Origin of the sequence: Bradyrhizobium sp. WSM1743 (genome assembly GCF_000473065.1) — a bacterium.
GTDB lineage: Bacteria > Pseudomonadota > Alphaproteobacteria > Rhizobiales > Xanthobacteraceae > Bradyrhizobium.
On record NZ_AXAZ01000063.1, the window covers coordinates 1 to 50,158 of the forward strand.

Here is a 50,158-nt window from a genome sequence, read left to right on the forward strand (position 1 = left end):
CCGCCGAGCTGCGCAACCACTCTCGTCCAGTCCTCGTTCAGAAGCGATTCGTCTGCCATCCCGCCTTGGAATCACGTGTGATTCCAACACTCAAGAATAAACTTAACGCCTATGGGGAAGGCCGGGTGCTGACCTCGCACCCGCGGTCCGCTGCGCGAAAGCACACGCAGGAAGAACCGCACAGCAGCATACAGGTGGTGCCAATCACTCGGCCTTCCCTGCGCGATGGTCGGACGGCTTATGCCGTGCTCTCCCGGGAGCCGAGTTCCTTCTGGCCTCCCTCACTCCCGCGAAAGTCACCGGCACCCGCGCCGGTTGACGCGACTGCCGCCTCCGCAAGAGCTTGACCGTAGCAACGACGGCCAGGACCACACGGTTTTGCCGTACGCACGGCCCGCCATTTCGCCGCAGTTTTCACAGCCCTGTCGACGGAGCTGCGAAACTTACAGNCGAGACGAACCTGACAGCGCCGNTCGTCNGCNCGATGCNNNGGGCTCACGGAGAGCAATCCGCCCTGCCTCAAGCTTTCGCGCCCGACGCTGCTGCGTCCACCGCAAGCCCGGCTCGCGACAATGACGACCACATGATCGCCCCTCAAGGATGAGCCGGGATGGGCGCTACATACGACATTTCCGAATTTCGGTAAAGCGGAATATTTTTGCGCATTGGGATTGACAGAGGGCGATACAGGCACGATGGCGTAGCCCGGATGGAGCGAAAGCGTAATCCGGGACAGTGCGAGATGCCGGGCGAGCGGCCCCGGATTGCGCTTCGCTCCATCCGGGCTACGGGAGCTTCACTCCCCGCGACCGCACCGGCGTCCCATCCGCCATTGTCGTCACGCCCTTCCGCTCGACGATCATCCCGTAGGCTCGCGGCTGGCGGTGGACGTCGAAATTGAAGGTGGTGCGCTTGTAGGAGTTGCAGAGATCGAGATCGCAGCGCGCCAGCGCGATCTCGTCGCCCTTGGTGGTGCAGGCCGCGATGATCTCGCCGGAGGGCGCGATGATGCAGCTTCCGCCGATCTGATCGACTCCCTCCTCGATGCCGGCCTTGGCGACGCCGACCACGAAGGTACCGTTCTGATAGGCGCCGGCCTGCATCACCAGATGATTGTGAAACAGCGAGAGATCGTCATGCTCGGGCGCGGGCGGATTGTGCACCGGCGTGTTGTAGCCGATCAGCACCATCTCGACGCCCTGCAGGCCCATCACCCGATAGGTCTCGCTCCAGCGGCGGTCGTTGCAGATCGCCATGCCCATCACGCCCCCGAAGGCATCGACGACGCCGAAGCCACTGCCCGGCTCGAAGTAGCGCTTCTCCAGATGCTGGAATTCGCGCCACGGCTCGTGCTCGGCATGGCCGGGCAGATGGACCTTGCGATATTTCAGGATGATCACGCCGCTCTTGTCGACGAGAATGGACGTGTTGTAGCGCCTGACGACTCCGGCCTCGACCACGAGCTCGGCATAGCCGAGGCAAAAGCCGATCCCGAGCTCGCGCGCGAGATCGAACAATGCCTGTGTTTCAGGACCCGGCATCTCGCGCTCGAAGAAGCCGTCGATCTCGGCCTGGTCCTCGAGGTACCAGCGTGGAAAGAACGTGGTCAGCGCAAGCTCGGGATAGACGATCAGGTCGCAACCGCAAGCGCGCGCCTCGCGCATCAACGCCATCAGCCGCGCCACCACCTCGGGCCTGGTCTCGCTCCTTGCGATCGGGCCGAGCTGGCCGGCTGCGATGGTCACAAATCTCGCCACGGGTCTGTCCTTCGCTGTTGGACGTGCGCTCCCCGCGCCGTCGCGACCGCGTACATGCAGATTCCGCGCCTTTGACGCGCGCCACGCAAGAGCAAGCCAGCCTGTGCGACCCAATCGAGGAACTTTCGTTGCCAATCTGCAACGGTTCCCCACCGTCTGAAGCCGGACAAAACAAACTCCCATTCCGGCCACGAACCGCTCTCACAAGGCCGTGAGACTACCAGGGGAAGACGATGCGTGCACAACGCGTTTGGAAAGTGAATGGGGCCGCCAGCATCGGGCAGCTTCAAGCCAGATTGGACGATCTGAACAAGCGTCTCGGTCAGCTCGAAAACCAGCATCCGGACAGCTGGAAGCTCGAAGAGCTGAGAGCGAGCGCGCTCAGCCTGTCGCGCGAGATCGACGACATCCGCTGCGCCGAGGCGACGGCGGCCTTGAGCGAGCTGTTGCGGAAGTAGTCAGGCCGCCGATTCGCATCGCGCGCAGGGAACCAAGCTCCACTCCGGCCATTTCCATGCAGAGCATGGAGCAAGATCATGAGCAGGCACCTGACGCGAGCCCATCTCGCACGCGGCGTGGCTGGCGCGGTATCCACGCTGGTCCTGTGCGCCGCGGCAGCCTTCACCATCGCGCGCCACTTTGCGTTATGAAGAATTTGGCGCTGTGAGGGATTTCGCATGATGTCCGACCCCGAGGAGTCGGTAAGGCTGCAAGGCTACGGCGAGATGACGTTGCGCACCGCCGTCGAGACGCTGATGCGGCTCGCACCGCGCGAACGATCCGAGGCCGCGGTCTTCCGCGTCCGTGATGACGTGCGCCTGGCGCAAAGCGAGATCGCCGAGCTCGCATCACACTGGGGCATCGAGCCGGCGCCCCACGTGCGATCGCCGAGACTGGTCCCGGAGCAGCACTGGCCAGACATCATCCGCGGCATGGTGCGCGAAGCGCCGCTGCCATCGCTGCTGGTGGCGTTTCTGGTGGGCGTGCTGGTGGCGCGGCGGTGAAGATCAGGACGCGCCAATCCGGACCGCAGATCGAGCAGGCGGCTGCGAGGTCGATCGGCGGCATATTCCTCTTCACCAAGGATGATGATCTCGCCGATCCCCCGCCCGGCATCGCCGCGGTGCCCCGGGACAACGTCGTGTTCGAAGCAGGCTACTTCATCGGGCTGAAGGGAAAGAACAACGTTCTCATCATCCGGGAGTCCGGATGCAAACTGCCCGCCGATCTCGGCGGCGACATCTACGCGGCGCTGCCCACGCAGGGAAACATCCAACCGATCGAGCGATCGTTGACGGCGTTCGTGGAGTCGATCTGAGCGGCCTCACGAGGACCGAGCTTTTGCGGCGGCGCGACGTGCGTTGTGATAGCACCGCCACGCTGACGCGCCTTAGATTGATTGAGGCTGATCTCCGGACAAAGCCTGAGCCATGCCGCCGCGGCAAGCCGCCCTGCTCGGGCCAAATCGGCCGTGGACCCGCCCCGAAAATCGTTGCAAAAAGGCATCCTGAGGCGCTGGCGGCCGGTCTGCCAAGCCTCTGGAAAACGTCGACTTTTGGAAGAATGGTCGGAGTGGCAGGATTCGAACCTGCGACCCCCTGCGTCCCGAACGCAGTGAACATCTTCTAAGTGATTGATTCCTTTTGTTGTCGTGGACGTTTCCGTCCCGTTTTGTTCACGGTCGTTTCACCCAATTCATTGCGATTTCGTTGCGGCGTTTCGACACGAGAGCGAAGGCTGCCGGCGGGTTCGCTACCGCGCTCGCGCTTACGACCGTCCTGACGTAAGCATCTGAAAATTTCGACAGCCGAGCAAATTAAAAGTTAGCCCCAAGTCGAAAACAATCAATGACTTGCCGGTCGCACCACCGGCCTTGTTCGGCCGAAAATGGGCATTCATCGCACGATCATGGCGCTTATTGCGCTGCGCCTACGATCAGATTGTCTTGTTGTATGAGCTGCCGGTCATGACCTGGGGCCAAAGGCCGCCCGACACATCATCCAGCGAGCTGTCGCCGAGCGCATCGGAGGTCGTCGAGATCTGGGACGCCTGAGTCTGCTGGAAAACGGTTTCCCGACCGGCTAGCCGCCCTGCGTGACAGTGTAGGCGCCTTGCAGCTTCGCCTGTTGAATTCGCGGCCTGCGTATTCGTCATTTTCAATCTCCAGGTTGATCAATGCCAATTGTCAATTCGATCGGGAACCGATGCAAGTCAAATGAATGAGGGGCTGCTGCCGTTCAATATGTACGGCCAACCGCCGCCCGACACCTGGTCCAGGGACTTGTCGCCCAGGGCATCCTTCTCTGACGTCGACGAGATATTGGTGTTCTGAGCGCCGTCCTTGGGGCTCTCGCCAGGTTCAGCCGGCGCCTTCGAATTCGCGTCCTGCCCGTTGCTCATATTCAATCTCCACCTTCATCAATGCTGAACGGTTAACCCGACGCTGCAACCTTACGCTGAGGTCGCTTTCTGATCATTTCACGAGGCAGGGAAAACGGTTTCGCTGCCTCGGCCTTTGTTTCGTCGGAAGTCTAAGCCGTCGTTGGCTCAGGTGCTTTTCGGTTAGCCCCCTCCGCCTGTGCAGGAGTAGCTGAAAGCCGCCGAAGTACTGAACGGCCAAGAGCCGCCAGATACTTCGTCCAGCGAGCTGTCGCTCAGCGCATCGGGCGTCTTCGAGATCTGGGACGCCTGGTTCTGCGCGCCGTCCTTGCTCTCGCCAGGTCCGGCTTGCGCCGTCGAATTGGTGTCCTGCCCGTTGGTCATATTCAATCTCCACCTTCATGAATGTTGATCGGCTAAACCCGACGTTGAAACCGTACGCTCAGCTCATTTCGGGAACATTTCGAGAGGCACCGAAAATGGTTTCGTAGCTGCACCTCTCGTCCTCTCTGCGCACTAGCCTCCGTCGTTTCTGGCAGGCACGCGACCGCCCGACACGTCGTCCAGGGAGCTGTCGCTGAGTGCATCCTTTTCAGACCTCGAGATTTGGGATGCTTGCTTGCGAGCGGCGTCCTTGCCGCTCTCGAGAGACTCGGCTTCCGAATTCGTGTCCTGCTTACCGGCCATATTCAATCTCCAATTTTTAATTTTTTCGAACTAAATTACAAGCTGAATCTGGAGCAAAGACCGTGGGAAAACGGTTTCGCGGCGTCCGTGCGCTACAGGGTAAAAGGTACCGCTGGATTCATTGGCGAGCGATACGGCAGATGCCGTATTTCGTCGTCGCTCACGGGGACGTGTCGAAAGGCCCTGCCTTCGACCTCAGGATTTGGCGGCTTTCATCGCGACACGCAGCAACTATGGCTACTGAAGCTGTGACAGGAGTGACGGTAAGGACCGTTCAGGAAACCGGCAAAGCCATTGGAAGCGCGGCGAACGGATCTGATATCGACTCGGAATTGGCTGTTAGGCGAGATTCACTTCATGCGCCGATGTGGCGGGGAATCCCCACCCCGCCTGTGAACAGGCGAGCGCATATGGATTTGCTTGGTTCAACGAATTCGGTGTCCTCCCCGCGCAAGCGGGGCCGATCTTTATAGGCCCGCGTCGCGCTTGCTCCGACAACGCTGCGCGTTGCCGGAGCTTACTTGCCCGGGACGACGATGTCCTGCTTCGAGGTCAGATGCGAAGGCCGGCATAGGCACCGGAGGCGGCGTCGAGCGCCTCATCGCTGAGACTTCCCGATCGGTCGCCTGCGCTCAGATCTGCAATGTCCTCCTCAGTGAAATCGAAACCTTTCGACTTCGCGAGGGCGATGATCCGCTGGGTGTCGCCGCTGCGAAGAATCGTGAGCGAGGCGCTGTCGTCACCCACGCTCGAAACAAAGTTGGTCCATTGATCGATCTTCATCTCGTCTCTCCTACGTTGGTGGTCTCATCATTGGTCGGTGAAATCATAGCTCCGGCGTTGGCGCCGTCCCAAGGTCCTTCGTCCAGCACGCCGAGGCGGAATAATTCGTCCAGAGCGTCCACAACCGATTCTCGTGCAGCGCCATGCTGTTCGATGAGACTGATGAGCTTCTCCGCGCCATATTGGCCCGACTGAACCATCACTCCGAGCTTGGTCATGAGCGGCATCTCGCGTGTCGCCTCGAAACGCTGCCGCAAATGTGGGCCGATTAACGCGAACCCGCCTGGCGTCGGCTCAAAACGCAGACACGACTGAAAGCGCAGGAGGGGCAACTCGCTGACCTTCCTTGCCATGTGGCAATCCATCATTTCATTGACGATCCACTTCACGTCCTCGGGTGTCTCGAAACGTCTTTCGTCGTAGACGCGAAATCCGAGGGGCCACTGCTCGTGCGGCGCACATGGGCTCGCCAACTTGATCGTGCGTTCCACCAGGTTGAACATAAACCCGGTCTCGCAGGAGGGCGTATTCATCAGCGTGTCCGAACGGTACTTCCGATAAGTAGCCACGTTTTGCTGCGCCCGCCCGGCGAAAATCATCCCCTGCGCCCCGCTAGCCCCCTCGTTCCGGGGACTGACTGTCACCAGCAGCAGTTCTTCCGGCGAGAAAGCTGCGTGAATCTTTGAAAGCATTCCGAGGCTTAGCACCGAAAACCGCAGCCAGCGCGGCGGGGACACGGCGATCATTCGGCGTGTTCGCTCGATATCCCGCGTCGGCATGGCCGTACTTGTATTCGGATGCTCGCCCATAATGCCGGCAAAATCAGCGGCGAAGAATTCGTAGTCCGGATTGTCGAACGGATCAGTGCCGCTGTAACAGATACTCGCTTGTGCAGCGGAACCGGCGACGTTTCGAATGACTTCGAGCATTCCACGCCAAAGCCGCGCGTTTGCCGATGTATAGCGAAAGACCTCTCCGAGCTTCGGCGGCGCTGACGAGCAGAACCAGCACCCGACTGAGCAGCCGCGCGACAGCTCGAAACTCGCCGGGATGTGCGGATTGGCGGCGACATTTACTCCGACTTCGAGGTTCAGCCGATGGATCTGTCGCTCGCGCCAGCGAACGAAGCGCATATCACGGGGAATGACGCCTGCAATCTTTTGATTGCGCCATGTCCTTAACGACGCATTGAATGCAAGGTAGCGCGCAAAGATCGGCGGCGGATTTTCCTCACCCCTTTCGACATTGGCCGAGTCCCACACCGGTCGTACGATCTCGGGATCGGCCCGCAGTCCATAAGCCTCACCCAGGCGACGCGGATCCGCTGGATAAGCGGCCCTGAATTTCCGATCCGCGGCCCAACGTTCCTCGAACCGCTTGATGTCGCTGAACGCGATGACATCGCTCGGAGCTAGAGGCTGCAATCCGGCCCGCTTGAGTTTTTCGATCGCGCGCTCGACCGCGCGATCCTGCCCAAAAGAGTCCATAGCACCCCATGTAGCCGGCATCGCCATTGCCTCTGCGGTCCGCCGGGGAGTCATTTGATCCATTTACCGCTGCTCGAATGAGTGACTGTGTCGCTATCGCTGGAGGCCGTTCCTCGGTCCGCCCCTCGACCACTGGTCAGCCCACCGGCGGCGGCGCATCACCTCCACCAGAACTGAGTCCGCCACTCCAGACGACTTCTTCGAGTTGCTCAGCATCAAGCTCGCCCAAATCTAGGGCGATCTGCCGTGGTTCGGGCATTACGGATGTCGGCGAGTTGAGGGCGGCGTTCATGATGGGATTTCCTCAAAACTAGTCTTAAGTAAGAAAAGCACAATAAAGGGAACGGTAGAGAAGATGCCCCGTGCAACCCACCCAGAATACCTTCCCGGATGTGGCTGGCAACTCAGAAAGCGGTTCAAGACCTCGCAAATAAGTTACTGCCGGAATGTCAGATACGCCGGTGGCGCCTTCAGCCCCGCGCCGCGACGCTCTTGACCAGTCGGTCAAATCGGTCGCCGGCCATGGAGATTTGGTCGAGCACGCCGATGTCGAGCTCATCCTTCAGCCTGACGCTCTCGTCCTCGAGCCCCTGGCCGGTGCCATATGCCATCCGCTTCTCAGTCGCGCGCAGGCGATCGGTCAACAAGATTGCCAGCGCGCGGTAGAATCGGCTGGCAAAGGCGACGTCGTCTGCGAGCTTCCGCTGGAGCTTCTTCTTGTCGATGAACAGGGCCGTGCAGTCGCTCTTCGCGGTCACGGTTGCCGACGGTGGGGCTGAATCCACCAGTGACATCTCCCCGATGAAATCGCCGGAATGGAGCTGGGCGACCTCACCAACACCTTCCACGCCCACCGCCATCTTGCCTGATAATAGCAGCACGACCGAGTCGATCGCACTGCCCTCGTGGATGACGACGGCGCCCCGTTCGATGCGCCGACTTGTGCCGGCCTGTACCATCCAGTCGATGTCGGAATCGTTCAGCACGCCGAAAATGAAGAGGACCTTGCGCATGATCGGCTACCTTATCAGTTGACGTTCCGCGAAATCGGTAAAGAGGCCCGGCTGCGCCATCAGCTCGGCAAAGGTGCCGCTCTGCACGATCCTGCCGCCATCAAGCACGACGATGCGGTCCGCCGACTGGACGGTGCTGAGCCGGTGAGCAATGACGATGCGCGTCAGGTTGAGCCTGGATATTGAATCGCTGACGATGGCCTGGGAGCGGTTGTCGAGCGCGCTGGTGGCCTCATCCATGAGCACGAGCCGCGGCCGGTGCGCCAGCGCCCGGGCGATCAGCAATCGCTGGCGCTGGCCGCCCGAGAGCGTGCTGACGCCCTCGGCAATGAGGGTCTGCATGCCCATGGGCATGGCCTCAAGGTCGCGGTCCAGTCCTGCCAGCCGTGCGATCTCCCAGGCCTGGTCAAGTGACAGCTCTGCGCCGCCGCAGATGTTCTCATAGACGCTGCCGGAGGCGAGCCTGGAGCTCTGCAGCACCACACCGACCTCGCGGCGCAACAGCCCAAGGTCGATCGTCTCGAGCGATTTGCCGTCGACGAAAATCACGCCGGATTCCGGCTTCTCGAAGCCGAGCAGCAAACGGAAAAGCGTCGACTTGCCGCTTCCGGAGGGGCCGACAACGGCGAGGTATTCTCCCTTGCGCACGCTGAGGCTGACATCGTCGAGAATCAGTGGCCCACCGTCGCCGTAGCGGAACGACACGTTGGCAAACTCAATCGAGCCGCTGATCTCCCCAACCGACTTCCGCTCGTCGCTGATTTCGGTGGCCGTGGCGATGATCGGCCTCAGCCGCTCGATCCTGGGGATTGCGACCAAGAGCTCTCCGACCGCCAGCGCCCATTCGCCGATCGCGGCAAGCGCCAGCCCGAATGCCGCGTAAAATGCCAGGAATGTGCCGAGATCATGCTGCAGCCTGAGGCTCGAAACGTTCTCGGCGAGGGCGAAGATGAGCAGCGTCGCTAGGGCCGGAAACGCCGCATCAAAGCTCTTCTGGAGGTTTCCGACGCGCTGCGATGCGATGAAATTGCGCTTCTGCTCGCCGAAGCGATCGACCCAGATGGCGAGCGCGTGCATGGTCGCATTGGCGATCCGCAGCTTTCCGACGCCGGTGAGAAACTGCAGGACCAGCCCCTCCAGCCGGCCCTGTTGATGGAGGCTCTCCCGTTCGTTGGACAGTCGCGCCAGATTGATCGCCACCACCATTGCAACCCGCAAGCCCGCGAGCGCAGCCGCGAGCATGCCGAGCCTGATATCGAGGGAAAGCATCACGGCAAAACTGAACAGGCACGACACCAGGGCGAGGCAACCGCGGATCGACCGGCCGGTGATGACCGTGCGGACGGCCTCGATGCCAAGCGTGCGGTCCGCGAGGTCGCCGACGGAAAAATTGCGGAAAAAAGCTGCCGGCATCCGCAGCAGACGATCGACGACGGCAGCCTGCAAGACCCAGTCTAGCCGGCTCTCGAGCCGGAGCATGGCGATGCCCTGCATCATTTGAAAGCCGCCGGCGACCAGGGTGACGACAACGAGCGCGATGGCGCAGATCAGCAGCTGGTCGGCCTCGGCGCGCGGAATCACGGAATCGATCAGCAGCTTGGTAACCAGGGGCGTCGCCAGCGCGAGAAGGCCGAGACACAAGGCGGCCAGCATGATCCGCAGAATATCGGCGCGAACCGTCGCGGCGCCGAACTGCAGCAGGTCGCGAACCGTCAGGGCCCGTGACGGCAACGGCCGATAGAACATCACCGCCTCGGGGGCGAGTTCAGCGGCGGTTGCCCGCGTCAGCTCGCGGCGCGTGCCGGCGCCCGGATCGACGATGATGTGGCGACCGCCCGCACTCGGCAGCACCGCAACGGCCCGCCGGTCCTCTCCGAGAAACGCGACGAATGGACCTGCGCTGTTGGCCCACCAATCCGCTCGCAGGAGCAGGCGCCGCATCCGCACCCGGGACGCCCGTGCGATCATCATGGCATCCGCGAGATCGTCGCTGCCGGACATCATGCCGGCCGGCGCCCGGAGCGAAATGCCCATGGCATTTCCGACCTCCCGACAAGCCGCAAGCAAATGGCTGGTGCCGATTGCGCCTGCTTGCGATGCGCCGGACCCCGCCGTGATGATGCCGGCAAGATGGCTGACGATGCTACCGGTGCGCAGCCGATTCAGCTTCGAGCGCAGGCGCAGACGATCGGCTTCCGCGAGGGTTTCCTCGTCGATCCTGCGACACAGGCTTTCCATGACGCGGAGGTGGAGGCGATCGAGCGCGGCCCAGATGTCGGCAAGCGGGAATGCCGTGCTCTCTCGGACCTCCAGCGTCGTCTCCTCGCGGGCAACGATCCACGTGCCCGCTGGCATCGGCAAGGGACCTTCGCCTATGCCATGGAGCTGCGCCATCTCCATCACGCAGATGTTCCCATGCTCGATCGCGATCCAGCCGATCCGCTGGCCGGACAGCCGGAGAATGTCGCCGGGTGCCAGTGCGTATCGCGAGCCGATCGCAGCCTGCTGCACCACCGCCCCCTGAGGAGCCGCTGCGATGATTTCCGACACACGCGCGGTCCAGGCGTCGATGCCCTCGCGATTGGCGAAACGGCCGCGATGGTCGATCACGATCTCGGTCTCGAGGCCGCCGACCGCAATGACGCTCATCGAAGTCCCGATTGCATCGCTGACGACGGGCAGGCCGAAGATGACGGCGCCTTGCTCGACCCGGAACAGATGGTGCCGCCGGTTCGGCGCGCCGCTTTCGCCCTCCCTGACGGCGAACAGGTCCACATAGCCGCGCACGACGTACAGGACGAGATCGACATCATTGACCGGCAACGGTCGATGGCTCTCGAGCGCAACCGGGGCGGACGCCGTGTCGGGACGACGGGGCGCTATTTCAAGCGGCGGAGGCTGGTAGGCGCTGCTCATTCGCTCGATACCAGCTCGACATATTCGCCGCCTTCGGCCAGCAGCTCCTGGTGCGTTCCGCGCTGCACGACCCGCCCGTTGCTCATCACGAGGATCTCGTCACAGTCGCGGATCGTGCTGAGCCGGTGCGCGACGATGATGCAGGTGCATCCCCGGCGGCGGAGATTGTCGTCGATCGCCTTCTCGACGATCGGATCGAGCGCCGACGTTGCCTCGTCGAGGACGACCACGGAAGGATTGCCCGCCAGCGCCCGCGCGATCTCGAGCCGCTGTCGCTGGCCGCCGCTGAAATTTCTGCCATCCTCGGCCACGTGGCAATCGTAGTTGCCGGCGCGGACGGCAATCTCCTCGTGGATCAGCGCATCCTTGAGCGCCCGGGACACGCTGGCCTCCGGCACGGTGTCGTCCCAAAGGGTGAGATTGTCGCGCGCCGTCCCTTCGAACAGAAGGATTTCCTGATCGATATAGGCGACCGAATTGGTGAAAATCTCCTGCGGAATCTCGGTCATCGACCAGCCGTCGATGCAGATCTCGCCGGACCAGGGACGGTAGAGTCCGGCAACGAGCCGTCCCACGGTGGATTTACCGCTGCCGGACGATCCGACCAGGGCCACGCGCCGGCCCGGTTCGACGACCAGCGAAAAATCCTCGATCAGCGGCGGCTCGAGCGCCGAATAGCCGAACGAGATCTCCTTCAACTCGACCCGGCCCGATAGCTTTGCGGGCATCGTCGCGGGCGCGAGTTCGATACCCACCAGCGGACGAGCGGGATAGTTGAAGACGTCCTCAATCCTGAACAGGTTGCCCTTGATGGCCAGAAAGGCCGTGGTCTGCTGCACGAGCGCATTGACCGGCTCGACCAGGCTGGTGAGCAGCGCCTGCAAGGCGACGAGGCCGCCGATGGTCAATGCGCCATCGATGATCCGCAAGCCGCCCAACCCCAGCACCATCGCGGTGGTCAATCCGGTCAGGAAGACCGGGCAAGTGTCGAGGAAGGTGGAGTAGGCGCCGAGATCGCGCTCGGCGTTGAGGACCTTGGCCTGGAAGCCCGCCCAACGCGCGAAGGCGTCGTCCTCCAGGCCGCCGGCCTTGATGGTTTCGATCGTGCGGATGATTTCGATGGTGCTTCCATTCAGTTTGGCACGTTCGATGGACAGCTTGCGGTTGAGGTCCTCGCGCTGGCGGGCAACCAGCCTGAGCACAAGGACATTGAGCAGAGCCATGGCGATGCTGATCGCTGCCAGGAGCGCATCGTAGAACGCCATCGTGACGGCGATGAAGATGACCGAGATCAGGTTGAGCGCATTGGTAGCCACCCCGTTCGAAAGCAGCTGTGCGATCTGCTCGCTGGCGGCGATGCGGTTGGCGAGGTCGCCCGAGTGCCGCTGGGTGAAAAACTCCATCGGAAGGGTGAGGACGTGCCATATCAGCTGGCTGACCATCGTCACCGTCAGCTTGGTCTGGATGCGCAGGAGCAGGGATTGTTGAAACGCCGTGATCAGCGCCCGCACCACGGCTGTGATCGCCATGCCGATCAGCAAGGGCGTGAACCAACCTTCGACATGCTTGATCAGGATGTCATCGACGAAGATTTTTGCGAATGTCGGGACCAGTATGGTCGGCACCACGAGCGCTACGCTGAGCGCAATCAGCAGAGATACGGCCACAGCCGAATTCGACAGGCGCCGCAGCAGCAGCGGAAAAAAATCGGGCTCGCGCCCGCCCGGCTTGAAGTCGGGTCCCGGCTCCAACGCCAGCACGACGCCGGTGAAGGAAGCGTCGAACTCATCATGGCCGACCCTGCGTCGCCCGACCGAGGGATCGTTGAGATAGGCGTAGTCCGAGTCCAGCTTTTCCAGCACGACGAAATGGTTGAAGTTCCAATGGATGATCGACGGCATCGGCAGCTCATGGAGCGTTGCCGGTTCCTTCCTGAAGCCCTTTGCCGTCAGTCCGAAACGCCGCGCAGCCTTCAGCACGTTGCTGGCCTTGCTGCCATCCCTGGACACGCCGCATTCCTCGCGCAGCCTTTCCAGCGGCACCCAGAGCCCATGGTGCGCCAGGATCATCGCGAGCGAGGCAGCGCCGCATTCCAGCGCTTCCATCTGGAACACCGTGGGAGTGACCCAGCGCCGACGTCCCGGCAGCGGGATACGCCCGATCCAGTTGCCGAGGCGATCGAGGAGCGGCGGCCGAATGTCGGTTTGGCGCGATGCGGTCATGTGCTGGCGATCCTAGCCGCCGATTCCGCTCAGCCGCTTCATCAACGGGATCACCAGATCGATCGGCGGCTGCTCGCGCGTCGTGACTTCGGCGCGGGTCAGCGTACCGCTCGAGAGCAGGATCGGCGGGCCCTTGCCCGAGGTCCAGCGATAGCCGCTGAAGGTTGAGGGATCACGCTCCAGAGCCACCTTCGCCGCATAGGGCGTGCCGGCCTGCGAGAAGCGTTTGACCAATGCGTCGTTGTGAAGGTCCGCCAGCATGCCTTGGGGCGTTACCGGAAAATCCGAAACCGCCACCACATTGCCGACAATCGCGCCGTATTCTTCCCGCTTGATCGTCGTCGGCTCGACACGAACCTCCATGCCGGGCCTGATGTTCTTACCGCGATCCGGCGGCATGTAGATGGTCGCCTCCAAGCTCTGCCCCGCGGTCTCGATCTCGATAATGGGCGCCCCCACGGCGAGCACGGCGCCGCCGGACACCTTGACTTCGACGACACGACCGTCTGCGGGGCTGAGGATCCGCGATCCTCGATCGAGCTCGGCCGCAAGCTGCTCAACCGTCCGCTTCGCGTCATTGACCTTGAATTCCGACACCAGGCGATCGCGCTCACGCTGGCTCTGCAGATCCAGCCGCTGCGCGTTCAGCTTGAGAATGTCGTTCCTGGCGTCTGTGATGCGCTCGCGTGCATTGTTGAGTTCGACGCGGCGATCCTCGAGATACTTGCGTGTCACAATTCCGCTCGCCGCGGCGGGCTCGAGTTTGGTCACCTCATCCGTCAGATAGGCGGTGCGCTTCTCGGCGGCCGCAATCACGTTGGCCAGCCCCGCTTCCTGAGCCGCATAATTGGCAAGCTTGGCATCGATCTCCCGCGAAATCGCCCCGGTGAGCTCGGCATGCTCACGTTCGCGCTCGCGCAGGACGTCCCTGGCCTGCTGAAGCCGCTGCTCGGTCTCGGTCTGGAGGACGCGGGCGATCACCTGGTCGCGGCGGACGGCGTCGCCGATGCCGACGTCGAGCGAGGCCAGCCTTCCGCTGACCGCGGATACCGCGTCGACCAGGCGACCGCCGCTGCTCAACAAAATGCCGTCGCCGGATACGCGGGTCGGAATGCGGCCCAGCACGCTCCAGGCCAACAGCACGGCTAGACCCAGCGCCAGCGTTGCAGCGGCCATCCAGTCAAACGGACGCGTGACGCCGACAACATGGTCGAGCTGCTCGGGATTCGAAAGCCGCTCGATGGCCGCTTCACGAAAGATTCGCTCCGTGCCCCGTTTCATGCAGCCCCCCGCAAACCACCGAGCCGTTCTTGACCGGGCTCGATTTGGCCGGAACGGCTTCGCTTTTTCAAGCAGATATTGCCTGACGGCACAGCCAACGCCTTCCGAGCGCATCCTTCGCCGGCGTGGAGGAGATCTTGTTCTGCACAGCGTCCTTGAGGCTCTCGCTGGGCTCGGCCTGCCCTTTCGAATTGGTGTCCTGCGTATTGCTCATATTCCATCTCCAGTTTCATCAATGCCAAGTTTCACAATGACGTTCCAATATTGCGCTCAAGTCCTTTTCCAGAATATTTCGAGCGCTATGGAAAACCGTTTCGTCGTTTCACCTTCTATCCACTCACGCGGAATGCCCGAGACGAAATTCGCCTCACGACCAGGCTTCATATCTTTATCTGCGTCGCTGGACGATACGGCAGATGTCGTATTTCGTCGTCGGTCAGGAGGCCAATGTCGAAACGCCCCGCACGGCCGCAGGTGGCGGCGCGGTGTGAGATCAGCGCCGAGACAATCTCAACCGTGGCCGGGTGATCGCCAATCTCGGGGCAACTGCACATCCTTTTGGCAACCACTCACGCCTTTCGACGGCGCCCGTCTAGATCACAAGGCAAAGTCCCGAAAACAGCAACAAGCCCAGGATAATCCGTTTGAAGGCTGCTTCGTTGACCCGACCGAACAGCACGATACCTACAGCCGTTCCCGCAGCTAAGGCGGGCAGAGAAATGCCAAAGTCGATCAAGACCTTTAACGAGAGGCTTTGGTGCGAAAGCATCAGAGCGAGGGCGAAGAGTTGCATGACGCCTATGTAAGGCTGAATCAGACCGCGCTGCTGAGTTTTCGGAAGACCATGGATGTCGCACCAGATCGCAGGAAGTGCGCCGGGCATCGCTGTCAAGCCGCCGACCAGCCCGCCACCAAATCCGACCAGCGCATTCCTGCTCCGGCTGTCCATCTGACGCAAGTAGGCAGCCGTCGGCCGCAGCAAGGCGTATGCCGCGTAAAGCGACACGAGCACTCCAAATCCCAGTCTGAAAATGCCTGTATCCACGTTCTGGAGGAGATAGATCGCGATCGGAATGCCCAGTAGTCCGCCAGCGATGAAAACCAGGCTGGTTTTCCATTGCATGCTCTTGCGGAGCGCATACAGATTGGCCGCTTGCACGGTGATGCTGCAGGCCATCATCAACGGCACAGCTTCGATGGGCGGAAACACGTGCAGCAGGATGGCGCCGGCGACCGCCGAGAACGCAAACCCGGAAAGGCCAGACACGAACGCGCCAGCAAAAACTGCCCCGCTCAGCACAAGATAGACCGCTATGTCGGACATGATATCGCTTCCCAAAGATGGTGATCGTCGTCGATGGCGGGACAGCGTGGGCCGTTTGAGCTCACTCAAGTGACAAACAACCGATCCATCTAGTCGCCTAGGGCCGCTGCCATGTCGATCGGCCGAATACTCGGCGCCTGATGCAGCATGCGTTCTCCGACGACATGCAAAATGCCGAATCCGACCAGAACAGCCATGGTCCACGCCTTGAGAGGTGGCACTGCTCGCCGGGCATGGGAGCTATCGGCAACTATCCTGTCCAAATTGCGCGTTGTGCGCGTTCGAAAATTCAACGACGCACAGTCCTTCGCAATCAGATGCCGGTATTCTCCGATGACGCGCTCGGCTCCAAGGCGCCGTGACACGTGAAGGGATACGAGAAGATCTTTGAGGACGCTTCGCAACTTGCTGTCGAAAATGGATATTGAGGGAACCAAATCGCGCGATTGATGACACATCGTCTGCTTCTCATATTCGAGGCGTCATGCTGTAAACTCGAAATTACTATGCTGCCGGGGGAAATAGCACCGCTACCCCAGCAACGTCGGCAATGACAACCGCATGGATATCACTGAGGGTAATCCGGGAGCGATACGGCAGATGTCGTATTTCGTACTCGGCTGGAAGGGAAAGCCGAAAGTCCTTTGTCGCCACAGAGCAGGGACGCGGTGGGCATCCGCGCGAAGATACAATCTCAAAAGTGGCCGGTTGATCGCCGATTTTGGAGACAGCTACACTGCTCTAGCAGTTGCGATTGATTGATTGCTGGCGATCTACATAGGCTGAAACGATCGCTTCATTCAATTGCTCGCCGGCGATCGGCTTGTGAAGGATGCGATGACCGCTGGCGGTGGCTTCCTTGATACGCGCCGGCGAGGTATCGCCGGTCACGATGATGGCAGGGAGGGAGCGGCCGACATGGGCGCAAAGAGCCTCGATTGCGTCCCGGCCAGTTGCACCATCTCCGAGGCGGTAGTCGGTGACGATCAGATCGACCGGCGCATCGCCGGCCGCCATTGCCGCCGCATGGATCTGTTGCACCTCGGCTGCAGACCGGCCGGCATAGACCCGATGCCCCTGCAGCGTGAGCAACTGCACCATGATATCGAGAACATCCCCCTCGTCTTCCACGACCATGACGCCGATGGTGATGTCTGCAGGTGGCGCGCTGTGGTCGGGCAAGGCAGGCGCCACTGCACTGGCTTGCCGAACCGTAACGGAAAACATCGAACCGCGGCCGACAACTGAGACCAGCTTCAGCGGATGTTGCAGCAGTGCGGCGGTGCGGCGAACGATGGCGAGGCCAAGGCCAAGACCTTGGGTGCGATCCCTCGCCGGGTTCTGCAACTGCACGAATTCCTCAAAGATCATCGCTTGCTGATCTGCGGGGATACCGGGACCGGTATCCCATATCTGGATTTCCACCGAGGCACCGCGCCTGCGGCAGCCGAGCAGGACGCCACCGGATCTGGTGTATCGAAAGGCGTTCGACAGCAGATTGCCCAGGACCCGTTTCAGCATCATGGGATCGCTGTCCACGTGAAGACGGGTTTCAACGACACGCCAATCAAGGCCGCGATCCTTCGCCTCCGCGCCGAACTCGTTGCTGAGCTGGTTGAAAAGTTGGGACAGATTCACCGTCTCCTTTGCAACAGTGACGACGCCGGCATCGAGCCGGGAGATGTCGAGCAGTCCGTTCAGAAGGGCGCTGAGGTTTCCGACGATGGATTTTGCCTTGCCTGCGAGATCGCGTGCATCGCCGGATTGGACGGCGCCACGGCGACCCAGCGCCCCCAGCGTGGCGATCAGCAGGCTCAAGGCATGGATCGGCTGGCGCAGGTCATGACTGGCGGCAGCGAGGAAACGCGTTTTCGCATGATCGGCGGCTTGCGCGCGGTCGCGTTCTTCCTGGAGGTGGCCAACCAGCTCGACGTTTTCCAAGCGCAACCTGATGGACTCACGCAGCATGCGGTGCGTTGTGCGGCAATAATAGAGATTGATGGTCACGAGCCCCGTAAGCAGGGCGAGATATGCGCCGGAGTTATCACCTCCACTGATAACGGAGCGCACCATGACCGGCAGCACCGTTGCGATAATCGAGCCGACGAGAGCCGGCGGAAAGGCCGAGAGCGATGGAACTGTGCCGCAGACCAGACCGGTCAAGGCAACGATGGTGAATAAAAAAGGAGCGGGCTGTTCGGGAACGAACCCGACCCAGCCGAGCATTCCCCACAGCAGTCCCGACACGCAGGAAAATCCCGCCGCGAGCCACGCCCATCGCGACACAGACGCTGGTCCTCGATCCCGGCTGAAGAACCGGCGCGCCGCAAAGACGCGTATGGCGGTGAGCAGATACAGCGCACCGAGCCATCCGACCAACCAGCTCGGCGGTACGGTGCTCCTCATCACATATGCCGCCGCCAGGGAGATGAGGACGTTGGAAGCCACTACTCCATAGGCATTGCGATACAGAAGCTCTACGAGGGCCTCGCGTATCTTGTCCTCTTGCATCGAAACCTCTCCGCGCGCCGGCAGGAGCGGCGGCTTCGTTTGCGAGTTGCCGTTGCGCTACCCCGCTGGAAGGCCGAGACGAACCGCGTAAGCCGTCAATTCCGCACCATTGTGCAGATCGAGCTTCCGCATAAGATTCTCGCGATGCTTCCGGGCAGTAAGCAGGCTAATGCCGAGACGGTTGGCGATGTCGCGGTTGGTGGCGCCGTGAGGGATCATCGCCAGGATTTGCCGCTCACGCCTTGTCAGCGCGACCGGAGATACGATTGCGGCCATGGGCTCCGGGATTTCGTTCGGGCCATCATGATGGTCCACTGCAAAGCGAACCTCCTCGGCAACGTAGGCCTTGCCTTTTCTGATGGCATCGATCGCAGCAATGAGTTCGGACGGATCGCCGCTCTTGGTCAAATAGCCGCTCGCGCCCGCGGAAAAGGCTGCTCGAACGGAACGCGGCTCTACATTGGCGGTGAGGACAAGAACCCGCAGCTCCGGCCAAGCGGTTCTCAGGTGAGCTATGAATTGAAAGCCGCTCACACCCGGCATGCCGAGATCAAGGATGAGAAGATCGGCGGAGTTTTCGTTCAGCAGCCGATGAACAGCCTCTGCGTCCGCCGCCTCTCCGCTGACAATCAGCTCGTCGACGGTCGACAGAAGCTGCTTCAGACCCTCCCGCATGATCGCGTGATCGTCAGCAATGATCGTCCGCACCGGTCCACACCTGTGTTGCCCCTCAGCAACGGTATTAGGGTATCAATCAACTACAATCAAGGATTGGGAATCCATTTGCCGGATGTGGTCGCCGGGGCAATTTTTCGGTGGCCGTACTCCGTTGCCGTGTCGCACAGCTGGCGGCGAGTGGACGCCGATGCTGGTGCCTGCGTTTCGGCTTTTCAAGAGCGGGCTCCACGCTACCTGCGGTTGTGCTTGCTACGCGAGCGTGGCTGCCGAATTGCGCGACGAAGTGGCGGCGCCGCATCTTCGCAGCACAAGGGCCCGACAATGCGCCACTGTGGCCCTTCTCATCATGGGGCAGACTCGTCCGCTTTGCTCGCCCCGATATCCTATTCTACGACGAGCAGGTAATTGACCTGTATCGTCGGCGCTGCGCGCGGTATCGAACGGGTGAAGATACAAGAACAAAGGAAAAATCGCACAACAGGCTTATCACGCGACGTCCGACTGCTTAAGCGTCGCACGAAACATGGTTTGTTCTGGTGCCCGGAATGAAAAATCCCTGCATCGGCAGGCCTTGAAATGGTGGGCGCACCAGGGCTCGAACCTGGGACCCGCTGATTAAGAGTTCAGAACCGGCTCTTTGCCACAGCTTCCAAGAGCGCGCCAGGGTACCATGCCCCTTAGTAAGCCGTTGATGTTTCCTTATTTTATCGCATAGCTTCGCGCTCCCTCGAAGACAAACCTTCCAACTGCTCGATCCGCTGACACCGTTTGAAAACCGTTTTAACGGGCATGGACTCTCGCTTATGGCCGACATTCGAATTCCCCTCACCGACAAGACCATTGCCCAGCTACCCGCCCCGAAGGACGGCTGGTACCTGGCGCGCGACACGGAGCTGAAAGGCTTCTTTGTCGTCATCGGAAAGCGACGACGGACTTTCACCGTTCAGGGAGACCTCAGGCAGGGAGGCAAACGGGCTTCGTCCATTAGGGTCTCCATTGGCGACGCTAGTGAGATGTCGACTCGAGCTGCGCGTGCCGCAGCCAAGGAGTACTTGGCCCAGATTAGCCGCGGACGACATCCAAAGGACGTGAAACAAACCGTACGGATGACACCCGCTCCGGCGATGCAAAGTGGCGGGACAGTCGCAAGCGTTACGCTCAGGCAGGCCTGGCACCGGTACCTCGAAGCCCATCTGATCCGCAAGAATCGCAGCAACAAGACCGTCGAGGGCTACCGCGATCACGTCGAACGGATTTTTGTGGAATGGCTCGACACTCCCCTCAAGGAGCTCGCAGCTGACCCAGCCCGGGTGGCCAAGAAGCACGATGAGGTCACCAAAGAAAATGGGCCGTATATGGCCAATGGTAGTATGCGCACCCTGCGGGCCATCTACAATCATGCACGGAAGACGAACAGGTCGTTGCCGTCAGATAACCCGGCCGATGCGGTCGACTGGAATGAGGAGGAGCGCCGCAACACTGGGATGGGATCGGCCGACCTAAAGGGCTGGTTTGCGCAGCTCGCCATCCTCGACAACCCCGTACGTAGAGAGTTCCACCTCTTCGCGCTTCTTTGCGGTTCTCGGCCCACGGCGCTCCAGCATGCCAAGCCAGAAGACATCGATTGTCGGCGTCGCACGCTGCACGTCCCAAACCAAAGGGAGGCAAGAAGAAGGCGTTCGATATACCGTTGTCGCGACAGATGATCCTTTGCCTAGTCCGCGCAATCCGGTTCGGCAGGCAAATGTATCCAAGGCAAGCACAAGAGTGGGTCTTCCCGGCCGACAGCGGATCGGGGCATTTGTCGGAAACAAAGGAGGACCGGAAAATCCTGTCGAAGTGGGGCAACGACCTCCGGCAAACCTTCCGTACGATTGCAACAGCAGCCGGTGTTTCGGAAGTTGACGCCAAACTTCTGATGAACCACTCCATTCCCGGAGTAAACGCAGGCTACAGTGCGCCTTGCGGCGGGCAGTCTTTCCGCCGTCGACCCGCTCAAGCACCGGCTGATCCATTCGGTGAAATCGCAGATGCAGTGGCCGCGCTGGTTCTCGGAGGCCGGCATCGAGCCGACCGAGCGCTGGAAGCGCGTGCTGTTCGACCGCAGCCACATGGCGATCGACGCCGCCGTTGACGGGCTCGGCATCGGGCTGGAAAGCGAGCTGTTGGCCTGGCGCGAATTGCGCGACGGCTGCCTGGTCTGTCCTGTGAAGGATCCGCCGGCCATCGCGCTGACCACGCAGTGGATCGTCTGCCCGCACGGCCATCTGCGCCACCGCAAGACCCGCACCTTCCTCGACTGGCTGCGCAAGGAGCGCGACAGTTGGAACGAGCGAATAGTTTAGCGTGTCTACATCGTCGCGGCAGATAATCTAAATTGCGCTCGGATTCGCCGCTACCTAACGTTTCCCGCGAAACGGCGGACACAGCCGTCGTCCGAGGAACGTCAAGGAACAATCTCATAAATCTCCATCGCATGCTGCTGGAGCGCAAGGCTGCCGGCAAACCGATTAATATTGGGCTGATTGGGGCCGGAAAGTTCGGGCTGATGTTCCTGTCGCAGGTGCGCCAGACCGACGGCATGCATCTGGTCGGCGTCGCCGGCCTCAACACCGCCCGCGCCCGTTCGCAGCTCAAGCTCGGTTGCTGGCCCGAAGAGCAATATGCAGCCACCTCGATCGACGACGCGCTGAAGCACGGCCGTACCATCGTCACCGACAATGCCGACGCCCTTATCACCCATCCGGCGATCGAGGTCATCATCGAGGCGACCGGCGATCCCGGTGCCGGCATCCGCTTTGCGATGAAAGCGATCGAGAACGGCAAGCACATCGTGATGGTCAATGTCGAGGCGGACGCGGTCGCAGGCCCCATCCTGGCGCGCAAAGCGCGGCAGGCTGGTATCGTCTACTCATTGGCCTGGGGCGACCAGCCGGCACTGATCGCCGATCACGTCGATTGGGCGCGCGCGGCCGGCTTCAAGGTCGTCGCTGCCGGCAAGGGCACGCGCTACCACCCGACCTATCACCAGTCGACGCCGGATACGGTGTGGGACATCCTCGACAAATACATGAAGATCAAGGATCGCAACTCGATCAATCCGAAGATGTTCAACTCCTTCGTCGACGGCACCAAGTCGGGCATCGAGATGACCGCGGTCTGCAACGCGACCGGGCTGCATGCACAGAGCGAAGGCTTGTCCTTCCCGCCGGCCACCCGCTTCGAGCACGCCGAGATCTGCAAGCCGAGATCCGACGGCGGTACGCTGGAGAAGTCTGGCGTCACCGAGGTCACCTCGTCCGTCTATCGCGACGGCACCGACGTGCCACAGAGCCTCGTGATGGGCACCTATGTCGTGTTCGAGACCGACAGCGCCTATTCCGAGGAATGTTTTCGCGAGTACAGCATGCTGCCAGACAAGACCGGCAAATATGCTTCGCTCTACCGTCCGATCCACATGATCGGGCTCGAGCTCGGCATCTCCGTTGCGTCGGCGGCGCTGCGCAAGGAGCCGACCGGCGCGCCGATCGTGTTCAACTCGGACGTGGTTGCGACCGCCAAGCGCAAGCTAAAGGCCGGCGAGATGCTCGACGGCGAAGGCGGCTTCTGCGTCTGGGGCAAGCAGACGCCGGCTGAGGCCTCGCTCAAGCAGGGCTATCTTCCGCTCGGCCTGGCCCACCACGTCAAGCTCAAGGCCGAGATCGAAGAAGGTCAACGGCTGAAGTGGGAGGATGTGGAGTACGATCCGGACAGCCTCGCCGTGCGCGTCCGTCGCGAGATGGAAGCGGCCTTCCGCCAACCGAATGTTGCCTCGTGATCGAGCGGCGGTCCGCAAAGCACGGACTGCATCGAAGTGGCGGCCCGCGAGAATCGCTTGCGGTCCACATCCCGTCGGCCGCCCTTCGATCCCTTCAGTCAATATCTGCGCCGCTGCGTCCACGATCCCACTCGGACTCGCGACGCTGCCTGAGCGTTACAATCGGGCGAAGGAGTTCGTGGAAAATCGGAGTAAAGCGCTCAAAATCGTAGATTTGGCACTGAGGAAGCGGCTTGAACCCCAGACATGATTTTGTGTCCTCACCGTAGTCCGCAGAACTATTCGCAGGTCGATCATTCACTGATCGTGAGGCACGACCTCGGCTCCTGCTCCTGCGACCCCGCTCTAAACCACGCAAACGTCTTAAGATCTCACCTCAGTCGAAACAGCGACCGCACTTGCCCACGGTAGATTTTCCTTGATCTCCCGGTGCACACGTCGTGCCCACGCGGCCTTCTAATTGAAAACATTAACATCTCGCTCCAATCCATCATGGGCCAATTTGAGCTAGCGCCAACCAACAAGATCGAGGCTGATCAATGGTGATCACCTTTGCGCGCCAGAAGGCGGGCAGTCACTCCGACTTGAGCTACTCCGACATCTGATCAGCTCCAGCCGGACGGATAGCTTCCGATCTCGAGCTAGCGAAGACTTCCATTGGTGTTTCATGCACAGATCGCCTACAGTACCCGTACGGTTGAGGTGGAATGGCGCCGACGAGTTAGATGAAGCTGGCAAATGCGTCCCGTTGCGCCACCGTCAGATGCAGGCCATGTTTGGTGCGCCGATCCAGAAAGTCCTGAGGTTCCTTGGCCCACTCGGTCTCGCGTAGAAACGCAGCCTCACGTTCGTAAAAGTCTCCACCGAAATGCCGACCGAGATCGGCCGAGACGCGGGCCGAGCCAAGCAGTTCGCGCGCCCGCGTACCATACAGGCGCGCATAGTGATGGATCAGCTTGCGCGGGAGGTCGGGATAGGCGCGCGCAAGTTCTGTGACGAAATGATCGAAGGGACCATTGATGTCGCCGCCCGGCAGCGGCGTGCCGGCCGTCCATGCCGGCGATACCTTCGGAAACCAGGCTTCCAGGCGGCCGAGCGCCTGCTCCGCGAGCCGGCGATAAGTCGTGATCTTGCCGCCGAAGATCGACAGCAGTGGGGGCACCTCCGGCGTGCCGTGAACCTCGAAAACGTAGTCCCGCGTCACCGCCGAGGGGTTCTCGGCATTGTCGTCGTAGAGCGGCCGAACCCCGGAGAAGGCATGGACGACCTCGCTCCGGCGCGGCGGGGCCCTGAAGTAGCGGCTCAAGACGCCCAGCAGATAGTCGATCTCGCCCTCGTCGATCGCGACATCTTCGGCGCGGCCGCCATAGGAAATATCCGTGGTGCCGATCAGCGCGAGATCGTCCTCGTAAGGGTTGACGAAGATGACGCGGCGATCCGCGTTCTGGAGCAGATAGGCCTGCGGCCCGCTCCAGAATTTCGGCACCACTACATGGCTGCCCTTGACGAGCCGCACATTGTGCGACGAGTTGAGACCGGCAACCCCCTGCGCGACATCCTGGACCCAGGGCCCGGCCGCGTTGACGAGCGCGCGCGCACGGACCGTATGCAGGCCGCCATTTTCGTCCTGCATCTCCAGGTGCCAGTTCGCTCGGTCCCGGCGCGCGGTCACCGCGCGCGTGCGTGGCAAGACGTTGGCCCCGTTGCGGGCCGCGTCGACGAGGTTCAGGATCACGAGCCTGGCGTCGTCGACCCAGCAATCCGAATATTCAAAGCCGCGGCGGAATTCGCGGCGCAGCGGCGCGCCCTCCGACGCATGCGAAAGATCGAGTCCGCGACTCGCGGGCAGGCGCTTGCGGCCGCCGAGATGGTCGTAGAGAAATAACCCGGTGCGAACCAGCCAGGCCGGCCGCTGCTCGGGCGAATGCGGCAGCACGAAGCGCATTGGCCAGATGATGTGGGGCGCGGAGGCGAGCAGCACCTCGCGCTCGATCAGGGCCTCGCGAACGAGGCGAAACTCGTAATATTCGAGATAGCGCAAGCCGCCATGCACGAGCTTGCCGGACCGCGACGACGTGCCTTCGGCAAAATCACCCTTCTCGCAGAGCAGGACCTTCAGCCCACGGCCGGCCGCATCGCGGGCGATGCCGGCGCCGTTGATGCCACCGCCGATGATGGCAATGTCGACCAGCCCGTGATCCCTGCCTGCATCCGGCGCAGTCCCCGTCATCGCGTCCTGCTGCGCTTCTTCTCAACGTGTCGGCCTGCTGCGGCCTTTGCGGTGCGCGCCTTCGCCGGCTTTGCATTCGATCTTGGTTTCGGCGCCTGCAAGCCATACGTCGAGAAGCCCTTGGCGGTGTCCGCGATCTCAGCCTCGCTGAGAATGTGCGACCCGCCGAGCGCGAGCGAGAGATAATATTGGCGCGCGATGGTTTCGAGCTCGACGGCGAGCCACATCGCCTTGTCGAGATTCGGGCCGACCGCGATCATGCCGTGATTGGCGAGCAGGCAGCCGTTGCGGCCTTCGAGCGCTTGCAGAGCGAGTTCGGATAGCTTAGCCGTGCCGTAACGCGCATAGCCGGCGCAGCGGATATCGTTGCCGCCGAATGCCGCCATCATGTAGTGGCAGGCAGGAATCGGCTTGCGGGCGATGGCGAGCACGGTGGCGTAGGTCGAGTGGGTGTGGACGACACCGCCGACATCCGGCCGCCCGCGCATTATGTCGAGATGAAAGCGCCATTCGGTGGACGGCTGGAGCGGTCCTTCCCAGGAACCGTATTCGCCCTCAAGCGGCATCGAAGCAATCATCTCCGGCTTCATCGCGCCATAGGGCGTCGCGGACGGCGTAATCAGCATCCGGTCCTTGTAGCGGGCGGAGATATTTCCCGACGTCCCCTGGTTCAGACCCGACGCGTTCATCCACCGACACTTGGCAATGATCGCTTCGCGCAATTTTCGCTCTTCACGGGTCATTTCAAACACCTTTCGTCTTCAGCACGGATTGAGCGGCGGCTCGCCGGCGAGATAGCGGCGAACCTCCTCGGCGACCCGGTCTGCGGCGATGGTGACGGTACGCAGCGAGGCGCCGGCGATGTGCGGCGTCAGCGTAACATTCGCCAACTGGAGCAGCGGCCAGTCCAGCGGCACCGGCTCGACCGCAAACGTGTCCAGCATGGCGCCACCAAGGCGCCCCGAGGACAACACCTCGAACAGCGCCTTGTAGTCGATCAGCGGGCCGCGCGCCGTGTTGACCAGCAATGCGCCCGGCTTGACCTGTGCAAGCGCCGCGCGATCGATGAAGCCAGCCGTCTCACTGGTGACCCGCGCATGAAGACTAATGACGTCGGCGCGCGCCAGCAGGTCCGCGAGGGCGACGTGCTCGACACCGTCGTTGCGGTCCTGCGCGCTGAGCTGGACGTAGGGGTCGGCGACCAGGATCTTGCAACCGAAGGCCTTGAGCAGCTTCACCACGCGGGTGCCGATCGCGCCATAACCGACGATGCCGACCGTCATCTCGCCGAGCTCGCGACCAGTGCGGTCGGCGCGATAGAGATCGCCGCGCCATTCGCCACCGCGTAAGGATTCGTGCCCGCTGCGGATCAAGCGCGTCTCGGCGAGGATAGCGCCGATGGTGAACTCGGCGACCGCGCTTGCGTTGCGGCCCGGGGTGTTGACGACGATCACCCCGTGATCGCGCGTGGCCTGCATGTCGATGTTGACGGGACCTCCGCGCGAGACCGCGATGAATTTCAGGTTCGGCAGGCGCTCCAGCATCGACCGCGAGATCGGCGCCAAGTGCGTCACGAGCAGCGCAGCGTCGCCGATGAACTCGGCGACCTCGTCCGGATCGCCCATGAATTCCTTCAGGCCATCGAGCTTCGAGCCCGCATAGCCGTGCTCCATCGGCTCGTCCGGCCAGGGCTGCTCCAGAAGGCGGATGTCGACACCGTTGCCGCAGACAGCCGTGATCTTCTCGGCGAACACCGACGGCAGCATGAAACGGTCACCGACGATGGCGATGGAGCTAGACATGACCGACTCCCGCACGCAGCGCCGCAAGCTGCTTCCAGACCGGCCGCGCCGCAAGCCGGGCGTCGAGATAGGTCGGGAACATCCGCCCGTACTGCGCGGCCAATGCCGCATTGGGCCGTTGCGGCGCTTTCAAATGTGGTCTCACCCAGTCCTCCGCGCAGGCCATCATGTCCGGATAGACTCCGGTTGCGACGGCCGCGATCATGGCCGTACCCGCAGCACCGGCTTCGCCGCGGCTGCAGATCTGTACATCGCATTCAAGCGCCGCCCCCAATATGGCGCAGAGCGCGCGGCTTCGTGCAGCACCGCCGGTGATCCGCACATTGCCCGGCAGCGCTCCCATCGCCGCATAGCAATCCCGCGCAGCAAAGGCGAGCCCCTCCATCACGGCGCGCATCAGGTCCCAATAGCCGTGCCGGCTGCGCAGGCCCAGGAACTGCGCGCAAGCCTCGTGCGCGATGAACGGGCCGCGCTCGCCGGCATCGGAGATGAAGGGGTGGAACAGCAACTCGCCCGGGCGCGCCTCGAGCACACGCTCATCGAGTCGCCGGATCAGGTCGGCGCGCGAACGCACCACGCCCTCGGCGGCCAGCAGATCGCGGGCAAGATCGAGCAGCCAGTCGATGTTCAGCGTCGCCGCCATGTTGGATTGCATCTGCGCGTAGTGACCGGGAACGGGGAACGGCATGGTGTAGCCGGTTGCCTCCGCATTAAGCGTGACCGCGTCAGCGTTGGTCGCGAGCCGCATGTGCATACCGGTGGATCCGATGATGGTGCAACCGACATCAGGAGCCAGATCGTAGAGGCCCGCTCCGAGCGCATTGCAAACGACATCGACATAGCCGAGCGAGACCGGAACGCCTTGCGGCAGTCCGGTTTCCATCGCGGCGGCCGCACTCAGCGGATGCGTCGTCGTGATCCCGTCGACGACCTCGGGAAACAGAGCCGCACAATCAGCGATCCCGATCAGACGTGCTGTCTCGGCATCGAAGCCGCGTTTCCGAAAATCGCCACAACTAAAGGTCAATTCCGACGGATCGGTCGCACGCTGACCGGTGAGCAGGAAGTAGAGCCAATCCTTGCAGTGAAAGACTGTCCTGGCCTGCGACAGTGTTTGGGGCGCATGCGCTTGCAGCCAAGCCAGTTGCGGCCCCTGCTGGCAGGCGTTCAGCCCGGAGCCCGTGCGTCGATAGAGTGCGACGTTACGCTCGCTGCCACGGATCACCTCAACCAGGCGAGCGGCGCGCGAATCCAGCCACAGCAATGCCGGCGCGACCGGGCGGCCGTCATCGTCGATGAGCCAGGTGCCATCGCCCTGCCCCGTGACCGCGATGGCAGCAAGGCGCTGCGAAATATCCGGTACGGCTGCCACCAGCCCGCGCAACGCGGCGACCGTGTCGGTCCAGGTCCGCGACATGTCCTGCTCAACGCGGCCGCCGGGCGACGTCGTGTATGTATTAGGAAGAGAGAAATCGCCAAGTTGCCGCCCGTCGCGCGCAAACGCCACGGTCTTGATCAGAGACGTGCCGGCATCGATGCCGACGATCACGTCGCGCTGCGGCGAGGTCTGCATGATCAGCCCCCCTCCGCGTGGCGAATGCAGGTGCCGTCGGCACCAAAAACGTGGAGGTGGCGCGGATCCAGCGCGAACGGCACGATGTCGCCGGGCCGCGCCGCAATCCGGTTCACCGTCACGGCGATCAAGAGATGACCCGCGCACTCGCCTGCCACATGCGACTGGTCGCCGAGCCATTGATTAGACACGACGCGCACGCGCACATCGCCCGTTCCGACGGCAATCCGTTGCGGACGAATGCCAACCCGGACACTTTGTGCCTGCTCGAGCAATTTCCTGGCGGCCTGGTCGAGCGTATCGCCCGCTATCCGAAACGCCATATCCGCGCCAACCGACAAGCAGAAACCGCCGTCGGCGTGCGCCACCTGCGTTTCCAGCAGGTTCATCGGCGGCTCGCCGATGAAGCTTGCGACAAACAGGTTGGCCGGTCGATTCTTCAGCTCCCTTTCGTTTGCGAATTGCTGAAGGACGCCGTCCTCCATCACCGCGATGCGATCGGCCAGCGCGCTCGCCTCCGTCTGGTCATGGGTCACGAAGATCGCCGTCATGCCGCGCTCGGCCAGGAGGCCCTTGATCCGCCCGCGCAGCACAGCCCGAAGCTGGGGCTCAAGCTGGCCCATCGGCTCGTCGAGCAGATAGAGGTCGGCATCGCGCACCAACGCGCGTGCCAGCGACACGCGCTGCTGCTGCCCCCCCGAAATAGAACGTGGATAACTGTCGAGGATGTCCTCGATCTCGACCATCCGTGCGATCGCATCGACGCGGTGCGATACCTCGCGATGAGCGAGCTGTTGTGCCTTGAGCGCAAAGGCGATGTTCTCCCGAATGGTCAGAGGCGGATAGAGCGAGTAGCCTTCAAAGGCCATCGCCACATTTCGCTTCGCCGGCGGCAACTCGTCGATCCGCCGCTGCGATAGCGCGATCGCGCCCGACGTGACGCTCTCGAAGCCCGCGACCATGCGCAAGGTCGACGTCTTGCCGCAGCCGGAAGACCCGAGCAGTGCGACAATCTCGCCCTTCTTCACCTCCATGTCGAGCGCGCGCACGGCATGCACTGGTGGCTTGCCGCGGCTGCGGTACACCTTGTCGACATTGCGGATTTCGAGCATGCCCATCGTTGTCTGCCCCTCACGCCGCCTGCCGCCGATGCGGCACATCGACTCGAAGCCCGGTCGCACGATCGAATAGGAGCGCCGCCTCGGGCGCAAAGCGGACGAAAACGCCGTCATCGGCACTCGCCATCGGCGAATCCGGGGGAAGCGCCGCGAGCCATTCGGTGCCGTCCGGGAAGCGCAACAACAGCACGGCGCGCTCATGCATCGGCGTGACGGCAACAACCCGCGCCGGAATGGCGTCCTCACTCGCCGACCGGACCACCGCGAGATCATCCGGCCGCACACCGAGCCAGCACGGACCTTGATCCGCCGCCTGATCATGAAAAGAACCGAGCCGTATCCTGGCCCCGACTATCTCGCACATCAGACAACCCTGATCGGTTGCGGGCACGACTTCGACAAGATTGATGCTGGGATCGCCGAACAGGCGCGCAACGGCCACTGACGCGGGCCGGGCGTAGACTTCTTCAGGGCGCGCGACCTGCGCGAGGCGCCCGTCGATCAGGACCGCGATCCGATCAGCGATTGCCATCGCCTCCCGGTAATCCTGGGTGACATAGAGAACCGCGGCGGAACTGCGTCGCAAAAGATTCGGGAGCTCGAGCCGCATTTCATAGCGCAGCTTGGCATCGACGTTGCGGAGCGGATCGTCCAACAGCAGCACCTCGGGATTTCCGATCAGCGCGCGCGCGAGCGCCGTCCGCTGCTTCTGGCCGTTCGACAATTCGCGCGGCATGTGACCGAGGACATGCTCGATCTTCAACAGCCGGCTGATCGATGTGACCCGCGAGGCGAGCTCTCTGGCTCCGGCCTTCGCCCGCAATCCGCTCGCGATGTTGTCCTGCGCGGTCATGTGCGGAAACAGGGCGAAATTTTGAAAGGCCATGCCGATTCCGCGCCGCTCCGGCGGTGCGCCGACGATCGACTGGCCGCCGACCATAATGTCCCCGTCATCCGGCTCGAACATGCCGGCGATCATGCGTAGCAGCACGGTCTTGCCGCTGCCCGAAGGCCCAAACACCGCGACGATCTCGCCGGACTCGACGGTCAGCGAGAGATCTTCGGCGCAGCGGACCGGACCGAATCCCTTGCCGATGGAATTGAGTTCGAGACGAGCCATTCTGTCAACCCTTCACCGCGCCGAGCGACAATCCCTCGACGAGATAGCGTTGCGCGTAGAGCGCGAGCAGCAAGGTCGGCGTCACCGAGAGCACGATCGCAGCCGCGATCTGACCATATTGGATGCCCGACGCCGTAACAAAGGCAAGCGCGCCGACAGTGACCGGCTGCTTGTCGGCCGACGCCAGGATCAGCGCAAATACGAAGTTGTTCCAGCAGAAGATGAAGGACAGAAGACCGGCAGCGGCGATGCCAGGTCCGGCGAGCGGCACGGCGATGCGGGTGAAGGCCTCGCGCCAGGAATGTCCGGCAAGCCGGTAAGCGTGCTCGATATCGGGGCTGATATCCTCGAAATAGCCGCGCACGATCCAGAGAATCAAGGGCAGCGCTATGAGCTGATAGACCCAGACGATACCGAAGTAAGTGTCGTTCAGCCCGAGTTGCTGGTAGTAGAGCGAGAGCGGCAGCAGCACGAGCAAGGGTGGCGCAAAGCGAAACGACAGCAACGTAAAGGCGATGGTCTCGCCCAGGCGAAATTTGAACCGCGCAAAGGCATAGGCCGCCGGCACGCCGAGCAGCAGTGCCAGCAGCACTGCCGCGCTCGACAGCACGAAGCTGTTCATGAGGTTGCGCATGAAGGAGATTTCGAGATTGCCGGCCGTCGTGCGCAAATGGCCGGAGATCAGCGCCTCGTAATTGGCAAGCGTCGGCTCGAACAGGATGCGCGGCGGAATCCGCAGTATCTGTTCATTCGTCTGGAACGACATCAGGAAGATCCAGACGATCGGGAACATGAAGAAGACGAGCACCAGCGCAAGCGCAATGCGTCGAAAAACGCGGCTAGCAAGACTGGAGTGATCCATCGCCCCCTCCCGCCCTTACGCATGGCCATGGGCGCGGGCCCGCAGCCGCAGCCAGTTCTTGATGAAGATGTTCGACAGAATGTTCGTGATCAGCCAGAGGATCATCAGCAGCGCCGCGGAGCGTCCGACATTGGTGTACTGGAAGAATTCGAGATAGGCCTGGACCTGAAATACCATCAGCCGATCTCCGGGCCCGCCCTGCGTCATCGCGTAGACGATGTCGAACTGCTGGATCGAGTCGAGCAGCCGGAACAGCGACGCCGTGACGATATAAGGCGCGAGCATCGGCAGCGTGATGCGGAAGAAGACGAAGCTTGCCGGAACACCATCGAGCGCCGCAGCCTCGAACGGCTGGCGCGGCAGCGAGCGCAACCCCGCCAGGAGAAGGATCATGATGAAGGGCGTGTAAACCCAGACGTCGACCAGCACCACCGTGAACAGCGCGGTCGATGGGTCGGACGCCCATTTGAAATCATGTGCACCGAACAGGCTGACGAGATAGGACAGGATACCGAAGCTCGGATTGGTCATCAGCTTCCACATCAGCGCCGCGATTGCAGGCGCCGTCATCAGCGGCAGCAGGAGCACGATCGACACCGCGTTGTGGAAACGGGTTGGCCGCCGCAACAGCATTGCGATCCCGAGCCCAAGCAGAAGCTCGAGGACGACTGTCAACGCGGTATAGACGAGCGAGATGCGCAGCGTATTCCAGAACGCGGGGTCCGAGAGGAAGTCGATATAGTTGTCGACACCGATGAAGCCGCGCAGATAAGGCAGGTTCAGCCGATAGCGCTGGAGAGAATAGATCGCCGCGGTCACGAAAGGCACCAGGATGGCGATGCAGACCAGCAGAGCCGGCAGGCTCAGCAGATAAGGCAGGATGCGCCCGCGCAGCCTCGCAGCGCGGCGCGGAAGCGCTTGAGTCTGGAGGGGTTGAACCATGCTCATGATGATAAGGATCACATTCTCACTGCAACACCGCCGGCCGGGATCTGGTAGGCGTCCCGAGCCGGCGGGTAGTCGTGGTGCTGAGGAATGAAGGCGCCACGCAACGCGTCAACCTAGGCCGGCTTGCTTGAGCTGACGGTTGATACTGTCGGCAAGCTTGTCGAGGCCTTCGTCCACGCTCACCTCCTTGGCGACCATCTTCTGAAGCGATGCGGCCCACTCGGTCGTCAAGTCGAAGAACAGCGGCTGCGCCGTGAAGTAGATCTTGGCCCCCGGCGCCGAAACATCATGCTGTTCGAGATAGCCCGGATAGGATTTTGCGATGCGATCACGGAACTCCGGATCCTTCCACACCGAGGCGCGCACCGGGTTGACGAAATCCATCTTGCGTGCGCCGAACAGGTCGTGCTCGACCGAAGTCGCCCATTGCATGAATACCCAGGCCGCATCCTTCTGCTTGGAGAAGCTCGACATTGCGAGCGACCAGATCCAGACGTTCGGCGTCGGGGCCTTGGCAGCCGGGTTCGCGGCGAAGGGGGCGTAGCCAAGATTGCCCCTCTCCTTGTTCTCGCCGCCGTTCATGAAGTAGCCGAGGATGTCGGCGTCGAAGATCATGCCGGAGGCGCCCGCACCAAGATCGGTGCCGACCTGGTACCAGGTGTAGGTCGACCAGTTCTTCGGACCCGAGGTCTGAATCATCTTGACCCATTTCTCATGGAACTCCTTCGAGGCCTTGGTGTTCATCGCGGCTTTCAGCTTGCCGCCTTCCATCACAAAATCCTTCTGGCCGAAATTCGAGTAGGCCGAGAGGAAGCCGGGATGGATCGTCGCCCAGGAACGCGAGCCACGCACGCCAATGCCGTAGGGACCGCCGGCATCCTTGGTAATCTTCGCGGCCACATCGAGCATCTCGTCGAGGTTCTTCGGCGGCTTGACGCCGACCTTGTCGAAGATGTTGCGATTATAGGTGATGTTGTTGAGCTCGTAGCCCCAGGGGATACACCACTGCTTGGCCTTGCCCGAACCGAGCTCGGAGCCGGCCACGCCATCCCACGCCGTCGAAGCGCGTAGACCCGGCAGCACATCATCCCAGGCGAATGCCGGATTGGTCTTCGCAGGGTCCTTGATGTAGGCGTTCAGGTCCTCGATCCAGCCGGCCGGACCGTAGGTCCAGGTCATGTAAGCGCCCGTCATGAAGGCGTCGTACTGGTCCGACTTCGAGGAGAGCGCCGCCGTCACCTTGTCGAAGTAAACATCCTCCGGGAAGATATCGTAGGTGACGTTCATTCCCGTCAGCGTCTTGAACGCCTCGATATCGCCGATCATGGCGTCGACGTAAGGATGCTTGTTCAGGAGCAGCTTGATCGTCTTGCCGCTATAGGCCTTCCAATTGAAGTCCGCGGCCATCGCCCTCGACATGGCGGAGGCGAAGGCAGCATTGGCGGCGGCACCGACGATGCCGAGCTTGGCCGCTCCGTCCAGAAGATCACGCCGGCTGATGCGTTTTGCGGCGTAGGAATCGAACAGATTCTTCTCGCGATCGTGCATTGTAACCTCCCATGGTGCGCGTTTACGTTCCCTTCCGGCCCTCGTTCTTGAGCTCCTTCTTGAGCTTCTTCCTGGGCTTGCTTTTGCCGTTGCCGGATGTTGGCTCCGGCTTGTCCGCAGCGAGCGCCTGCGCGGTCACCTCATCGATGATGAGGCCATGCAGGAGGCCGCTGCGCAGCACCGCGCGCAACGCCGTGACCTTGGCCAATCCGCCGCCAAGGGCGACGATGCGATGCTTCCGTAAGTCGGCCGCCTCCATCGAGGTGGCGCGCGCCGAGAGATCGATGTCCAGCATTTCACCATCGACATTGAAGAAATGTCCGAGCAGGTCGGCGCAGGCACCCGCGCGCTTCAGCTCGACGACTTCGTCCGGCCGGATCATGCCGCTCGAGACCAAAAACCCTTCGGCGTGGATCTGGCCGATGCCGACGAACAGGAGCGAGGCCCGCCGGGCCAGCGCGAAAACGTCGGCGATGCCGTATTGCTTCATCAAGACCGCGCGGTCGGCCACCGAATTGGCGAACACCGGCACCGGCAGAAGATAGGCCTCTGCCCCAGTCCGCTCGGCCAGGCGATGAATGACGTCGAACGGATTGGCAGCGAATTTCCGGGTCAACCCGCCGAGCAGGGACACGAATTGCACGTCCCGTGCCGGCGTCTGAGGCAACTGCTCGACCATGGCGGCAAGCGTGCGGCCGTGCCCCACGCCGATGATCTTGTGTTCACCGCGCTCGAGAATCTGCCTCAGGAAACTTGCACCTTCCAGCGCCAACGCTTTCAGCGGCAGATCGCCCTCGCCGAGATCGGGCGCCACGCGACAAAAGCTGAGCCCGTAACGATCGGCCAGCGTGTTTTCCAGCGCCACACATTCGGCGACCGGTCCCTCCACAAAGACGCGAATCATGCCCTCGCGGCTGGCGCGTGCGATCAGCCGATGCGCCTTGGTGCTTTGGATGTTGAGACGGTCCGCGACCTCGGACTGCGTCAGTCCGGCGGCGAAATACAGCCATGCCGCCCGCGTGGCGAGCGACGCTTCACCATCAACCACCGGCACTCTGTCGGATTGTGTCGCCACGGCGGAAAAGCCCACTTGAAAATTTCTTCATACCTTGCAAAAAATTGCAAACACCGATCGGGACGTCAATCCCCCAAACGTGCTGCAACGCAATGTCGAGATCAGCCCGGAGTGACGTTGAATGGCAGGTCTGTTTCTCGGTATCGATGTCGGAACCGGCGGCGTCCGCGCCTGCGCCGTCGATGCACGCGGCGCCATTGAGGCGATGACATCCAGCAGCCTGTCCTCGCCGCGACAGGAGGGCGACGCGATCGACCAGGATCCGGAACTCTGGTGGCAGGCAACAATTTCTGTGATCTCGAAACTCGGCCGACGCGATGTCGACCTCGGACGCGTCGAACGAATTTGCGTGGATGGCACGTCAGGCACCCTTCTGCTGGTGGATGCAAGCGGCCGCCCCTGCACGCCGGGCCTGATGTACAACGACACGCGCGCGGCGAAGGAAGCAGCTCGCATTGCTGTGATTGCGCCGGCGGAGAGTGGCGCACACGGCGCCAGCAGCGCGCTGGCAAAACTTCTTCATCTGCTGAGCCGTGGCGAAGCAACCGGAGTGCGCTTCGCCGTTCATCAGGCCGACTGGATTGCCGGTCGACTTGCCGGATCCCACGGTATCAGTGACGAAAACAATGCGCTGAAGCTCGGCTACGATCCTGTCACGCGTGCCTGGCCGGCATGGCTTGGTCAGCTCGGCGTGAGCAACGAAATCCTGCCGAGAGTGCTGGTGCCCGGGACGCCCTTCGCCACGATCGATCCGGCGATCGCGTCCATGCTTAGCATTTCGTCAGCAGCCCGCATCGGAGCCGGCACCACCGATGGCGTTGCCGCCTTCGTCGCCACACGCGCTGACACACCTGGCGATGCCGTAACCTCCCTTGGCACGACGCTCGTCGTCAAGCTGCTTGCGACGCAACCAATCTTTGCCCCGGGTCAGGGCGTCTATTCGCACCGCCTCGGTGAACGTTGGCTCGCCGGGGGTGCCTCCAACTCAGGCGGCGGAGCGTTGCTGACGCATTTCACCGGGGAAGACATGGAGCGGCTCACGCCGCTCCTGAGGCCAGAGGAACCGACAGGTCTCGACTATTATCCTCTGCCAAAGCCCGGAGAGCGTTTCCCGCTTGCCGATCCGCAGCTGGCCTCACGGACCACGCCCCGCCCGGACGAAGAGCACCTCTTCTTCCAGGCCCTGCTCGAGGGCATCGCCTCGGTCGAGGCGCTCGCGTACCAACAACTGGCCCGGCTCGGAGCGCCGCCGCTCCGCCGCATCATCAGCATCGGCGGTGGCGCGAAGAACGATGCATGGACCGAGATCCGGCATCGCCGTCTCGGCGTTCCCGTGGTCACCGCCGAGCAAAACGAGGCTAGCTATGGCGCAGCGCTGCTTGCCTTACAGGGCAGCCCGTCATGAGGAGCGGCACCATCCAGATCAAAGCGCTGAGCGCGATTGCCGATCGGTTTGATCATGTGCTGCTCGACCAATGGGGCACGCTACACGAGGGCGGAGCCGTCTTTCCGGCGGCACGGAACTGCGTGCAGAGGCTCAGAGACGCCGGAAAGCGCGTGCTGGTGCTCTCCAATTCCGGCAAGCGTGCGCGCAACAATGAAGAGCGGCTGGAAGCACTCGGCCTGCCGCCGGCCGCTTATGACGGCATTCTGACTTCGGGTGAGGTGACCTGGAACAGTCTGCATGCGCGTGCACGCGAGCCGTTCGTCAATCTCGGCCGAACCTGTCTGCTCATCACGCGCGGCGGCGATTATTCCATCGTTGATGGACTCGATCTCACGATGGTAGCCGACGTTCAGGAGGCTGATTTCATCCTGCTGGGAGGCCTCGACGATGCTGTCGCCGAGCCAGAACACTGGCGCGACGGCCTGATCTCGGCCGCGGCGCGCCGGCTGCCGATGCTCTGCGCCAATCCTGACCTGACCATGTTCAGCGCAAAGCGCTTGATTCCGGCGCCGGGTGCGCTGGCAAAATTCTATGAGACGCTTGGCGGCCACGTGATTTATGTCGGCAAACCGCACGCGCCGATCTTTGATGCGGCGCTGGAACGGTTGGGTCACCCCGATCCAAGGCGCGTTCTGATGGTCGGCGATTCCCTCGATCACGACATCGCCGGCGCGAGGGCCGCTGCAATGCTGACGCTGCTCCTCACCTCAGGGGTGCACAGGGAGACGCTGGCCTGGGCGCCCGATCCGCCAACACCGGTCCGCACACTCGCCAAATCGCAGAACCGCGTGCCGAACTGGGTGATGAGCCACTTAGCCTGGTGAGACAATCGCGATGCAAGCCCCTGCCCAGCTCCAAGATCTTCGTCGCATGTCGGCCCGCGTCGGCAGCAACATGCTGCTTGTGCAGGGTGCCGGCGGCAATTCATCGATCAAGCACGGGGACGTGCTCTGGGTGAAGGCGTCCGGTACCTGGCTTTCGGACGCGGAGGCCAAGGACATTTTCGTGCCGGTCTGCCTTTCAGCCGCACGAGAAGCACTGGCGCAAGGTGATGAGGGGGTGCCGCTTGCGCCGCATGCCACGACAACATTGCGCGCCTCGATCGAGACATCACTCCACGCACTGATACCGCATTCGGTTGTCCTGCATGTCCACTCGGTCAACACGATCGCATGGGCGGTACGAACCGACGCGCGCGATGAGCTTGCCGAGCGAATGGACGGACTGGCTTGGCATCGCCTCGACTATTTTCATCCCGGACTTCCGCTGGCGCACGCCTTGAGCGACGTCATCGCGCAGAACCCGATCGATGTCCTGATACTCGGCAATCACGGTCTCGTGGTTGGCGCAGCAGACTGCGACGAGGCGGAAGCTCTGGTCCATGAGGTTGAAAAGCGCCTCTCGCTAGCCCCTCGCCGTCCCTCAGCGGTGGATGATCAAGCGCTTCGCAGCATATGCTCAGGCACGGACTATCGCCTGCCGGCCGATCCTCTCTGCCACAGCATCGCCACCGACCGCTTCAGCCGTGCGATTGCGACAAGCGGCTCGCTGTACCCGGACCACGTCGTTTTTTTAGGACCGGGTCTACCAATATTGGCGGAAGGCCAGGATCTGACTGCCATGACAATGCATGCCAGCGCCGTTGGACTGAGCTCGCCCGTTTCCACGCTGATTCCAGGCATTGGCGCCGTCATTCGGGCGGACGCCAGTCCCGGGGCCGAGGCCATGTTGACCTGTCTCGCGCTTGTGACGGGCCGCCTGCCTCTCAGTGCCGAGATCAGCTACCTCTCGGTCGAGAACGAGCAAGCCCTTTTGAATTGGGACGCCGAACGCTACCGGCGGCAATTGACCGCCGATCGCTGACGACGCTCCGAGCTTGGCATTTGCCAACGTCGGTATAGACGACGGTGCCGCGACGTCGGATAGTCCAAATCAATGAAGATGCCATGATTGCGTTAAAGGAGGATGCATGCTGAAATCGATCGACCCTCTTCTCAATGCAAATGTACTCTATGCCCTGCGGTCGATGGGGCACGGCGACGATCTCGTCCTCTGCGACACCAATTTCCCCGCCGACTCCGTCGCCCGCCAGACCGTCCTGGGTCGGCTGTTGCGCATCGACAATGTCAGCGCCGGACGCGCCGCGCGCGCGATCCTGTCGGTGCTGCCGCTCGACAGTTTTGTCGACAAGCCGGCGTCCCGCATGGAGATCGTCGGCCAGCCCGGCGAAATCCCCGAAGTGCAGCGCGAAGTGCAGGCCGCGATCGATGCAGCGGAAGGACGCTCGTTTCCTATGGAATCGGTCGAGCGATTTGCCTTCTATGAACTCGCCAAGAAATCGTATTGCGTGATCCAGACCGGCGAACGGCGCTTCTACGGTTGCTTCATCTTCAAGAAGGGCGTCATTCCGCCCGACGCCTGATCGAGCTCTGGCGATGCACGATACGTCCGGCATAAATGACGCCGGCGCCGTCGGGAACCAACCCGTTCGCGCTCGCCGCGAACGCCGTCGACGCTGCATGTCGTCTCGGCTGATCGTCCATCCTGCGGCGCGGATTATCGACGGCTGTCATCGTCGTTCACGTCGACATCGTACATAGCTTCAGGCTCGCTTGCTTTCGTTGACTTTGGAGTACGCCGTTGCATACTCGACGCGGCCTCTGTGGCCCGATCACGACGACACCGAAGTCCGCGAGCGCGACGGCCTCGATGTGCTCCGGCGATTCAGACTTCACATCAAGAAAGTCAAAAGGGAGGGTACCGCGGTGAAACAGCAGGATCATGATCGGCATTCCGCAATGCAGCCGAACCGGCGTACTGTGCTGAAAGGTGCGGCTAGCGCCGCAGCGTTGGGCACGAGCGGCGCGCTCGGCACGTTCTCGGAGCTTGCGCTTGCGCAAGCCAATCTGCGCGCGCAGATCACCCAAATTCCGGGCGTCGGCAAGGGCGCGCCGACGGACGCCGACTGGCAGAAAGTCGGCGAGCTCTGCCTCGGCCCGACCAAGGCGAGCATCAAGGAAGGCGAGTTCAAGGGCGTCGAACTCTCCTTCATGGGGCTCAACAATCAGAACCTGCACAACCTCCTCTTCCGCGGCTTTCTCAAGCCATGGGAGGCCTATACGGGTGCAAAAATCTCCTGGATCGATCTCGCGCAGGCGGACTACAACCCGCGCTTGCAGCAGGCGATTGCGACCGGCACTGTCGACTTCGACATCCTGGAGATGGGCGCGCCCTTCGAAGGCGACGTCTGCGGCAAGGGGCTGGCGTCGGAGATGCCGGACTGGGTCAAGAAGCAGATCGATGTTGACGACTATGTCGATTACCTGAAGCCGCCGGTCGGAACCTGGAACGGCAAGACTTATCGCGTCACCATCGACGGCGACTGCCACAACTTCAACTACCGGACCGACGTCTTTTCCGACGCAGCCCTCGCCAAGGCCTGGAAAGACGCGGGCAACTCGACCGAATGGGGCGTTCCGAAGACCTGGCAGCAGGTGCAGGCGGTGACGAAATTCCTCAGGGGCAAGAAGATCAAGAACCAGAACGCGTTCGGCTATCTCGACGCGCCAAAGCCTTGGGGCGGGTTCGGCTTCTATTTCCTCGGCAGCCGCGCGTCGGCCTATGCCAAGCATCCCGACGACAAGGCCTGGCTGTTCGACATCGACACGATGAAGCCGCGCATCAACAATCCAGCCTGGGTCCGCGCCATCCAGGACGTGATCGACGCACTGCCGTTCGAACCCGCCGACCAGCTCAACGCCGATCCGAACACGACCGGCTTCCAGCAATTCCTGGCCGGCATCGGCTCGATGATCCCCTGGTGGGGCGACATCGGCCAGGTGGCGAAGGCGAGCGACACCTCCGTGGTCGGCGACATCGTCGGCTTCGACATCCTGCCAGGCTCAGACGATGTCTACAACTCCAAGACCGGGCAATGGGACAAGCTCGCAAGCGGCCCGAACCATGCGCCAAATTGCGCCTATCTCGGCTGGGGCGTTTACGTCATGGCGCGAGTCAATGGCGACGAGAAGAAGCACAAGGCGGCGTGGAGCGCGGCCGCACATCTTGGCGGCAAGGACCTGTCGCTCTGGATGGTGATGTATCCTTCAGGCTTCCAGGCCCACCGCACCAGCCACTTCCAGTACGACGAATGGGTCTCGGCGGGCTACGACCGCAAATACATCACCTCCTACCTGAACTCGCAACTCGCCTCCTACAATCATCCGAACCGCGCCGTGGAGCCGCGCATCCCCGGCATCTTCCAGTACTACAGCATCGCGGAAGACGAGCTCACCAAAATCTTCGCCGGCAAGGTTGACGCGCAGACAGGCGCGAACAACATCGCCGCCGCTTGGGAGAAACTGACCGACCAGATCGGCCGCGAGCGGCAGATCGGGCTCTACAAGGCCTCTCTCGGCGTGTAGCGAGCACCTGCGCGAAGCCATCCACCCTCGGCTGGCGCCTCCGGCGCCAGCCGAGAACTTGCCCGGCGACAGAACCGGCACAGAATGCGGCTCATCTCGATGCAGAATTTCGTACCCGTGAGCGACGACCTGCACCACCAGCCAGCGACGAAGCGCGCACCCGGCAGCAGGAAGATCGCCGGTCGCGTGCTTGTCCTGCTGGCGTCGCTCGGCTTTCTGCTTGTCCTTTTTATTCAAGTCTTGCACACGACCGGCACGATGACTGCCGGATTTTCCAATTGGCGGCCGATCCTCATTGCCTATCTCGTCTGGGCCGTTGCATTTGGCGTCGGACAAGTTCTGACCCGTGGCGAGCGTGGCCAGCGCGCGCTGTTCCTGCTGCCGGCGGTGTTCTTCACCGTCGCCGTCGTGATCTTCCCGACGATCTTCGGGATCTATATCGCCTCGCTCGACTGGAATCTGAGCTCGATCGAAGGCCCGCGCTTCAGCGGCTTCGACAATATCAGGGTCATGCTGACCGATACCTATTACTGGAATGCGCTCGGCAACATGGTCTTTTACACCGTCGCGGTGCTCGGCGAATACGCAATCGCGTTCGGGCTGGCGCTGCTTCTCAGCGCCGAGATCCGCGCGCGAAAATTCTTCCGTGTGGTCTTCCTGCTGCCGATGATGCTCAGCCCTGTCGCGGTGAGCTGGATGATCGGCAAGTCACTTTTGGAATATCGCTTCGGGCCTGCGGCGACGCTGGCGCGCTATCTCGGATGGGACAATCCAGCGTTCTTCGCCTCGCCGTGGATGGCACGCTTCAGCATCCAGGCGATGGATGCATGGGTGTCGATCCCCTTCATCATGATCATCCTTCTCGCAGGCCTCCAGGCGATGCCGAAGGAGGTACAGGAGGCGGCCAAGGTCGATGGTGCGAATGGCTGGCAGTCGTTCTGGCACGTCACCTTCCCGATAATGCTGCCGGTTAGCATCACCGTCCTCATCATCCGCATCATTTTCAAGCTGAAGCTCGCGGATATCGTGATCAACGTCACCGCGGGAGGCCCGGGCGGAGCAACCGACACGGTGTCGAGCTTCATCTACCGCGTCTACCGCGACCGCTCGAATGTCGGATACGGCACGGCGCTCGCTATGGTTTACCTGCTGATGATCATCGTGATCCTGACCGTCCTGCTGCGCCTGTCAAAGCGCTGGACGCAGAAAGTCGTCTAGGGCGGGGAAGTCACTTCCAAACGGAGTTGCTCAACTTGGCGCGATCGACCCTGGCATCAAAGCTCATCCGGCGACATCCGGCGGCCCCCCGCGCAAAGCGGATGCTGAGCCGCATGCTGATCTACGCTGCACTCGTGTTCTGGACGTTCATCTGCCTGTTCCCAATCTACTGGACCGTCACGACGTCGTTCAAATCGGCAGTCGATGTGACGCAAGCCCACCTGGTTCCCTGGGTCGATTTTCAGCCAGACTGGAAGGGATGGCGCTCGCTCGGCCTGTCGCCAGATACCTTGTTCGGGACCTCGACGGCGCGCTCCGAATTCGTGAACCGCTTCATCAACAGCATCATCACGTCGGTCGGCGCATCCTTGCTCGCGCTGATCCTCGGATCGCTCGCGGCCTACGGCCTGAGCCGCTTCCGCTACAAATTCGCCTGGATGCGCAACGATGACATCCTGTTTTTCTTCATGTCCCAATTGATCCTGCCGCCGGTCGTTCTCGCGCTGCCGTTCCTCGTCCTCTACAAGGGGTTGGTCCTGCTCGACACGCGCCTTGGCCTTATCTTGCTCTACACGCTGACCGTGCTGCCAATCGTCATCTGGATCATGCGCGATCAGTTCAACGCGATCCCGATCGAGCTGGACGAAGCCGCCTTCGTCGACGGCCTCTCGACATGGGGCGCCTTCTTACGCATCATTCTGCCGCTCGCTGTTCCCGGAATGATGGCCGCATTCATCCTCTCGCTGGTGCTGTGCTGGAATGAATATTTCTTCGCGGCGCTGTTGACGAGTACGGACGCGAAGACACTCCCCGTTATGGTGGCGAGCCAGACCGGTTCGCAAGGCATCAATTGGTGGTCGATGGCGGCGCTGTCCACCGCGGCGATCGCACCGCTCGTCCTGGTCGGCATTTTCCTTGAGCGCTACATCGTCAGCGGCTTGACTACGGGAGCCGGAAAGTAGCTGGAGATCACGTCCGAGCCCAACCGCGTTGCGAACTCGGTCGGGCCGGCTAAGTGCTACAGGAACGCTGCTACCGCCAGAAGATCGCATTTTTTTGGCGGACAATCGTGGCTTTGCTACCGGGGGTAGCTACCGCCTTTCCCTACACCAACCAAACCTACGATACCTCATCCCATCTTCCGCGTAGGGTCGCTCGTGAGCCGGGGGACTGCCGCAACTGTACCCTCGCACAGAGGAATGTTGAAACACCTCAGTGCCCGGTGGGTGATCCACTTGCAGAACGAGGAGGCCTCCCGACCCCACCTGGCCAGGCCCGCCCGCCACCTTTGCGGCTGGGCGTATTCCATACCCGGAGACGTCCGCCACCAGTTGCCGACAACCAGCGCTCGCGGTTCGATCTTCTGCGCCTCTCACCTGCTCTCGCCTGTAGCAGTGGCGGACACCAGCGAAGTTAAAGCTTACGGCAAGTAACGTGCGCCGTCGCAAACGGGATGCCAGCACGGCCGCGGACTATGCAAGCTCTATGCAAGCTCGTTCATCGATTCCATAAAACCAATCGTCGAAATTCAGCTTGAACGATTTACCGCCCCCTTGCGGTGTATAGCGCGTGTATTTCAAGTGGAATGCGCAACTGGCTTGCTCCCCAATGGCCTCACCTTCCAGTTGGTTCTCCAAGCCGGTGTACTTGCCCTCCTCACCCTTCGGATTGTCCAATGCAGAGTGTCGCTATGACCATCGTCAAATGTATATGCCTTGATGAACAGCACTGTATCAGTGTCCGCATCTAGTTCGCCGTGACCAGCAATTGTTGCGCGCTTCAGTAGTCCGCCAACTAGATTTTCCAGCACTGCCCAACCTTCTAGCCGCCCGACGAAAAAACGTTCAGGAAGAAACAGCGGCATTGTTCCTCTAAAAGCATCGATCGCCATTGGTAAACCCTTCGAAATGCATCTAACGAACTAAATCTCCTCTCTCCGGCTGGTTCCTAGCTGGCGCGGGAACATACTCGGCTCGGAGCGCTTCCGCAGCGCGCCCTTACATCTATACGATCGGATTTCCTATCGCTCGGGCAGTCGGTTCACTGCTGATATGCGTTCGGGCTTATCGCACGGCGTACAGCGCGCCATTTCAATTATTGATTGCGGTTTCATTGCACACCGCGGTCATGAAAAGGGAACGGCCGCCGCAGTATGCTGGGCGGCCGCAAAAGGCTAAAATCAAGCGGCTGATCTCAGCTTTGGCGCTTGCATCGTAACTCGTAAGCGGCCGCTAAAGGCCCGACGGCCTAGCGGGGCTAGAAAGCCGGCTCAGGAGCTCTTTGAGGCGTTCGACGGTATACGGTTCGGTGTGGCCGCGCCGGCGTCCTTGCCAGTCGTGGGAAGAGAAGGTCTGGGGCTAGGTCGTCGGCAATCTCTTGTCTTGAAACTCTGCGACTTCGGCCGGATACTTGGATCAAGTCCTTGGCCATCATCATTCCGAGGGAAGACGATCATGGCGATCCAGATCGTGATGGACCGTACCGGCGACAGCCGTCACTTTTTCAATCCAGACGACGCACGAGAGCTCGCGAAGGCGGAGCGGCGGTTCTACGAACTGACCAATGCTGGCTTCACCGCGACGGTCCGGACGGGTCCGGGTCAAGTATCGCAAATGCGATCGTTCGACCCGAACGCGGAAGAAACCGTATTCTTCCCCAGGCTTGTCGGCGGCTGATCGGCCCGCGCCATGTTGGGCTTTAGATCACCTCGCCCGCGTGAACGCCGGCGCGCGAGAGCCATTCGGGCTCTCTTCATCAGGTACGGCGCCGAACGAACTCCGGAAGGCCGCTCGCTGCAGCTCTTGCGGACGTGACTATCGCCCGCCCAGCGTGCACAGTTCGCAGGAAAGGGCTACTTCGATGTCATCGGTGGCGAAACTGGCAGGCAATATAGGATCTACGCGGGCGCGTCGACGAACGTCTGCGAGATCGACGAAAAGGACCGCCCGATGCGCGGCCTGTGCTTCACTCCACGTGGTAATCTGCCGGTCGGAGACGTTATGCTCTCAAAAGATCGCCCTGGAGAGCTGCGAGAGCCGCGCGCTCGAGGTCGCCAGAAGGTTCGCGCCGACCGCTTTCATGTTTGGTTGACCCGCGAGGGTCCTCGCTTGGACATCGGCGAAAGATGTATCGTAGCGGAGAGCTAAGGCGTGCGGAATCGATCGGGACACCTGTCTGCGGGCTCCCATGCGACAGCAACTAAGCTGAAATTCGAGCCTACATCGCCCTCGGTTAAATTTCGGCTATCCGGATTATCATATTGAATCGCAGCCAACTGTGTTGGGCTGCTACATGTGATTTCCATGGCTGCTTCATCATCCAAAGCTGTCCCTCTCGGAGATGAAGGAGGGAGGACTTTATCGGTTGTTTTATAGCCTGCATGGCGTGCGAACGCTGGAGCCAAGGCGCAAGTCAATTCGGAGAACTGGCTCCGAAAGCGAAGTTTGGCCGCGAAGTCATCCGCACGCCCTCTTCGCGAACTGTCGGGCTCCTTCTCTGCTGTGCCAGCACTCCGGGCGCCCCCGAACGAGTACTGTAGGTAAGTCATGCCGACCAACGCCTACTTCGGTCTCCGCTCAGGCGAGCGAGGAGGACAGGACCTAGCTTGAGCCGCTGATCAGGGGGATTTCGAGCGATGCTGTCTGGGTGACACCGCTGGACGATTTCTCAAGCGTTTGAAACTCCCGTCCTTTCCGGCCGTTAATTCCGCGGCCTTTGCCTACCGGCCTGGCGTTTGTACCCCTGTTGCGTTGGAGTTTCCGGTGCCGACCTCCCGACCCTATTGGAAGGGCTATCTGAAGCTGTCCTTCGTCTCATGTCCGATCGCGCTCTTTCCCGCGATCTCGGCGGCCGAGCGTATCTCGTTTCGGCAGGTCAACCGGCGAACGGGCCATCGGCTCAAACACAAACTGATCGATTCTGTCACGGGCCAAACCGTCGATTCAGCAGACAAGGCGCGGGGGTATGAGGTCGGTGAAAACGACTTTCTGCTGGTCGAGGACCGAGACCTTGAGCGAGCGAGACGCGTGCGCCCAGGGCCTGGGGAGGCGGCGCTTGCCTCGCCACCCCACCGGATAAGCCCGCCAACCGTTCCCGCCGATCTTGGCGATATGGCCGACGAAGGTGCCTCCGACTATGACGATGAAGACGAGGAGCAGGAGGAAAGCGTCCCTCTCCCGCGGCCTCAGAAGACGCGCACGATCGAGATCGAACGCTTCTTTCCCGCAGGGCAGATCGATGCGCGATATTTTGAGAAGCCGTATTACATCGTGCCGCGTGAGGAGATCAGTCAAGAATCGTTTGCGGTGATTCGAGACGCAATGAGCCGGGAGGACGTTGTCGGACTTGCCCGCATGGTGCTGTCCTCCCGCGAGCGGCCAGTTTTGCTCGAACCGGCAGGTCGCGGCCTTCTCGGCGTGACGCTGCGCTTCGCGCAGGACATCCGAAATGAGACGGACTATTTCAGCGAAATTCCGGAAATGAAGCTGCCGTCTGAAATGCTGAAGCTCGCGCAGCACATCATCCGAACGAAGCTCGCCGATTTCGATCCTGCTATGTTGGAGGATCACTACCGCAGAGCGCTCGTGCACATCCTACGCAGGAAGCAGGCGAAACGCCCAGTGCAGCCGCCACCGAGCAAGCCATCACGCGAGAACGTCGTCAACCTCATGGACGCGCTCCGGCGAAGCGTTGCCGCCGAGCGTCCTGCCGAGCCTGCGGGCCGGCGCGGCACGGGGAAACGGCCCCCTGCAAAGCGCGGCGCGCGCCACCACAAAGCCGGATGACCCGACGCACGCCGTTGCTTCGTTCGCGTCGACCATCGCCAGTGCTAATATTAACTTCCTTTCGGCTTGAGGTCAGACAGGGCCGTCATGCCTCCATCAAAACCTTATGGAACCGCCGTTCATCGCAACCGTTCATTTGACGCACGAAAGGAGCTGGTGTGTTGCTGGTCGAGCCACCTCATAGCGCGCAGGCGATCGTCGACCCGCGGGATGCCGCCGAATCTGCGGGCCTCAGATATGTTTCCGACGAACGACCGGGTATTCGGCGCAAGAAGGTGGGGACCGGCTTCAGCTACATTCGGCTCGATGGCTCGAGGCTCAACGAACCTGACGCGCTGAAGCGGATCCGGGCACTGGCGATCCCGCCGGCCTGGACTGACGTGTGGATTTGTCCGTTTCCGAGTGGCCATATCCAAGCAACCGGTCGTGACGCAAAGGGACGCAAGCAATATCGCTACCACTCGCGTTTCCGTGAGGTGCGGGAGAGCACGAAATACGAGCATGTGGTTGCGTTTGCCGACGAGCTGCCTTCCATCCGAAAAGCCGTTCGCGAGCACATGGCATTGCGCGGCCTGCCCCGGGAAAAAGTTCTGGCAACGGTCGTGCATCTCCTGGAGACTACGCTGATCCGCGTAGGGAACGATGATTACGCCAGGCAGAACAACAGCTATGGCCTGACCACGCTAAGAAATAGGCACGTCGCGGTCGAGAAGAACGAGGTGCGTTTCCGCTTCACAGGCAAAAGCGGCAAGCAGTGGTCATTGCGTGTACGAGACCGACGCGTCGCTAAGATTATCAGGGCCTGTCAGGAGTTACCCGGGCAGGAGCTGCTTCAGTACATCGACGAACAAGGCAATTGCCGGGATGTCACGTCAACCGACGTGAATAAGTACCTCAATAAAATCACAACGAAGGACATCACAGCCAAAGATTTCCGAACCTGGGCCGGGACAGTGCTGGCGGCCATGGCCCTGAGTGAACTTGAGAGCTTTGACAGCGCCGCTCAGGCGAAGCGCAATCTTCGCAGTGCGATCGAAAAAGTCTCCGCACGGCTCGGCAACACGCCCACGATCTGCAGGAAGTGCTACATCCACCCGGAGGTGCTGAACTGCTACCTGGACGGCAACCTGGTCCTTCAGGTCAAGTCACAAGCCGAGACCGAGCTTCGGAACGCGATGGAAGATCTGAAGCCCGAGGAAGCCGCCGTGCTCGCATTGCTGCGCGCCCGGCTCGCCAAAGAGGCGGAGCAGCCGCACGGCGCCGATGCCGCCATCCAGCAGCAGTGGGGACTGTAGCCAAAAAGCATTGAGGAGCGTAATTAGGACCGACAAACAGCGCGGCGATTCGATGCTGGAAATGGTCCTTCTGATGCTGGCTATTGGCGCCACAATCGTTGGAGTCATCGTCATCCTGTACGAGACCAGGGCTGCAATAGATCGGAAGCGCATCGGAAGGTAAGGTCGCCTGCTTTGGGAGGCTCTGCGCGAAGACATCATCCTCCCATGGCGCATTCATCACCATCAAGAAGCACGAACCCGTTTCCGATCCGGCAGCTATGAGTTCCACTTCGCCGACGGCCGACCGAGCGTCTATATCTCTGCCGGATGTGCTGACTCGCGAGCAGGCCGACGCGAAGGCCAAGATGATCGCCCGCAACGAACGAGACAAGCTCACTGGACACGGCGCATGAAACACAGAGACATTCGACGAAGAAAGACTGTGGGCGTTCGCCGACATTGAAGTGTCACGCCTTCAATGACGATCGGCTTTAAGGCGATCGTGTCCGAAGCTCACGCAACCAACGTGGTTAACAACTGCAGCCGTTTCAGCACGAAGCGGCCACAGTGCTTCCGCCTCTGCACGAAGTGCTGTCGGCAAAGGCGCCCTATCCTCCCAGCTCAGCGTTCTGCCCGCGTCAGCTGCCGAGGCGAATCGCCCGCTGACAGCCGCACACGACTGTTGCCACATAGAGCGCGGCGCTTACCTAAAGAACCTCTACTCGAACTTGTGCCACACCTCGATCAGTAATTCCTAAGCCGCGTGCTGCGCCAAGGGAAAGGTCCAGCACGCGGTCGCGAATCCACGGTCCGCGGTCTGCAATACGAACTATGACCGACCTGCTACTCGCAATGTCGGTGACGCGAACCCGAGTTCCGAAGGGAAGACTTCGATGGGCCGCCGTCATTTCATTGCGATTGTAGAGCGACCCGCTAGCTGTTTTGCCTTTTGTATAAGAATAGAAGGACGCTTTGCCGGTAAAGACTTTATTGAACGATTTGGAAGGCCGGGGATTGTCTGGCGTCCGCGTCCATAGTGGCCCTGCCGGAATATGCTCAGTATGCTCAGGGGGACTTTGTCTTTGCTCCTTCTCTTCAGGAGCAGGTTCAGCATGTGCCTTCGGAATAATAGACCATCTATCGTCGAAGTTTTGTGCTGAAGCATACGGAGACTGCAAGCAAGCAGATAAGGACGCGATCGCGATTCCTGCAAACAGAAGACGCATGATCAACTCCACTCACCGACAAAATACAAAGAATCAAATGATTTTTAACAAGCGGCGTTCCCGAGCGTGCAGAGCAGCATATAAGGGAACAGCGTCATCAATTTTGGGTGATTTTTTGGGTAGGTCGGAACTACTCTGTGACGCAGATTATGCGCCGAGCGTCAGCTTCTGGCCCAGGCCGTGTGAAAAGGCTCTGTTTGCTGTGATTCGGGCGATAAGATTCCCGGCGATTTTGCGGGGCATCTGATGAAGCGCTTTGTTGAAGGGGTGGATCGGGGCAGAGCACGCTGTTTCCGTCGTCGCTCGATGACTATGTGAGCGAGGACAANCCGGTCCGCGCGGTCGACGTGTTCGTCGACGGGCTCAATCTCGGCAAGCTGGGGTTCGTCGGTGTCCAGCCAATCGACACTGGCCGACCGAGTTACCATCCCAGCACTATGCTCAAGCTGTACATCTACGGCTATCTCAATCGGGTGCCGTCGAGCCGGCGGCTGGAGCGGGAATGCCAGCGCAATCTCGAGATGATCTGGCTGACCGGGCAGCTGGCGCCGGACTTCAAGACCATCGCGGATTTCNGCAAGGACAATGGCAAGGCCATTCGTGAGGTCTGCCGCGAGTTCGTCGCGCTGTGCCGCAAGCTTGATCTGCTTG

41 protein-coding genes and 3 pseudogenes are annotated in these 50,158 nt (G+C 61.6%); 17 read left to right on the forward strand and 27 right to left on the reverse strand.

The genetic code is table 11. From position 1 onward, the window contains the following. Positions 1-785 precede the first annotated feature (785 nt). Positions 786-1,757, reverse strand: a complete 972-nt coding sequence (locus tag YU9_RS0129385) for an N-carbamoyl-D-amino-acid hydrolase (RefSeq protein ID WP_027576009.1) — start codon at positions 1,755-1,757, stop codon at positions 786-788. 233 nt (positions 1,758-1,990) lie between these two features. Here YU9_RS0129385 and YU9_RS0129390 point away from each other — a divergent pair, with 233 nt between their 5' ends. The 3 genes from YU9_RS0129390 (at position 1,991) to YU9_RS0129400 (ending at position 3,075) form a co-directional block, all read left to right on the forward strand. Further along, on the forward strand, positions 1,991-2,215 hold the full coding sequence (locus tag YU9_RS0129390) for a hypothetical protein (protein ID WP_027576010.1): 225 nt from the start codon (positions 1,991-1,993) through the stop codon (positions 2,213-2,215). 219 nt (positions 2,216-2,434) lie between these two features. Then, the gene (locus YU9_RS0129395) at positions 2,435-2,761 is read left to right on the forward strand and encodes a hypothetical protein (RefSeq protein WP_027576011.1); all 327 of its coding nucleotides are present in this window, start codon (positions 2,435-2,437) and stop codon (positions 2,759-2,761) included. Beyond that, positions 2,758-3,075: a TIR domain-containing protein gene (locus YU9_RS0129400; RefSeq protein ID WP_027576012.1), complete on the forward strand. Its 318-nt coding sequence runs from the start codon at positions 2,758-2,760 to the stop codon at positions 3,073-3,075. The genes YU9_RS0129395 and YU9_RS0129400 overlap by 4 nt, the downstream gene beginning before the upstream one ends. A gap of 617 nt (positions 3,076-3,692) precedes the next feature. On the opposite strand, the gene YU9_RS46330 is transcribed toward YU9_RS0129400, so the two are convergent. The 14 genes from YU9_RS46330 to YU9_RS0129475 form a co-directional block, all read right to left on the reverse strand. Beyond that, the gene (locus YU9_RS46330; RefSeq protein ID WP_084299107.1) at positions 3,693-3,911 is read right to left on the reverse strand and encodes a hypothetical protein; all 219 of its coding nucleotides are present in this window, start codon (positions 3,909-3,911) and stop codon (positions 3,693-3,695) included. Positions 3,912-3,968: 57 nt separating this feature from the next. Then, positions 3,969-4,157, reverse strand: a complete 189-nt coding sequence (locus YU9_RS0129410) for a hypothetical protein (protein WP_027576013.1) — start codon at positions 4,155-4,157, stop codon at positions 3,969-3,971. Between the two features lie 162 nt (positions 4,158-4,319). Continuing rightward, a complete protein-coding gene (locus tag YU9_RS0129415; RefSeq protein ID WP_027576014.1) occupies positions 4,320-4,520 on the reverse strand; it encodes a hypothetical protein in 201 nt (66 codons plus the stop codon). Positions 4,521-5,375: 855 nt separating this feature from the next. Beyond that, positions 5,376-5,606 (reverse strand): Nif11-like leader peptide family RiPP precursor, encoded by a 231-nt coding sequence (locus YU9_RS0129425; RefSeq protein WP_027576015.1) that lies wholly within the window; start codon positions 5,604-5,606, stop codon positions 5,376-5,378. After that, positions 5,603-7,156, reverse strand: coding sequence for a radical SAM family RiPP maturation amino acid epimerase (locus YU9_RS0129430; RefSeq protein WP_027576016.1), 1,554 nt, complete (start codon positions 7,154-7,156; stop codon positions 5,603-5,605). The genes YU9_RS0129425 and YU9_RS0129430 overlap by 4 nt, the downstream gene beginning before the upstream one ends. A gap of 73 nt (positions 7,157-7,229) precedes the next feature. Next, positions 7,230-7,385 carry a hypothetical protein gene (locus tag YU9_RS48245; protein WP_156952198.1) on the reverse strand — a complete coding sequence of 52 codons (156 nt, stop codon included), beginning with the start codon at positions 7,383-7,385 and terminating at the stop codon, positions 7,230-7,232. Between the two features lie 178 nt (positions 7,386-7,563). Continuing rightward, positions 7,564-8,106: a cyclic nucleotide-binding domain-containing protein gene (locus YU9_RS0129435; protein WP_027576017.1), complete on the reverse strand. Its 543-nt coding sequence runs from the start codon at positions 8,104-8,106 to the stop codon at positions 7,564-7,566. A gap of 6 nt (positions 8,107-8,112) precedes the next feature. Continuing rightward, positions 8,113-11,022, reverse strand: coding sequence for an NHLP bacteriocin export ABC transporter permease/ATPase subunit (locus YU9_RS42810; RefSeq protein ID WP_084299110.1), 2,910 nt, complete (start codon positions 11,020-11,022; stop codon positions 8,113-8,115). Beyond that, positions 11,019-13,244, reverse strand: a complete 2,226-nt coding sequence (locus tag YU9_RS0129445; protein ID WP_084299111.1) for an NHLP family bacteriocin export ABC transporter peptidase/permease/ATPase subunit — start codon at positions 13,242-13,244, stop codon at positions 11,019-11,021. Before YU9_RS0129445 ends, YU9_RS42810 begins: the two co-directional genes overlap by 4 nt. Before the next feature lie 12 nt (positions 13,245-13,256). After that, the gene (locus tag YU9_RS0129450; protein WP_027576019.1) at positions 13,257-14,525 is read right to left on the reverse strand and encodes an NHLP bacteriocin system secretion protein; all 1,269 of its coding nucleotides are present in this window, start codon (positions 14,523-14,525) and stop codon (positions 13,257-13,259) included. Positions 14,526-14,592: 67 nt separating this feature from the next. Beyond that, positions 14,593-14,739 carry a hypothetical protein gene (locus YU9_RS49250; RefSeq protein ID WP_198028312.1) on the reverse strand — a complete coding sequence of 49 codons (147 nt, stop codon included), beginning with the start codon at positions 14,737-14,739 and terminating at the stop codon, positions 14,593-14,595. Between the two features lie 378 nt (positions 14,740-15,117). Further along, complete coding sequence (locus YU9_RS0129460; protein ID WP_027576020.1) at positions 15,118-15,849, reverse strand: sulfite exporter TauE/SafE family protein; 732 nt, start codon at positions 15,847-15,849, stop codon at positions 15,118-15,120. Between the two features lie 741 nt (positions 15,850-16,590). Then, positions 16,591-18,360: an ATP-binding protein gene (locus YU9_RS42815; protein ID WP_036018440.1), complete on the reverse strand. Its 1,770-nt coding sequence runs from the start codon at positions 18,358-18,360 to the stop codon at positions 16,591-16,593. Between the two features lie 57 nt (positions 18,361-18,417). Continuing rightward, complete coding sequence (locus tag YU9_RS0129475; protein WP_027576023.1) at positions 18,418-19,068, reverse strand: response regulator transcription factor; 651 nt, start codon at positions 19,066-19,068, stop codon at positions 18,418-18,420. 773 nt (positions 19,069-19,841) lie between these two features. Here YU9_RS0129475 and YU9_RS42820 point away from each other — a divergent pair. The 3 genes and pseudogenes from YU9_RS42820 to YU9_RS0129490 form a co-directional block, all read left to right on the forward strand. Next, a pseudogene (locus tag YU9_RS42820) lies at positions 19,842-20,992 on the forward strand (tyrosine-type recombinase/integrase); the annotation flags it as partial. Between the two features lies 1 nt (position 20,993). Beyond that, positions 20,994-21,383, forward strand: a complete 390-nt coding sequence (locus tag YU9_RS42825) for a LysR substrate-binding domain-containing protein (RefSeq protein WP_371259215.1) — start codon at positions 20,994-20,996, stop codon at positions 21,381-21,383. A 116-nt stretch (positions 21,384-21,499) separates the two neighbouring features. Continuing rightward, on the forward strand, positions 21,500-22,855 hold the full coding sequence (locus tag YU9_RS0129490) for an NAD(P)H-dependent oxidoreductase (protein ID WP_027576024.1): 1,356 nt from the start codon (positions 21,500-21,502) through the stop codon (positions 22,853-22,855). Between the two features lie 721 nt (positions 22,856-23,576). Here the strand turns inward: YU9_RS0129490 and YU9_RS0129495 are convergent. The 10 genes from YU9_RS0129495 to YU9_RS42830 form a co-directional block, all read right to left on the reverse strand. Further along, the gene (locus YU9_RS0129495) at positions 23,577-25,085 is read right to left on the reverse strand and encodes a glycerol-3-phosphate dehydrogenase (RefSeq protein WP_027576025.1); all 1,509 of its coding nucleotides are present in this window, start codon (positions 25,083-25,085) and stop codon (positions 23,577-23,579) included. Then, entirely contained in the window at positions 25,082-25,828 is a 747-nt protein-coding gene (locus YU9_RS0129500; RefSeq protein ID WP_036018443.1) for a class II aldolase/adducin family protein, read from the reverse strand. The genes YU9_RS0129495 and YU9_RS0129500 overlap by 4 nt, the downstream gene beginning before the upstream one ends. A gap of 18 nt (positions 25,829-25,846) precedes the next feature. Further along, positions 25,847-26,887 (reverse strand): 2-hydroxyacid dehydrogenase, encoded by a 1,041-nt coding sequence (locus tag YU9_RS0129505; RefSeq protein WP_027576027.1) that lies wholly within the window; start codon positions 26,885-26,887, stop codon positions 25,847-25,849. Beyond that, positions 26,880-28,460, reverse strand: coding sequence for an FGGY-family carbohydrate kinase (locus tag YU9_RS0129510; protein WP_027576028.1), 1,581 nt, complete (start codon positions 28,458-28,460; stop codon positions 26,880-26,882). The genes YU9_RS0129505 and YU9_RS0129510 overlap by 8 nt, the downstream gene beginning before the upstream one ends. 2 nt (positions 28,461-28,462) lie before the next feature. Beyond that, positions 28,463-29,572: an ABC transporter ATP-binding protein gene (locus YU9_RS0129515; RefSeq protein ID WP_027576029.1), complete on the reverse strand. Its 1,110-nt coding sequence runs from the start codon at positions 29,570-29,572 to the stop codon at positions 28,463-28,465. Positions 29,573-29,591: 19 nt separating this feature from the next. After that, positions 29,592-30,698: an ABC transporter ATP-binding protein gene (locus YU9_RS0129520; RefSeq protein WP_027576030.1), complete on the reverse strand. Its 1,107-nt coding sequence runs from the start codon at positions 30,696-30,698 to the stop codon at positions 29,592-29,594. Between the two features lie 4 nt (positions 30,699-30,702). Continuing rightward, positions 30,703-31,560 (reverse strand): carbohydrate ABC transporter permease, encoded by an 858-nt coding sequence (locus YU9_RS0129525; protein WP_027576031.1) that lies wholly within the window; start codon positions 31,558-31,560, stop codon positions 30,703-30,705. A 15-nt stretch (positions 31,561-31,575) separates the two neighbouring features. Then, a complete protein-coding gene (locus YU9_RS0129530) occupies positions 31,576-32,502 on the reverse strand; it encodes a carbohydrate ABC transporter permease (RefSeq protein ID WP_198028315.1) in 927 nt (308 codons plus the stop codon). A 114-nt stretch (positions 32,503-32,616) separates the two neighbouring features. Continuing rightward, entirely contained in the window at positions 32,617-34,056 is a 1,440-nt protein-coding gene (locus YU9_RS0129535; RefSeq protein ID WP_027576033.1) for an extracellular solute-binding protein, read from the reverse strand. Positions 34,057-34,078: 22 nt separating this feature from the next. Next, positions 34,079-35,131 carry a sugar-binding transcriptional regulator gene (locus tag YU9_RS42830; protein WP_198028313.1) on the reverse strand — a complete coding sequence of 351 codons (1,053 nt, stop codon included), beginning with the start codon at positions 35,129-35,131 and terminating at the stop codon, positions 34,079-34,081. 121 nt (positions 35,132-35,252) lie between these two features. On the opposite strand from YU9_RS42830, the gene YU9_RS0129545 reads away from it, so the two are divergent. From YU9_RS0129545 to YU9_RS0129580, 7 genes are all read left to right on the forward strand, one after another. Continuing rightward, positions 35,253-36,536: an FGGY-family carbohydrate kinase gene (locus tag YU9_RS0129545; RefSeq protein WP_027576034.1), complete on the forward strand. Its 1,284-nt coding sequence runs from the start codon at positions 35,253-35,255 to the stop codon at positions 36,534-36,536. Next, a complete protein-coding gene (locus YU9_RS0129550; RefSeq protein ID WP_027576035.1) occupies positions 36,533-37,402 on the forward strand; it encodes a TIGR01459 family HAD-type hydrolase in 870 nt (289 codons plus the stop codon). Before YU9_RS0129545 ends, YU9_RS0129550 begins: the two co-directional genes overlap by 4 nt. Positions 37,403-37,412: 10 nt before the next feature. Then, the gene (locus YU9_RS0129555) at positions 37,413-38,441 is read left to right on the forward strand and encodes a class II aldolase/adducin family protein (RefSeq protein ID WP_027576036.1); all 1,029 of its coding nucleotides are present in this window, start codon (positions 37,413-37,415) and stop codon (positions 38,439-38,441) included. Between the two features lie 106 nt (positions 38,442-38,547). After that, a complete protein-coding gene (locus YU9_RS0129560; protein ID WP_027576037.1) occupies positions 38,548-39,000 on the forward strand; it encodes an RbsD/FucU family protein in 453 nt (150 codons plus the stop codon). A gap of 376 nt (positions 39,001-39,376) precedes the next feature. Further along, positions 39,377-41,002 carry an extracellular solute-binding protein gene (locus YU9_RS0129570; RefSeq protein ID WP_027576039.1) on the forward strand — a complete coding sequence of 542 codons (1,626 nt, stop codon included), beginning with the start codon at positions 39,377-39,379 and terminating at the stop codon, positions 41,000-41,002. Positions 41,003-41,101: 99 nt separating this feature from the next. Then, positions 41,102-42,220: a carbohydrate ABC transporter permease gene (locus tag YU9_RS0129575; RefSeq protein ID WP_245266569.1), complete on the forward strand. Its 1,119-nt coding sequence runs from the start codon at positions 41,102-41,104 to the stop codon at positions 42,218-42,220. Positions 42,221-42,321: 101 nt separating this feature from the next. Continuing rightward, positions 42,322-43,182, forward strand: a complete 861-nt coding sequence (locus YU9_RS0129580; protein WP_051380563.1) for a carbohydrate ABC transporter permease — start codon at positions 42,322-42,324, stop codon at positions 43,180-43,182. A 510-nt stretch (positions 43,183-43,692) separates the two neighbouring features. Here YU9_RS0129580 and YU9_RS42835 read toward each other — a convergent pair. Further along, positions 43,693-44,111, reverse strand: a pseudogene (locus YU9_RS42835) (DUF3833 family protein). Between the two features lie 562 nt (positions 44,112-44,673). Between YU9_RS42835 and YU9_RS0129590 the strand changes: the two are divergent. The 3 genes from YU9_RS0129590 to YU9_RS42845 all read left to right on the forward strand — a co-directional run bounded on the left by YU9_RS0129590 (position 44,674) and on the right by YU9_RS42845 (position 48,299). Then, entirely contained in the window at positions 44,674-44,895 is a 222-nt protein-coding gene (locus tag YU9_RS0129590; protein ID WP_027576042.1) for a hypothetical protein, read from the forward strand. A 999-nt stretch (positions 44,896-45,894) separates the two neighbouring features. After that, positions 45,895-47,004: a Ku protein gene (locus YU9_RS42840; RefSeq protein ID WP_198028314.1), complete on the forward strand. Its 1,110-nt coding sequence runs from the start codon at positions 45,895-45,897 to the stop codon at positions 47,002-47,004. Positions 47,005-47,168: 164 nt separating this feature from the next. Beyond that, positions 47,169-48,299: a DNA topoisomerase IB gene (locus tag YU9_RS42845; RefSeq protein WP_051380566.1), complete on the forward strand. Its 1,131-nt coding sequence runs from the start codon at positions 47,169-47,171 to the stop codon at positions 48,297-48,299. A 689-nt stretch (positions 48,300-48,988) separates the two neighbouring features. Here the strand turns inward: YU9_RS42845 and YU9_RS46340 are convergent. Continuing rightward, positions 48,989-49,507, reverse strand: a complete 519-nt coding sequence (locus tag YU9_RS46340) for a septal ring lytic transglycosylase RlpA family protein (RefSeq protein WP_084299116.1) — start codon at positions 49,505-49,507, stop codon at positions 48,989-48,991. A gap of 246 nt (positions 49,508-49,753) precedes the next feature. Between YU9_RS46340 and YU9_RS0129615 the strand changes: the two are divergent. Further along, positions 49,754-50,158: pseudogene (locus YU9_RS0129615) on the forward strand (transposase); the annotation flags it as partial.

Excerpts from the sequence above, each read along its gene's own strand:
- YU9_RS0129510 (WP_027576028.1), bottom strand. The coding sequence starts at position 28,460 with ATGCAGACCTCGCCGCAGCGCGACGTGATCGTCGGCATCGATGCCGGC.
- YU9_RS0129550 (WP_027576035.1), top strand. The coding sequence starts at position 36,533 with ATGAGGAGCGGCACCATCCAGATCAAAGCGCTGAGCGCGATTGCCGAT.
- YU9_RS0129525 (WP_027576031.1), bottom strand. The coding sequence starts at position 31,560 with ATGGATCACTCCAGTCTTGCTAGCCGCGTTTTTCGACGCATTGCGCTT.
- YU9_RS49250 (WP_198028312.1), bottom strand. The coding sequence starts at position 14,739 with ATGAGCAATACGCAGGACACCAATTCGAAAGGGCAGGCCGAGCCCAGC.
- YU9_RS42810 (WP_084299110.1), bottom strand. The coding sequence starts at position 11,022 with ATGAGCAGCGCCTACCAGCCTCCGCCGCTTGAAATAGCGCCCCGTCGT.
- YU9_RS0129545 (WP_027576034.1), top strand. The coding sequence starts at position 35,253 with ATGGCAGGTCTGTTTCTCGGTATCGATGTCGGAACCGGCGGCGTCCGC.
- YU9_RS0129460 (WP_027576020.1), bottom strand. The coding sequence starts at position 15,849 with ATGTCCGACATAGCGGTCTATCTTGTGCTGAGCGGGGCAGTTTTTGCT.
- YU9_RS0129410 (WP_027576013.1), bottom strand. The coding sequence starts at position 4,157 with ATGAGCAACGGGCAGGACGCGAATTCGAAGGCGCCGGCTGAACCTGGC.
- YU9_RS0129575 (WP_245266569.1), top strand. The coding sequence starts at position 41,102 with ATGCAGAATTTCGTACCCGTGAGCGACGACCTGCACCACCAGCCAGCG.
- YU9_RS0129570 (WP_027576039.1), top strand. The coding sequence starts at position 39,377 with ATGCAGCCGAACCGGCGTACTGTGCTGAAAGGTGCGGCTAGCGCCGCA.
- YU9_RS0129435 (WP_027576017.1), bottom strand. The coding sequence starts at position 8,106 with ATGCGCAAGGTCCTCTTCATTTTCGGCGTGCTGAACGATTCCGACATC.
- YU9_RS0129505 (WP_027576027.1), bottom strand. The coding sequence starts at position 26,887 with ATGTCTAGCTCCATCGCCATCGTCGGTGACCGTTTCATGCTGCCGTCG.
- YU9_RS0129430 (WP_027576016.1), bottom strand. The coding sequence starts at position 7,156 with ATGGATCAAATGACTCCCCGGCGGACCGCAGAGGCAATGGCGATGCCG.
- YU9_RS42815 (WP_036018440.1), bottom strand. The coding sequence starts at position 18,360 with ATGCAAGAGGACAAGATACGCGAGGCCCTCGTAGAGCTTCTGTATCGC.
- YU9_RS48245 (WP_156952198.1), bottom strand. The coding sequence starts at position 7,385 with ATGAACGCCGCCCTCAACTCGCCGACATCCGTAATGCCCGAACCACGG.
- YU9_RS0129560 (WP_027576037.1), top strand. The coding sequence starts at position 38,548 with ATGCTGAAATCGATCGACCCTCTTCTCAATGCAAATGTACTCTATGCC.
- YU9_RS46330 (WP_084299107.1), bottom strand. The coding sequence starts at position 3,911 with ATGACGAATACGCAGGCCGCGAATTCAACAGGCGAAGCTGCAAGGCGC.
- YU9_RS0129530 (WP_198028315.1), bottom strand. The coding sequence starts at position 32,502 with ATGGTTCAACCCCTCCAGACTCAAGCGCTTCCGCGCCGCGCTGCGAGG.
- YU9_RS0129555 (WP_027576036.1), top strand. The coding sequence starts at position 37,413 with ATGCAAGCCCCTGCCCAGCTCCAAGATCTTCGTCGCATGTCGGCCCGC.
- YU9_RS0129415 (WP_027576014.1), bottom strand. The coding sequence starts at position 4,520 with ATGACCAACGGGCAGGACACCAATTCGACGGCGCAAGCCGGACCTGGC.
- YU9_RS0129500 (WP_036018443.1), bottom strand. The coding sequence starts at position 25,828 with ATGACCCGTGAAGAGCGAAAATTGCGCGAAGCGATCATTGCCAAGTGT.
- YU9_RS0129450 (WP_027576019.1), bottom strand. The coding sequence starts at position 14,525 with ATGAAACGGGGCACGGAGCGAATCTTTCGTGAAGCGGCCATCGAGCGG.
- YU9_RS0129520 (WP_027576030.1), bottom strand. The coding sequence starts at position 30,698 with ATGGCTCGTCTCGAACTCAATTCCATCGGCAAGGGATTCGGTCCGGTC.
- YU9_RS0129515 (WP_027576029.1), bottom strand. The coding sequence starts at position 29,572 with ATGCTCGAAATCCGCAATGTCGACAAGGTGTACCGCAGCCGCGGCAAG.
- YU9_RS0129580 (WP_051380563.1), top strand. The coding sequence starts at position 42,322 with ATGCTGAGCCGCATGCTGATCTACGCTGCACTCGTGTTCTGGACGTTC.
- YU9_RS0129425 (WP_027576015.1), bottom strand. The coding sequence starts at position 5,606 with ATGAAGATCGATCAATGGACCAACTTTGTTTCGAGCGTGGGTGACGAC.
- YU9_RS0129535 (WP_027576033.1), bottom strand. The coding sequence starts at position 34,056 with ATGCACGATCGCGAGAAGAATCTGTTCGATTCCTACGCCGCAAAACGC.
- YU9_RS0129390 (WP_027576010.1), top strand. The coding sequence starts at position 1,991 with ATGCGTGCACAACGCGTTTGGAAAGTGAATGGGGCCGCCAGCATCGGG.
- YU9_RS0129495 (WP_027576025.1), bottom strand. The coding sequence starts at position 25,085 with ATGACGGGGACTGCGCCGGATGCAGGCAGGGATCACGGGCTGGTCGAC.
- YU9_RS0129590 (WP_027576042.1), top strand. The coding sequence starts at position 44,674 with ATGGCGATCCAGATCGTGATGGACCGTACCGGCGACAGCCGTCACTTT.
- YU9_RS0129395 (WP_027576011.1), top strand. The coding sequence starts at position 2,435 with ATGATGTCCGACCCCGAGGAGTCGGTAAGGCTGCAAGGCTACGGCGAG.
- YU9_RS46340 (WP_084299116.1), bottom strand. The coding sequence starts at position 49,507 with ATGCGTCTTCTGTTTGCAGGAATCGCGATCGCGTCCTTATCTGCTTGC.
- YU9_RS0129445 (WP_084299111.1), bottom strand. The coding sequence starts at position 13,244 with ATGACCGCATCGCGCCAAACCGACATTCGGCCGCCGCTCCTCGATCGC.